Annotated in this window: 32 protein-coding genes; 18 read left to right on the forward strand and 14 right to left on the reverse strand. The window is 74.9% G+C overall.

Going from position 1 to position 56,911, the window contains the following annotated elements:
• Nucleotides 1–1,085 (reverse strand): pyridoxal-phosphate dependent enzyme (locus tag ABZ923_RS23700; RefSeq protein WP_361475098.1); only part of this gene is annotated, 1,085 nt, incomplete at its 3' end.
• 167 nt (nucleotides 1,086–1,252) lie between these two features.
• Between ABZ923_RS23700 and ABZ923_RS23705 the strand changes: the two genes are divergently transcribed.
• Entirely contained in the window at nucleotides 1,253–2,479 is a 1,227-nt protein-coding gene (locus tag ABZ923_RS23705) for a glycoside hydrolase family 88 protein (RefSeq protein WP_361475100.1), read from the forward strand.
• A 144-nt stretch (nucleotides 2,480–2,623) separates the two neighbouring features.
• On the forward strand, nucleotides 2,624–3,472 hold the full coding sequence (locus ABZ923_RS23710) for an EamA family transporter (protein WP_361475102.1): 849 nt from the start codon (nucleotides 2,624–2,626) through the stop codon (nucleotides 3,470–3,472).
• Between the two features lie 14 nt (nucleotides 3,473–3,486).
• Here the strand turns inward: ABZ923_RS23710 and ABZ923_RS23715 are convergent, their stop codons facing one another.
• The 6 genes from ABZ923_RS23715 to ABZ923_RS23740 are packed head-to-tail and all read right to left on the reverse strand — an operon-like array spanning nucleotide 3,487 to nucleotide 12,676.
• Nucleotides 3,487–4,905: an aminobutyraldehyde dehydrogenase gene (locus tag ABZ923_RS23715; protein ID WP_361475159.1), complete on the reverse strand. Its 1,419-nt coding sequence runs from the start codon at nucleotides 4,903–4,905 to the stop codon at nucleotides 3,487–3,489.
• A 14-nt stretch (nucleotides 4,906–4,919) separates the two neighbouring features.
• Entirely contained in the window at nucleotides 4,920–5,831 is a 912-nt protein-coding gene (gene thpD / locus ABZ923_RS23720; RefSeq protein WP_361475104.1) for an ectoine hydroxylase, read from the reverse strand.
• The gene (locus tag ABZ923_RS23725) at nucleotides 5,812–7,827 is read right to left on the reverse strand and encodes a primary-amine oxidase (RefSeq protein WP_361475106.1); all 2,016 of its coding nucleotides are present in this window, start codon (nucleotides 7,825–7,827) and stop codon (nucleotides 5,812–5,814) included. Before ABZ923_RS23725 ends, thpD begins: the two co-directional genes overlap by 20 nt.
• Nucleotides 7,824–8,633, reverse strand: coding sequence for an alpha/beta fold hydrolase (locus ABZ923_RS23730; RefSeq protein WP_361475108.1), 810 nt, complete (start codon nucleotides 8,631–8,633; stop codon nucleotides 7,824–7,826). Before ABZ923_RS23730 ends, ABZ923_RS23725 begins: the two co-directional genes overlap by 4 nt.
• On the reverse strand, nucleotides 8,626–11,514 hold the full coding sequence (locus ABZ923_RS23735; protein WP_361475110.1) for an amino acid adenylation domain-containing protein: 2,889 nt from the start codon (nucleotides 11,512–11,514) through the stop codon (nucleotides 8,626–8,628). Before ABZ923_RS23735 ends, ABZ923_RS23730 begins: the two co-directional genes overlap by 8 nt.
• Nucleotide 11,515: 1 nt before the next feature.
• Nucleotides 11,516–12,676 carry an acyl-CoA dehydrogenase family protein gene (locus ABZ923_RS23740; protein WP_361475112.1) on the reverse strand — a complete coding sequence of 387 codons (1,161 nt, stop codon included), beginning with the start codon at nucleotides 12,674–12,676 and terminating at the stop codon, nucleotides 11,516–11,518.
• A gap of 441 nt (nucleotides 12,677–13,117) precedes the next feature.
• On the opposite strand from ABZ923_RS23740, the gene ABZ923_RS23745 reads away from it, so the two are divergent.
• From ABZ923_RS23745 to ABZ923_RS23765, 5 genes are all read left to right on the forward strand, one after another.
• Nucleotides 13,118–14,434, forward strand: coding sequence for an arginine deiminase family protein (locus tag ABZ923_RS23745; RefSeq protein ID WP_361475114.1), 1,317 nt, complete (start codon nucleotides 13,118–13,120; stop codon nucleotides 14,432–14,434).
• 73 nt (nucleotides 14,435–14,507) lie between these two features.
• Nucleotides 14,508–15,356, forward strand: coding sequence for a class I SAM-dependent methyltransferase (locus ABZ923_RS23750; protein WP_361475116.1), 849 nt, complete (start codon nucleotides 14,508–14,510; stop codon nucleotides 15,354–15,356).
• A 204-nt stretch (nucleotides 15,357–15,560) separates the two neighbouring features.
• Nucleotides 15,561–15,929, forward strand: a complete 369-nt coding sequence (locus tag ABZ923_RS23755; protein ID WP_361475118.1) for a hypothetical protein — start codon at nucleotides 15,561–15,563, stop codon at nucleotides 15,927–15,929.
• A gap of 216 nt (nucleotides 15,930–16,145) precedes the next feature.
• Nucleotides 16,146–19,997 carry a helix-turn-helix domain-containing protein gene (locus ABZ923_RS23760; RefSeq protein WP_361475120.1) on the forward strand — a complete coding sequence of 1,284 codons (3,852 nt, stop codon included), beginning with the start codon at nucleotides 16,146–16,148 and terminating at the stop codon, nucleotides 19,995–19,997.
• 151 nt (nucleotides 19,998–20,148) lie between these two features.
• A complete protein-coding gene (locus tag ABZ923_RS23765; protein WP_361475122.1) occupies nucleotides 20,149–21,039 on the forward strand; it encodes an NlpC/P60 family protein in 891 nt (296 codons plus the stop codon).
• On the opposite strand, the gene helR is transcribed toward ABZ923_RS23765, so the two are convergent.
• Nucleotides 21,026–23,278 carry an RNA polymerase recycling motor ATPase HelR gene (helR, locus tag ABZ923_RS23770; RefSeq protein WP_361475124.1) on the reverse strand — a complete coding sequence of 751 codons (2,253 nt, stop codon included), beginning with the start codon at nucleotides 23,276–23,278 and terminating at the stop codon, nucleotides 21,026–21,028. The genes ABZ923_RS23765 and helR overlap by 14 nt on opposite strands.
• A gap of 164 nt (nucleotides 23,279–23,442) precedes the next feature.
• On the opposite strand from helR, the gene ABZ923_RS23775 reads away from it, so the two are divergent.
• The gene (locus ABZ923_RS23775; protein WP_361475126.1) at nucleotides 23,443–25,617 is read left to right on the forward strand and encodes an FUSC family protein; all 2,175 of its coding nucleotides are present in this window, start codon (nucleotides 23,443–23,445) and stop codon (nucleotides 25,615–25,617) included.
• On the opposite strand, the gene ABZ923_RS23780 is transcribed toward ABZ923_RS23775, so the two are convergent.
• Both ABZ923_RS23780 and ABZ923_RS23785 read right to left on the reverse strand, forming a co-directional pair.
• Nucleotides 25,614–25,907, reverse strand: a complete 294-nt coding sequence (locus ABZ923_RS23780; protein ID WP_361475128.1) for a phosphopantetheine-binding protein — start codon at nucleotides 25,905–25,907, stop codon at nucleotides 25,614–25,616. The two genes, ABZ923_RS23775 and ABZ923_RS23780, sit on opposite strands and share 4 nt — an antisense overlap.
• On the reverse strand, nucleotides 25,904–27,271 hold the full coding sequence (locus ABZ923_RS23785) for a condensation domain-containing protein (RefSeq protein ID WP_361475130.1): 1,368 nt from the start codon (nucleotides 27,269–27,271) through the stop codon (nucleotides 25,904–25,906). The genes ABZ923_RS23780 and ABZ923_RS23785 overlap by 4 nt, the downstream gene beginning before the upstream one ends.
• A 209-nt stretch (nucleotides 27,272–27,480) precedes the next feature.
• Here ABZ923_RS23785 and ABZ923_RS23790 point away from each other — a divergent pair, with 209 nt between their 5' ends.
• Nucleotides 27,481–29,688 carry an amino acid adenylation domain-containing protein gene (locus ABZ923_RS23790; protein ID WP_361475132.1) on the forward strand — a complete coding sequence of 736 codons (2,208 nt, stop codon included), beginning with the start codon at nucleotides 27,481–27,483 and terminating at the stop codon, nucleotides 29,686–29,688.
• Here the strand turns inward: ABZ923_RS23790 and ABZ923_RS23795 are convergent.
• The 4 genes from ABZ923_RS23795 to ABZ923_RS23810 form a co-directional block, all read right to left on the reverse strand.
• Nucleotides 29,666–31,144, reverse strand: a complete 1,479-nt coding sequence (locus tag ABZ923_RS23795) for a condensation domain-containing protein (RefSeq protein WP_361475134.1) — start codon at nucleotides 31,142–31,144, stop codon at nucleotides 29,666–29,668. The two genes, ABZ923_RS23790 and ABZ923_RS23795, sit on opposite strands and share 23 nt — an antisense overlap.
• A 66-nt stretch (nucleotides 31,145–31,210) precedes the next feature.
• Nucleotides 31,211–32,287 (reverse strand): guanitoxin biosynthesis L-enduracididine beta-hydroxylase GntD, encoded by a 1,077-nt coding sequence (gene gntD / locus ABZ923_RS23800; RefSeq protein WP_361475136.1) that lies wholly within the window; start codon nucleotides 32,285–32,287, stop codon nucleotides 31,211–31,213.
• 52 nt (nucleotides 32,288–32,339) lie between these two features.
• Nucleotides 32,340–33,230, reverse strand: a complete 891-nt coding sequence (locus ABZ923_RS23805; RefSeq protein ID WP_361475138.1) for a GNAT family N-acetyltransferase — start codon at nucleotides 33,228–33,230, stop codon at nucleotides 32,340–32,342.
• 92 nt (nucleotides 33,231–33,322) lie between these two features.
• On the reverse strand, nucleotides 33,323–36,634 hold the full coding sequence (locus tag ABZ923_RS23810; RefSeq protein WP_361475140.1) for an amino acid adenylation domain-containing protein: 3,312 nt from the start codon (nucleotides 36,632–36,634) through the stop codon (nucleotides 33,323–33,325).
• 177 nt (nucleotides 36,635–36,811) lie between these two features.
• Here ABZ923_RS23810 and ABZ923_RS23815 point away from each other — a divergent pair, with 177 nt between their 5' ends.
• From ABZ923_RS23815 to ABZ923_RS23855, 9 genes are all read left to right on the forward strand, one after another.
• Nucleotides 36,812–38,239: an MFS transporter gene (locus ABZ923_RS23815; RefSeq protein WP_361475142.1), complete on the forward strand. Its 1,428-nt coding sequence runs from the start codon at nucleotides 36,812–36,814 to the stop codon at nucleotides 38,237–38,239.
• A gap of 50 nt (nucleotides 38,240–38,289) precedes the next feature.
• Nucleotides 38,290–39,066, forward strand: coding sequence for an alpha/beta fold hydrolase (locus ABZ923_RS23820; RefSeq protein WP_361475144.1), 777 nt, complete (start codon nucleotides 38,290–38,292; stop codon nucleotides 39,064–39,066).
• Nucleotides 39,059–42,466: an amino acid adenylation domain-containing protein gene (locus tag ABZ923_RS23825; RefSeq protein WP_361475146.1), complete on the forward strand. Its 3,408-nt coding sequence runs from the start codon at nucleotides 39,059–39,061 to the stop codon at nucleotides 42,464–42,466. The genes ABZ923_RS23820 and ABZ923_RS23825 overlap by 8 nt, the downstream gene beginning before the upstream one ends.
• Nucleotides 42,463–47,037: an amino acid adenylation domain-containing protein gene (locus ABZ923_RS23830; protein ID WP_361475148.1), complete on the forward strand. Its 4,575-nt coding sequence runs from the start codon at nucleotides 42,463–42,465 to the stop codon at nucleotides 47,035–47,037. Before ABZ923_RS23825 ends, ABZ923_RS23830 begins: the two co-directional genes overlap by 4 nt.
• A complete protein-coding gene (locus tag ABZ923_RS23835; protein WP_361475150.1) occupies nucleotides 47,034–52,328 on the forward strand; it encodes an amino acid adenylation domain-containing protein in 5,295 nt (1,764 codons plus the stop codon). Before ABZ923_RS23830 ends, ABZ923_RS23835 begins: the two co-directional genes overlap by 4 nt.
• Nucleotides 52,329–52,583: 255 nt before the next feature.
• The gene (locus ABZ923_RS23840) at nucleotides 52,584–52,784 is read left to right on the forward strand and encodes an MbtH family NRPS accessory protein (RefSeq protein WP_030340758.1); all 201 of its coding nucleotides are present in this window, start codon (nucleotides 52,584–52,586) and stop codon (nucleotides 52,782–52,784) included.
• Between the two features lie 73 nt (nucleotides 52,785–52,857).
• Nucleotides 52,858–54,687, forward strand: a complete 1,830-nt coding sequence (locus ABZ923_RS23845; RefSeq protein WP_361475153.1) for an amino acid adenylation domain-containing protein — start codon at nucleotides 52,858–52,860, stop codon at nucleotides 54,685–54,687.
• Nucleotides 54,684–55,643 carry a chlorinating enzyme gene (locus tag ABZ923_RS23850; protein ID WP_361475155.1) on the forward strand — a complete coding sequence of 320 codons (960 nt, stop codon included), beginning with the start codon at nucleotides 54,684–54,686 and terminating at the stop codon, nucleotides 55,641–55,643. Before ABZ923_RS23845 ends, ABZ923_RS23850 begins: the two co-directional genes overlap by 4 nt.
• Nucleotides 55,643–56,761, forward strand: a complete 1,119-nt coding sequence (locus tag ABZ923_RS23855) for an alpha/beta hydrolase (RefSeq protein WP_361475157.1) — start codon at nucleotides 55,643–55,645, stop codon at nucleotides 56,759–56,761. Before ABZ923_RS23850 ends, ABZ923_RS23855 begins: the two co-directional genes overlap by 1 nt.
• Nucleotides 56,762–56,911 lie beyond the last annotated feature (150 nt).

The following is a 56,911-nucleotide window of genomic DNA, read 5'->3' on the forward strand; positions in this document are numbered from 1 at the left end:
CCCTCCCGATCTGTGCCCTCGGTGTCCCGCAGGACGACCCCCGAGCCGGGCCCCCGCCCCCGCCGCGCGCGGCGTCCGCCGGCGCCGGCGCCGGCGAGGAGCGTGCGGACACCGGCGAGCGCGGCGGCACCGCAGGGGCCCGAGGAGACGCCCAGCGCGGCGAGGTCCCGGGACGCGCGGGCGCTGTCGGTGTCGGTGACGGTGACCGCGGCGTCCAGTCCGGCGCGCAGCACGGGCCAGGCGGTGCTGGACAGGGTCCCGCAGTTCAGGCCGGCCATGACGGTCCGACCGGTGCCGACGTCGACCGGGGCGTCCCGCACGAGGCTGGCCAGGAGGCAGGCGGCGGACTCCGGTTCGACCGACAGCAGGGCCGTGGCCGGGGTCGTCGTACGGCTGCGGTAGTGGGTGACGACGGCCTGCGCCAGCGAGCCGACCCCCACCGGAACGGCCACCAGTCCCGGCGCGGCGGCCCCGGCGGCGGACAGCTGCTCGTCCGTCTCGGCGCACAGCGTGGCATAGCCCTGCACGATCCAGCCGGGAACGGTCTCGTACCCCTCCCATGCGGTGTCCTGGACCAGCACCGCGTCCGGCGCCCGCGCCGCCTCGTCCGCCCGGCGCACCGCCTCCTCGTACGGGCCCGGCACCCGGGTCACCTCCGCGCCCTCGCCGGCGATGGCCGCCGCGGTGGCCGGGTGGATGTCCTGCGGGACGAAGACGTGCGCGCGCCGGCCGTGCAGCCGGGCCAGCCGGGCCACGGCGCGGCCGTGGTTGCCGTCCGTGGCGCAGACCAGGGTGACCGGACCGCGGGTGCGCGCCGCGAGGACGAGGTGCACCGCCCAGGACGCGCCCAGAACCTTGAAGGCCGGCAGGCCCAGCCGCGCCGACTCGTCCTTGACGAAGACGCGCCCCACTCCCAACCCCACGGCAAGTGAGGGCAGTTCGGTCAGCGGAGTCGGGGCGTACCCGGGCAGGGAGGCGTGGAAGTTCCGCACCTCGGCGGGGGCCGGCGTGCAGCGCCAGGACCGGGCGGACGGCCGTACGAGCCACGGCACCGCCCCGCTGGACGGTGAGGACGTCTCACGCATCCCCTCAGCCTGCCCCCTCCCTCGGCCGTCGGTCCAGCACACGGTCCCCGCCCGGCCGGAACGGATGTTCACCCACATGAACACCGCCCACATGGGTGTACACCACGACGGCTTCTGTGCAAGGCTCAGTCAACTTCTCGTGTGGCAGGCGGAGTTGGAGGGCGGCCATGAGCGTTTCCCGGCGTGCACTGTTGGCGACGACGGCCGGTGCGGCGGCCGCAGGGGCCTTGGCGGGGCCGGCCGCGGCGGCGGACCGGCAGGAGGCAGGGGTGAGCCTGCGGTCGCTCCGGGCGGCGGCGGACTACGCCGTGGAGAAGGTCCGCGGCGTCGCGCCGGGCGTGACGGGATTCCCGGTCGGGACCAGGTTCGAGAAGTGGACGTACTCGCGCGGCGGGGACTGGGTGGGCGGCTTCTGGCCCGGCACGCTGTGGATGGCCTGGCTGCACAGCAAGGACGACTCCTTCCGCACGTGGGCGGTCGACTCGGCCCGTGGTCTCGCGCCCCGCCAGTACGACACGAGCACGCACGACCTCGGATTCCTCTTCTCCCCCTCGTGGGTCACCGCCTGGCGACTGACCGGCGACGAGGAGTGGCGGACGGGCGCGGTACGCGCGGCCGGCTCCCTGATACAGCGGTACAACCCGCGCGGGAAGTTCATCCGGGCCTGGGGCGCGCTGGACGACCGCACCAACGCGGGCCGCGTCATCATGGACACGATGATGAACCTCGACCTGCTGGCGTTCGCGAGCCGGCAGACCGGCGACGACCGGTACCTGGACATCGCCGTGGAGCACGCCGAGACCGCGCAGCGGGTGTTCCCCCGCGCGGACGGATCCACCCCGCACGTCTTCGACTTCGATCCGGACACCGGCGCCCCCGTCGGCCCCGGCACGGTGCAGGGGTACAGCCCCGCCTCGTGCTGGTCGCGCGGACAGGCCTGGGGGATCTACGGCTTCACCACGATGTACCGGCGGACGGGGAACACGGAGTTCCGGGACACCGCGCGGAAACTCGCCGACTTCGCCATCGCGGCGCTGACCCCGGACCACGTCCCGGTGTGGGACTACCTCGCGCCGCAGCAGCCGTACGACGTCAAGGACGCCTCCGCCGGGGCCGTCATGGCGTGCGGACTGCTCGACCTGCACGCGGCAACGGGCCGGCACACCTACCGGGAGGTGGCGCTGCGCCTGCTCACCGCGCTGTCGGACACCTGCCTGACGAGGAACTCCGCCCGCGCGGACGCGGTGGTGGCCCGCTGCACCCGCAACCGCCCGGCCGAGGACGGCATCGAGATCTCGCTGCCCTACGCCGACTACTACCTGCTCGAAGGCATCCTCCGCGTGCTCCGGCCCGAGGACGTCGACCGGGCCATCGACCTGTCGCAGCCGAGCTGACGGTGTGACGGCGGCCGTCCGCGCACCGGGCCGCGGTCCAGGGTGTCATCATCGCGAGGATCCCGGGTAGGGCGCTCCACATGCCTCTGCGTGCCGATCTCTCAGCCCCCTGGAAGAGCCCGCAGCCGTTCGCGGGGAGGGCCCGTGGGTGAGACGCTCGCGCTGGCCTCCGCGCTCTGCTTCGGGGTGACCCACTTCGCGAACGGGCTCGTCTCCCGCCGGATCGACGGCATCACCGTGGCCCTCTGGGCCCAGCTCGCCGGGAGCGTGGTCGCGGTGGTGGCGGCCCTGGCGTCCCCCGGTGGCTCGGCGACGGCGGGGGACTACTGGTTCGGGGCGCTCTCGGGCGTCGGGACGGGCGTGGGCGTCGCGTTCCTCTACCGGGCGATGTCCCAGGGGAAGATGAGCGTCGTCGTACCGGTCAGCGACGTGGGCGCCGTCGCCCTGCCGGTCCTGGTGGGCGTGGCCTTCCTGGGCGAACGGCCGGCCGCCGTCGCCTGGATCGGCATCGCGGCGGCCGTGCCCGCGCTCTGGCTCGTCGCGCAGGCGTCGGGACCCGGCCCGGACGGCGGCCGTGCGCCGGTGACCGCGGGCGTGCCGGCCGCGCTGGCCGCGAGCGCCGGCTTCGGGGTGCAGTTCCTGGCGATGGCCCAGGTGGGAGCCGATGGCGGCCTGTGGCCCGTGGTGGTCAGCCGGCTCGCCTCCGTCCTGGTCATCGCCGCGGTGCTGGCCCTGTACCGGTCCCCGCCGACGATGCCCGGACGGCTGACGGCGGTGGCCGCAACGGCCGGCGCGGTCGGGACGGTCGCCATCATCCTGTACCTGGCCGCCACCCGGCACCAGCTGATGGCCGTGGCCACCGTGCTCTCGGCGCTCTACCCGGCCATCCCGGTCCTGCTGGCACTGGTCTTCCTGCACGAGCGGCTGACCCGGTGGCAGGCCGCCGGACTGGTGTGCGCGGCCGCCGCCATCGGGCTCATCGCCCTGCGCTGAACCCGCCGGCCGGCTCAGGCGCCGGTGTACGTCATGACGTGCTTGACCCGCGTGTAGTCCTCCAGACCGTACGCCGACAGGTCCTTGCCGTACCCGGACTGCTTGAAGCCGCCGTGCGGCATCTCGGCTGCCGTGGGCATGTGGCAGTTGATCCAGACGATGCCGGCGTCGATCCGCCGGGCCATGGTCACGGCGCGGCGGTGGTCCCGCGTCCACACCGACGAGGCCAGTCCGTACCGCACGTCGTTGGCCATGCGCAGCGCCTCCTCGTCGTCGGCGGACGCCTGCACGGTGAGGACGGGGCCGAAGATCTCCTCCTGGACCGCCTCGTCGTCCTGGCGCAGACCCGTGACCACCGTGGCCTCGTGGAAGAAGCCCTCGCCCGGCAGCGCCGAACCCCCGGCGACGGTCCGGGCGTGCGCGGGCAGCCGCTCCAGATAGCCCCGCACCCGGTCGCGCTGCGCCGCACTGTTGAGCGGCCCGAAGTAGGCGCCGGTGTCGTCGGGCGGCCCGGGCGTCAACTCCTTCACCTCGGCGGCCAGGTGCTCCACGAACGTGTCGTGCACCGAGGCGTCGACGATGATCCGGCACGCCGACGCGCAGTCCTGCCCGGCGTTGTACAGGCCCGCCTCGGCGATGCCCCGCGCGGCGTGCGCCAGATCCGCGTCGGCCGCGACCAGCACCGGCGCCTTGCCGCCCAGCTCCAGGTGGACGCGCTTGACGTCGGCGGAGGCGGCGGAGGCCACGTCGGTGCCGGCGCGGACGCTGCCGGTGACCGACACCATGGCCGGCCCGGGATGCCGTACCAGCCGGCGCCCGGTCTCCCGGGTGCCGCACACCACGTTGAACACGCCCGGCGGCAGGAACTCGGCCGCCAGCTCGGCCAGCATCAGCGTGGTCAACGGAGTGGTGTCCGACGGTTTGAGCACCACGGTGTTGCCGGCCGCGACGGCGGGCGCGAACTTCCACACCGCCATCATCAGCGGGTAGTTCCAGGGGGTCACCTGGGCGCACACGCCGACCGGTTCCCGGCGTACCGACGAGGTGTGGTCGGGCAGGTACTCGCCCGTGGCCCGGCCCTCCAGCATGCGGGCGGCGCCCGCGAAGAACCGGATCTGGTCCGTCATGGGGCCCATCTCCTCGCCGGTGACGAGGTGCAGCGGCTTGCCCGTGTGGACCGTCTCCGCCGCCGCGAACTCCGAGGCCCGCTCCTCCAGGGCGTCCGCGATCCTCAGCAGGGCGCGTTGCCGCTCGCCCGGCGGGGTGTCCCGCCAGCGTTCGAACGCGTCCCGGGCGGAGCGTACGGCCGCGTCGATGTCGGCCTCTCCGGAGACGGGGGCCGTACCGGCGCGGCGGCCGGTGGCCGGGTTCACCAGGGGGACCGTCTCGTCGGTGCGAGCCGGACACCGGGCTCCGCCGACGAAGTTGTGCAGCGGTTCGCCGGGGTTCACCGGGCCTCCCCCACGGGTGTGAAGTCGCGGGAGGCGATGTACGGCGGCCGCGGCGCGGGCGCGGCGTACGGCGGCCCGAGCGTGTTGTCGACGCTGTTGTAGACGAGGAAGATGTTGGAACGCGGGTACGGCGTGATGTTGCCGTTCGAGCCATGCATGCAGTTGGAGTCGAAGAACGTCGCGGACCCCGGCGGCCCGGTGAACTGATCGATCCCGCCCGCCTGTTCGGCCAGCTCGCGCACCGCGTCCTGCTCGGGCATGCCGACGGTGGGGGAGTGGGTGCGCAGCGAGTTGCGGTGGTGGCCGGGCGGGGTGCGGCCGACGCAGGGCACGAAGGTGCGGTGCGAACCGGGGATGATCAGCAGGCTGCCGTTGTACGGGAAGTTCTCCGTCAGCGCGATCGAGACGCTCAGCGCGCGGGGCCGCGGCATGCCGTCCTCGGCGTGCCAGGTCTCGAAGTCGGAGTGCCAGTAGAAGGGGCCGCCGGCGAAGCCCGGCTTGTAGTTGACCCTGCTCTGGTGCACGTACACCTCGGAGCCGAGGAGCTGGCGGGCCACGTCCGCGAGCCGCGGGTCGGCGGCCAGCCGGGCGAAGACGGGGCTGACACGGTGCACCTCGAAGACGGAGCGGACCTCCTGGGAGGCCTCCTCCACCACGGTGCGCTCGTCGGCGCGCAGGGCGGGGTCCTCGGCCAGGCGCGCGGCCTCCTGCCGCAGGGCGTCCACCTCGTGGGGGCCGAACAGCGGGTGCGGGCTGTGGTGGTGGCCGCGGTCGGCGAAGCCGGTGCACTCGCCGGGCGCGAGCGGTCCGTCCGCGGGGTCGCCCCACACCACGGGGTCGGGCCGGGGCACGCTGGGACCGGGCTCCAGGAGCCGGGTGGGATAGCGGTCAGTGAGCGTGGTGGTCATGGTGTGCCTTTCCGGTGCGCTCGTCGGGCAGTTGGTCGTGGCAGGAGTCGGCGCGGCAGGCGTCGGGTGCGGGCAGGTCCAGGGCGGGGTTGCCGTCGAAGAAGCCGTTCGGCCGCAGGGTGAATCCCGTGGCCACCACCGGCATCGCCGGCCAGTCCTCGGGCCGTACGACGTGGTGTTCGCCGAAGGTGTGCCACAGCACGATGTCGGCGTCGGCCGTGGGCCGGTCGCCCTGCACGTACTCGGGCAGGCCCCCGTCGCCGGGGTGCTGGTTGGGGTAGTCGCCGGAGGCGTACATCTGGGCGGGGTCGTGCGCGGTGACCCAGAGATGGCCGTAGGTGAAGCGGGCCCGGTGCCAGGCCTGGCTGCCGCGCGGCTGCATGGGCAGCAGGCCCGAGGAGGGGACGAGCTTGTAACCGACCGGCTCGCCCAGGCCGTTGCGCCGGTGCGGGTTGACGATGTTCCAGAAGCGGCCGGTGGCGGACCGCGCGGTGCGCTGCTCGGCCTGCCGTTCCGTGGCCAGCAGACGCGGCTCCAGGCGCCAGGCGTTGCCGTACGGGTTGTGCTCGTCCATCGGCAGCGACACCGAGTCGACCTCGTACACCGAGTTGCGCGGTCCGTCGACGGCCATGTCCAGGCGCATGGAGAAGAAGTGCTGGTGGTGGGGGCCGTACAGGCCGGGCGCCACCGCCGTGCCGTACGGCGGGCAGGAGCCGGAGAACGCCCCCGTCGAGATCATGCCGGTGAGCTTGACCTCGAAGCCGATCGTGCCGTCCAGGTAGAGGTACCAGAAGTAGCCGTACTGGTAGTTGCCGAGGACGGCGAAGGAGGAGATGACCAGCCGGCGCTGGCGCCGCGTGACGACCCTGCCGGTGCGGAAGTCGGTGTGCTTCCAGGCGATGTTCATGTCCTCTTCGTGCATGCAGATCGCGTGCGGCAGCGTGACCGGCTCGCCGTCCTGGTCGTGCACCACGGCGTCGAAGTAGTGGATCTCGCCGAGGCAGTCGCAGCCGAGCTCCAGGGCGTTGACCATGAACCCGGCGCCGTACTCGCCCTCGTCGAAGGCGTTCTTGCGGTAGTGGGTGAAACCGGGGTCGCCGTACGGCGTGTACATCTCCGCCAGCGAGGCACGGTGGAGCACCGACCGGACCCGGCCCTGGTCCTCGTAGCCCAGCTGGTGCAGCACGAGGCCCTCGCGGACGGTGAAGCCGAGACGCAGCCGCCACTTCTGCCAGCGGACCGCGTACCCGTCGACGGTGAAGCTCGGCCCCTCGGGCTGGGTGATGTCGATGGGCTTCAGATCGGTGCGCTCCTCGACCACGGGCGGCCAGTTGCCGTCGGCGCCGCGCTCCTGCGGGTCGTAGTTGCCGGACAGCGGGGGCAGCGGCACCACGCCCTCGTCGGTGACGTCCAGGACCTCCACCGAGTCCAGGTCCACGAGGGCCACGAGGTTCTCGACCGGGCGGGCGTAGCCGTTGTCGCGGGGATGGGAACGGACGAAGGTGAGCGCGTAGGACAGCCGCCGTCCCGGCCAGTCGGGGTGGTCACCGGTGTGGCCGGTGGGCCAGGCGTCGACCATGGCGAGGGAGAAGTCGGTGACCCCGCGCCGGCGCATGGCGTCCTGCCAGCACGGGTCCGCGCGGACCGCGGCGTCGCACTGCTCGAACTCCTCCTCGGTGATGGCGGTCTGCACACCCGGCCGCGGCCGCCACCGGGTGACCTCCTCGGTGTCCAGGCACACCACGGCCTCGTAGGTACGGCGGTGCCGCCGGTCGCGCAGGACGACGGACACCTCGCGCGGCGGACGCCGCCCGGTATCGTCGTCCGCCAGGCGTTCCTTGTCCGGTTCCTTGAGCGACATCATCACGAACCGCACGTCGGCCGTGAGTCCGCGCCGGGACCTCAGCAGGGTGGCGGCGCGCCGGATCTCGTCGGCGGTGAGCGGCTCCAGCGGATGCCGCGTCGCCACGGTCGTCGTGGCCGGGGAGACGGTCACAGGGGCCTCCTGGACAGGTGGGCGGTGGGGGTCCGGGGCGGGACGGGGCGCGGCGTGGCCGCCTGGAGCAGGTCGTGCCGCAGGGCCTGCAGGACGAGCGGGCGGCCCGCGTCCAGGTAGAAGTGGTCGCCGGGGAAGCGCCGGTGCCGCACGACGGGGACGCGGGTCAGCTGACCCCAGTCGTCCAGGTGCCGCGGCACGAGCGTCATGTCCTCGGAGCCGGCGTAGACGGCGATCGGCGTCGGCAGCGGCAGACCACCGGGCCGGTGCCGGTAGGTCTCGGCGGCCGTGAAGTCCGCGCGCAGCGCCGGCAGCATCAGGCGCAGCAGCTCCCGCTCCTCGCGGATCTCCGGCGAGGTGCCGCCCAGCCGGATGACCTCGGCCAGGAAGGCGTCGTCCGGCAGGCCGTGGCAGGGGCGGGCGGGCGCGGTGAGGCGGTGCGGGGGCTCGCTGCCCGAGACGACCAGCATCGCCGGCGGCCTGCCCCGGCGCAGCAGCGCGCGGGCGGTCTCGTAGGCGGTGATGGCGCCCAGGCTGTGCCCGAACAGGGCGTACGGCCGGTCGTCGGCCGCCTGCTCCAGGAAGGCGGCCAGCTCGTCGGCACAGTCGCGGGCGAGGGCGGTCACGCTCGTGCGAGGTGGCTCGGCGTAGCGCCCGTCGCGCCCGGGGAGCTCCACGGGGTGCACGGCGACGTCCGGGGCGAGCGCGGCGATCCAGGCCCGGTACGCACCGCTGCCGGCGCCGGCGTGCGGGAAGCAGAACAGTCGGATCCGGGCGTCGGTGGGCGGGTGCCGGGGGTCAGTCATCGCGGTGGTCGCCTTCCCTTGCGTGCGCGGCGCTCTTGACGAGGTCCCGGACGGTGGGCGAGGCCAGGAAGTGCTCCAGGCGGACGTCCAGGCCGTGTTCGGCGCGGACCCGGGAGACGAACCGGGCCGCGTGCAGCGAACTGCCGCCCGCGGCGAAGAAGTCGTCACCCGGGTCCAGCCGGTCCTGGCCGAGCAGCCGGCCCGCGAGCGCGGCGAGGGTGTCCTCCAGGGCGTCCGGCCGGCCGCCGTCGGCCACCGTGCCCCGCGGCTCGGGCCGCAGGGGCGGCAGCGCGGCGTAGTCGGTCTTGCCGTTGCCGGTGACGGGCAGCGCGGGCAGGAAGCCGTAGGCCGCGGGGAGCATGTAGGCGGGCAGGGTGCGGCGCAGGTGCCGGGTCAGCCCGTCCGGGTCCGGCGGTTCGCCGCCGGCGGCGACGACATGGGCCTCGACCCGGTCCCCGACGGCCCGGACGGCCGCCGCGCGGACACCGGGGTGCCGTTCCAGGGCGTGCTGGATCTCCCCGAGTTCGATCCGGTGGCCGCGGATCTTCACCTGGCGGTCGGTCCGGCCGAGGAAGTGCAGGACGCCGTCCCGGTCCATGCGGACGAGGTCGCCGGTGCGGTACATGCGTGCGCCGGGCCGGCCGGCGAAGGGGTCGGGCAGGAAGCGCCGCGCGGTCAGGCCGGGACGCCGGCGGTAGCCGCGGGCCACGCCGGCCCCGCCGACGTACAGCTCGCCGGTCCGGCCGGGCGGCACCACCTCGCCGTGCTCGTCCAGCACGTGCACGCCGACGTTGGCCAGCGGGACCCCGATCGGCACCGGCGCGTCACCGGCCCCGGCGTCGCAGCGCCAGGACGTGACGTCGATCGTGCACTCGCTGGGGCCGTAGAAGTTGTGCAGCTGCGCCGCCAGGCCCAGCGCGTGGAACCGTTCGACCAGCCGCGGCGGCAGGGTCTCGCCGCCGCAGAAGACGTAGCGCAGGCCGGTCACGTCGGCCGGCGCCGGGTCGTCCTCGTCCAGCAGCACGTCCAGCAGCGAGGGAACGCAGGCCAGCACGGTGGTGCCGGTGTCCCGCATGAGGGTGAGCATCCGGTGCGGGTCGCGCAGCGCCCCCGGCGGGGGGACGACGAGCGTGGCGCCGGAGACGAGCGGGGCGAAGATCTCCCACACGGAGATGTCGAAGCCGAGGGAGGTGTGGTGCAGGACCGCGTCCGAGGGGTGCAGCGGGAAGGCGGCCGCGTCCCAGTACAGCCGGTTGGTGAGATTGCGGTGCTCGACCTCGACCCCTTTGGGGGTGCCGGTGGAACCGGACGTGTAGAGCACGTACACGAGCGAGTCGGGGGCCGCCGGCCGCTTCTCGCCGCGGGGCTCCGCCGGGTCGCGGGCCAGGTCCCGCACGGTGGTCACCGGGGTGCCGAGCGGCGGCAGCCGGTCGAGCAGCCGGGGATCGCCCAGGACGAGGGCGGCCTCAGCGTCCTCGGCCAGGAAGGCGGTGCGCTCCGGTGGGTGGGCGGGATCGAGCGGCAGGTAGGCGGCACCCGCCTTGAGCACGCCGAGGATGGCCGTCACCGCCCCGGGGCCGTGCTCCATGTACAGCCCGACGAGGTCGCCGGCACCGATGCCGCGGCGGCGCAGCGCCCCGGCCAGGTGCTCGGCGTCCGCGTCGAGCCGCGCGTAGGTGAGCTCGCCGTCGGCGCTGCGCACGGCGACCGCGTCGGGGTGGCGGGCCGCCGCCAGCTCCACCAGCTCGTGCACGCACCGGCCGGCCGGGTAGCGCACCTCGGTGTCGCGCACGCTCGCCGGTTCCCGCAGCCGGGCCAGCCGGCGCGGGGCGGTCACCCGGCGGTGACGGGGCTCCGCCGCGGCGGGCGAGGGGAGCGGGCCGTCCGGGTGCGCGTACGGTCCCCAGCGTGCCGTTTCCGTCAGCAGGCGGCGGTGGCAGGCGGCGACGGGGCTCCCGTCGTACAGGCCGAACGTGCCGTGGACGTGCACGGCATGGCGCACGCAGTCCTTCACCAGCGCGGTGACCGCGGCGGTCAGCGCCAGCGCGTCGGCCAGCACCCGCCCGGACCGCTCGGGCGACAACTGCTCGCCCTCGGCGCCGAGTTCGCGCAGCCGAGCGTCGTTCGCCAGCCGCAGCCCCTCCAGCCGGGCGCGCTGCGCGGCGAGCGGGAACGCGACGGCCTGGTAGGAGCCGATCGGGCGGCCGAACTGGAGCCGCCGGCGGGCCCGTTCGACGGCCTTGCCGAGCGCGGCACGGGCCAGGCCCAGCAGATGGGCGTTGCGCAGCAGCACACAGCCCGCCCACAGCGGACCGGCGGGCACGCCGCTCAGGCCGGGGTGCGCGGTGCCGGGCGGGTCCGTGGCCACGGCCAGGAGCGGGTCGCCCGGGGTGGGGTGGGGTGTCGCCGCGGCCGGCCGTCGACCGGTCACGGTGTCCGGCGCGCCGGGGGCCGGGAGCAGCACGAGGTCCGGCTGCTCCTGGGTGAACAGGGCCGGTTCGGGGTGGCCGTCGTACCCGGTGCGCGGTCCGTCCGGTCCGGTGGTGTCCCGGCGGGGGCGCGGTACGGCCACCCCCACGCCGCACGCCCCCGTGCGCACCTCCCGCGCCAGTTCGGGTGCCGTGCGGGTGAGCAGCGGAAGCGCCATCAGGGTGTCCAGCGGGTCGCTCGGGCCCTGGGCGAGGCCCAGTTGCTCGGCGAGGCCGGCGGCGTCGGCGGCCGTCAGGCCCAGGCCGCCGTCGTCGACCGGCAGCAAGGCGGTGTTCCAGCCGTCCCGGGCGAGCGAGCGGCGCACGTCGGCGACGCGGGCCGGGTCGCAGGAGTCGAGGGTGGCGGCGAAGTCCTGGAGCAGCTGCTGCTGCCAGGCACTGTGTCGAGGCATGTCAGACGTGCTCCTCCCAGGGGTCGCCACCGTCCAGCAGGTCGGTGACCACGGTCGACAACTGCATTTCCGAGGTGCCGGCGGCGAGCGTCAGGCCGGGTGCCTCGCGGACCGCCACCATGAGGTCCGGGAAGGCGGGAGACCCCTGCGGACCGAGCAGGTCCCACGCCAGCCAGGCGACCTGCTGGGCGAGTTCGCTGCTCCACCACTTGGCAGCGGCGGCGGCGGAGGCGCCGAGCCGCCCGTCCGCGAGGTCGGCCACGGCCTGCCAGCCCAGCAGGCGTGCCGCGGTCACCTCGGCGTCCAGCCGCGGAAGTTCGCCGGCGCCGCTCGTACGGGCCGGTCCGGCGCGCGTCTCCAGGGCGCGGGTGAGCTGGTCCAGCCAGCGGCGGGCCCGCCCGGCGAAGCAGATGCCGGTGCGCTCCAGCCCGAGGGCCTGGGTGAGCATCGACCATCCCGCGCCCGGTGAACCGATCAGCGCCTCGTCGTCCACCTCGGCACCGTCCAGGTGGACCGTGAAGAACCGCTCCGGGTTGACCGTCGCCAACGCCTCGACACGCACCGCGGGATGGTCCAGGGGCACGACGAACAGGGCGGTGGCCGCGTAGGCGTTGTCACCGCCGTCGGCGACCCGTGCCGCGCAGATGCCGTAGCGGGCGTCCGCCGTCGTGGCGTTCCAGGTCTTGGCGCCGGTCAACCGCCAGCCGTCCGTGGTGCGTTCGGCTCGGGTGGCCATGCCGCCGAGGTCGCTGCCGGCGTCCGGTTCCGTGTACAGCACGGAGAAGACGACGCGGCCCGCGGCCATCTCCGGGCAGTGGCGGCGGCGCTGCCGCTCGGTGCCGAACGACAGGAGCGTGGCGCCGGCGTTGTCGATGGTGTTCACGCGTGCGCTGTCGGGGACCCCGTGCAGGGCGAGTTCCTCGGCCACCACGGCGGTGGCGGTCACGTCGGCGCCGCGACCGCCGTACTCGGGCGGCCAGTGCGGGGCGAGCAGACCCCGGCCGCCCAGCTCCCGATAGGTCAGCCGGGGGAGCGGACACTCCTCGTGCGGCGGAGTTCTCCAAATGCCGTTCAGTTCTTCGCGTAATTCCGGTGCTGCCAGCAGCTGCCGTACTTCAACGCGTAAATCGGAGTTCTCTACAGGGGCGAGTGAACCGGACACGAATAATTCCCACTCGTTCGACGGTCCTGTCGGCAGTCCTGCCATTTCCCAGTGTGAGGACAGCGACAGAGCTTCTGTCAAGGGCCCTGCAGCAAGGGGCTCAGGAGGTCGCGACCCGGTAGTTCCCCGCACACAGGATTCAAACCCGCGACTTTGCGTCGCCTTTTTCGGGGCGGCCCGATCCGGTGAAAGGAACGCCTTCACACAACCTTCAGATCATGCCTGTCCGTGCAGGTCACCACCCTCTCGGGGGACGGCCGACCGGCAATTAACGGCACCATTCGCGAGCGATTCCCGGGTGGTCCGTTGACGTCCGCGCCTGGATTTCCCTACGTTGACCGAACACGGCACTGCTTCCCTGACCGGGGCAATACGCCGCTCGCTTTCCGCGTGCCTTCCTGAGCAGACCCCGGTCCCCCTCCCCCCTTCCCAGGAGCAGCCATGAGGCGTTCTCCTGCCCTCTACGACGACCCGCACCCGCGGCAGCGCGCCCCCACGGACGACCCGCCCCCGGAGCCCGCCCGGCCACCGGACCTGGCGGCCCTGCGCGACACGTACGTCGACGACGAGACCGGCGTCCTGCGCCGGGTGCTCACGCACCGCCCGGGCGCCGAACTGAGCCGGCTCGGCCCCGGCAACTGTCACGATCTGCTCTTCGACGACGTGCCCTGGGTGCAGCGCGCCCAGGCGGAACACGACGCCTTCACCGGGCTGTTGCGCCGCAACGGGGTCGAGGTGGTGGAGCTGGAGGCGGTCCTGGCCGCCGCCCTGGCGCACCCCGAGGCCGGCCGGCGGACGGTGCGGGCGCTCGTGGCCGCCCAGCGGCTCGGGCCGCCCGTGGCCGCGGCGGTGGACGCCATGTGCCACGCGGTGCCGGTCCGCGAACGGGCCGGGCTGCTGCTCGCGGGCATCACCGTGCGGGAACTCGCCGCCGAACACCCGCGTGCGGTCGCGTCCTCGCTGGACACCCTGACCCGTTCCCCCGACGCGTTCGTGCTGCCGCCGCTGGTGAACGCCCTCTTCGTGCGGGACAGCAGCAGTTGGCTGGGCCCCTGCCACATCGCCCACCGCATGGCCGGCGCGGCCCGCCGGGCGGAAGGCCTGCTGCTGGGTGCGGCCGCCCGCGCCGCCGGAGCACGGCCGCTGGCCGTCCACGGCCCCGCCGAGCCCGTGGAGGGCGGCGACGTCCTGCTCGCGGGACCCGGCTGCGTCCTCGTCGGTGTCGGCGAACGCACCACACCCGCCGCGGCGGAGCAGTTGGCCCGCGCGCTGCTCACCTCCGGACGGGCCCGGCACGTGTTCGCCGTCCTGCTGCCGCGGGCCCGCCAGTGCATGCACCTCGACACGGTGCTGACCATGGTCGACGGGGACACCTTCCTGGCCAGCGATCCCCATCTGCGGGCGTGCCGCTGGTTCGCGCTGCGGCTCGACCGGGACGGCGCGGTCGTGGCCGCGAGCGTCGACGACCCCCTGCCCCGCCTGGCGAGATCCCTCGGCCTGCCCGCGCTCCGACTGATCACGGCGGGCGGCGACCGCACCGGTGTCGCCGCGCAGCGGGAGCAGTGGAGCGACGCCGCCAACGTGCTGGCGATCCGCCCGCGCACGGTCATCGCCTACGACCGCAACGTCGTCGCCAACGAGCAGTTGAGCGCCGCCGGCATCGAGGTGCTGACGACACCCAGCGCCGAACTGGTCCGGGGCAGGGGCGGCCCGCACTGCCTGTCCTGCCCCCTGGTCCGCGACCCCCTGCCCACCTGACCCGTCACTCCCTCCCGTACCTCCCCATCCCGTCATCCCGTCCTTCCCGCTCTCCCGTTCCCAGGAGGAACACATGACGACGTACGACCATCGCACCCGCACCCTCGCCGACGCGGCCGAGCAGCAGAAGGACCAGGTCAGGTCCGTCTACCGGCAAGTCGCCGAGGAGTACGACGAGCGCATCCCCGGACTCGGCCCGTGCGACGAGCTGTTCACCACGACCGAGCACCGCTTCCTGCTGGAGAAGATCCGAACCGGCGAACGGGTCCTGGACATCGGCTGCGGCACCGGCCGCTTCACCGTGCCCATGGCCGAACTGGGCGCCCAGGTCAGCGGACTCGACCTGTCGGGAGCGATGCTGGAGGTGGCGGCGGGCAAGCTCCGCGACCGGGGCCTGACCGCGGACCTGCGCGAGGGCGACATGGCGCACATGCCGTTCCCGGACGGCTCCTTCGACACCGTCACCAGCATGCTCGCCCTGATGCACCTGCCCCTGGAGGACCGGCCCGCGGTCTTCGCCGAGGTGCGCCGCGTGCTGCGGCCCGGCGGCCGGATGCTGCTCGGGGTGAAGAACGCCCTGTTCGAGGAGATGTTCACCGGTGACCGGTTCGCCTCGGTCGACGTCACGGACGTCGCCGGCAAGCAGCTGATGTTCACCCGGACCCGCAGCGGCGAGGACTACCACGCGCCCTGGTACAGCTTCAGCCCGCAGGACCTCACGGCGCTGTTCGCCGGGGCCGGGATGACGGTCACCCGGATCCGCGGCAACTCGCCCCTCGCGGCCTGGCTGGCGGACGAGGTCCTGCAGGACGCCTCCGTACGCTCCTTCGTCGACCGGATCGAGCGGTTCCTCGGCGAGATCCCGCCCTTCAACCACTTCGGCTACCACCTGCTCGTGGAGGCGGTGAAACCGGCGGTCTGACACCCCTTCAGCCGAGCACGGCCCACCGCAGGGCTCGGATGGTTGCCCGCCTCTCCCGCTCCCGCTGGTCAGGCGCGGTTTCCCGGGCGCGGAGTCGACGGGCGACGGGAAACCCGTCGACTCCGGCCGGCCGCGGCGCCACCGTGATGGTCGTCAACACCAGGTACGACCTGCCACGGAGCAGGAGAACCGCAAGGGGGAACCATGCGCAAGACGATGCGTGCCGGCGCCGCGTTCGCGACCGCCGCGGCGGCGGTACTGACGATGAGCGGCGCGGCCCACGCCAAGCCGGCGGCCGACCCGTGGGCCGGCTGCCCCGACGGGGCGGTGTGCGTGTACCCGCAGAACCAGAACCCGGCCCAGTCGCCGAGCCTGGTCTTCTACAGCTACGGGCCGCACAACCTCAGCAACCAGGTCGGCCGGCACTGGGTCCTCAACAACCAGTACGGCGGCGCGACGGCGAGCCTGTGCACGGGCTACAACGGCGTCGGCTGCGGCACGCCCATCGCCGAGGGGACGGGCGTGTACGCCGACCTCACGCCGATCAACTCCATCACCCTGAACCGGCCGTAGGCGGGACGGCCCGCGGGTCCACGACCCTCGGCCCGCCGCACCCCACCGACGGCCGGCCGAGGGGTCGGCACGGGGGAGGCTTCCGGAACCGCGACCGCGGTTCCGGAAGCGTTTTTCGGCCACTGCACACACATGGCTGGGCCACCTGTCACACCCCGGCAGTAGCCTGGGCTCCCGCCGTCTCACGGCCTGGGCACGCTTGCCATGGGGGACGCCTTGGGGGAGCCGCAACACGGAGCCGACACCGGCAACCGGAACGAGAACGACGGGGACCGGACGGTGCCGACCACACCGTCCTTCCCCGCACAGCTACGACGACTGAGGCAGCAGCGCGGTCTGTCCCTGGCCGACCTGGCCAGACAGACCCACTACAGCAAGGGGTATCTCAGCAAGATCGAGACCGGCGCGAAACGCGCGACCGTCGACGTGGCCCGCCGCTGCGACCAGATCCTGCGCGCCGACGGAGCGTTGCTGCGCCTGGTCGTACCGCCGCGCAGGGCGGAACCGGCCGACGGCAACGATGTCACCGGCCCCGCCTGCCCCTACCCGGGCCTGTCGGCGTTCACCCCGCAGGACGCCGGCCGTTTCTTCGGCCGGGAGCGGGCCACGGCCGCCCTCGTGGAGCGGGTGTTCGACCGAGTCGGCAAGGGACCGCTGCTGCTCGTCGCCCCCTCGGGTGCGGGCAAGTCCTCGCTGCTCAACGCCGGTCTGGTGCCCTCCCTGCGGCGGCCCGGCGGCTTCCCGATGGCCGGTGCCGACCGCTGGCCCGTCGTCACCCTCACGCCCACCGCGCACCCGGTGGACGAGCTGCTGGAACGCACCGCCAAGGTGCTCGGCGGCGACCTGGACCTCACCGCGGCCCGGCTGGGCGAGCGGCCCGAGGCCCTCCTGGCCGCCGTCCGGACCCGCGCGGACGCCACCCCCGCCGGGCGCCGGCCACCACCACCGCCCCGGCTCGTCCTGCTCGTCGACCAGTTCGAGGAACTGTTCACCCTCTGCGCCGACGACACCGAACGACGCACCTTCGCCCGCGTGTTGTGCACGCTGGCCGCACCGCCGCCGTCACCCGGCCACGACCCCGCGGTGGTCGTCCTCGGCGTACGCGCCGACTTCTCCGGCCGATGTCTCGACCTGCCCGAACTCGCCCCCGTCTTCACCGACGGCCTCTACGTCCTGCCCCCGATGACCACCGCGGAGCTGGTCGAGTCCATCACCCGCCCCGCCGAACTCGCCGGCGTCACCCTCGAACCCGGCCTGGTCCCGCTGCTGCTGCGGGACGCCGGACTGACCGGCGAACCCGGCGCCCACGGCGTCCCCTCGGGTGCGCTGCCCCTGGTCTCCCACGCCCTGCTGGCCACCTGGCGCCACCGCGAGGCGGGCACGCTCACCGTCGCCGGGTACGAGAGCACCGGCGGCATCCAGGGAGCCGTGGCACGCACCGCCGAGGACGCGTTCGCCCGGCTGTACCCCGCCGAACAGCAGACCATCCGGCGCATCCTGTCCCGGCTGGTGCACGTCTCCGACGGGGCCGGCGCCACCCGGCGCCGGGTCGGCCGTACCGCCCTGATGACCCAGCTGGCCGACGCCGAGGGCGCCGACACCGCGCTCGACGTGTTCGTCCGCGCCCGGCTCCTCACCGTCGACAGCGACAGCGTGGAGATCACGCACGAGGCCCTGCTGCACAGCTGGCCGCGGCTGCGGGAGTGGATCGGCGCCGACCGGGCCGGCCTGCTCGTCCGCCAGCGACTCGCCCACGCGGCGGCCGCATGGGAACGCGAGGGCCGCGACCCGTCGGCGCTCTACCGCGGCACACGCCTGGACACCGTACGCGCCTGGGCGGCGGAGACCGACGGCCTCGGCCCGCTGGGCCCCGTCGAGGAGGCGTTCCTGCACGCCAGCCGGGCGGAGGAGCAGGCCGGGCAGCGCCGGACACGGCGTCAGACCCGGCTGCGGCAGGCCCTGGTGGCCACCCTCGTCGTGCTGCTCGGCTGCGCCCTGGCCGCCGGCGGCATCGCCTACCGGCAACGCACCGACGCGCTCGCCCAGGAACGCCTCGCCCGCTCCCAGGCCCTCGCCGTCCGGTCCACCCTGCTGGCCGGCGGCCGCCCCGAGGCGTCCATGCTGCTCGCCGCCGAGGCCTACCGCACCGAACCCACCGCCACGACCCGCGGAGCCCTGCTGAGCACCCAGGCCGAGCCCTTCACGGCCCGGCTCGGCGGCCACCGCGGACCGGTCAACGCGGTGGCCTTCGCGCCGGGCGGCCGGCTGCTGGCCACCGGCAGCTCGGACGGCACGGTCCGGCTGTGGCGCCTGACCGACCACCGGACGAGCGCGACCCTCACCGTCCCCGGCCGGATCCGCTCGCTCGCCTTCGGCCCGGACGGCCGTACCCTCGCGGTCACGGCGACCGACGGGCCGGTACGGCTGTGGTCCCCGGGCCGCTCGACTCGCGCCGTCGTGCTGCCCGGCACCCGGGCGGCCCGCGCGGTCGCCTTCGCCCCGCGCGGCCGCACCCTCGCCGTCGCCGCCGCCGACGGAACCGTCCAGCTCTGGGACACGGCCGGCACCCCCCGGCGGACGGCCCGCCTCACCGGCCACTCCGGCGAGGTCGACGCGCTCGCCTTCGCCCCGGACGGCCGCACGCTCGCCTCGGCCGGCACGGACCGGACCGTACGGCTGTGGGACGCCGGCCGGGCCCGGTCACGGGCCGTCCTGCGCGGCCACACCGACGGCGTGCTCGGCCTGGCCTTCGCCCCCGACGGCCGCGGCCTGGCCAGCGGGGGAGTGGACCGGACGGTCCGGCTGTGGGACGTCGACGCCCGCCGCGTGACGGCGACGCTCACCGGGCACAGCGACGACGTCAACGCCGTCGCCTACACCCCCGACGGCACCACCGTCGTCAGCGCCGGCGGGGACGGCACGACCAGACTGTGGGACGTCCGCGGCGGACGACTCGTCACCACCCTCACCGGACACACCGACTACGTGATGTCCGTGGCGGTCGACACCACCGGCACACTGCTCGCCACCGGCGGCTTCGACCAGTCCGTGGTCCTGTGGGACCTGCGCGGCCGGACCCTGGCCGCCCGCCCGTTCACCCCGGTCTCCGCCGTCGCCTACCGCCCGGACGGGCGGCTGCTGGCCACCGCGGACGCCGACCACACCGTACGGCTGTGGGACCCGGACCCGGCCCGGCGGCGCGGGACGCCCACGACCCTGACGGGCGGCAGCGGCAGCGTCACCACCGTGGCGTTCGCCCCCGACGGCCGCACCCTGGCCGCGGCCGGCTCCGACGGCACGGTGATGCTGTGGGACCCGGCGGCCCGCCGCCCCCGCGCCGTGCTGCACGGCCATCAGGGGGCCGTCTTCGCGGTGGCGTTCGCGCCGGACGGCCGCACGCTCGCCTCCGCCGGCGCCGACCGCACCGTACGCCTCTGGGACGTCCCCGGCCACCGCCCGCTCGCCGTCCTCACCGGCCACACCGACTACGTCAACGGCGTCGCCTTCAGCCCCGACGGGCAGACCCTGGCCTCCGCCGGCGACGACCTGACGGTACGGCTGTGGGACCTGCGCACCCGCCGGCGGCCGGTCACGCTGACCGGCCACACCGGCGCCGTCCGCGGTGTCGCCTTCGGCCCCGACGGCCGCACCCTTGCCAGTTCGGGAAACGACGGCACCGTACGGCTGTGGGACGTGGCCCGGCACCGGCTCCTCGGCTCGCTGACGGGCCACACCGGTTCGGTACGCGGCCTGGCCTTCTCACCCGACGGCCGGCTCCTCGCCAGCAGCGGCAACGACCGTACGGTACGGCTGTGGGACGTGCCCGGACGGCGGCTGTGGGCCACGCTCTCCGGGCACACCGACGCCGTGTGGGGCGTGGCCTTCGCACCCGACGGGCGGACGGTGGCCAGCAGCGGCACCGACGGCACGGTACGGCTGTGGAACCTGGACACCGGGACACGGCTGGCGGAGATCTGCCGCCTGGACCGGGAGACGGACCCGGCGACGCGCCGCGCCCTGCTCCCCGGCGAGCCCGCCCCCGGCGCCTCCGCCTGCCCGCGGCCCTGAGCAACCGCCCTGCTCGGACGGGGTTTCCCCAGCGTTTCCCGTTGCCCGTCGCAGGAGGCCCGCGCGGGCTCCTCGACCGGCCCACCGCACCCCCGGAACGCTGGGGGCCGCACACCCGCTCACGACCAGAACACGAAACGGGGGTACCGGCATGCTGCGGCGAACCGGCGCCATCGGCACACTCATCGCCCTGCTGACAACTCTCCTCCTCACCTCCTCGGCGACCGCCGCCGACCGGCACCCCGGGCCGGCGCGTGCCGCGGACAGCGGCTGCCGCGCCCTCGCCCCGGGCGCGACCGCCGCGGCCGAACGGGCCGTCGACGCCGCCTGCGCCCAGGTGGCGGCGGGCGTCTGGTACACCTGGGGCGGGGGCCACGGCGCGCAGCCCGGGCCCACCCACGGCCAGGTGGACCCGACCGACCCGGCCAGCGAACACGACCCCGAACGCGTCGGCTTCGACTGCTCGGGCCTGGTCCGCTACGCCTACGCCCAGGCCACCGGCGCGGACCTGCTCGACGGCGACGCGAGCGCCCAGTACTACACCCACCGCACCGCCGCCCGCTTCACCGCGGGCGACGGCCTCACCCCGCTCCTCCCCGGCGACCTGCTCGCCTACGGCACCTCGGCCGACCTGCACCACATCGCCCTCTACCTGGGCGCCGGCAAGATGGTGGAGGCCCGGCAGTCCGGGACCAAGCTGATGGTCAGTGACGTCCGCCTCGGCGGCGACTACTTCGGTGCCGTCCGTGTCGACACCGGCATCGTCGCGGGCCCCGTCCTCCGCACCTGGGGCACCGGCGTCTGGACCAAGGCCCAGCCCTCGACCAGGGCCGCCCGCGTCTACGCCTTCCCCGGCCCCACGACGATCCGGGTCGCCTGCCAGAAGCACGCCGAACCCGTCACCGCCGAGGGCTACACCAACGACGCCTGGTCCTACCTCCCCGACTACCACGCCTGGGTCACCAACATCTACATCCAGGGCCCGGCCTGGCTGGACGGCGTACCGACCTGCACCACCCGAGCCGGTCTCAGGCGCTCGTGAGGACCACGAGCTGCCGGGTGGCCCGGGTCATCGCGACGTAGCGGTCCACCGCGCCCTCGACGCCGTCCCCGAACTCCTCCGGGTCGACGAGGACGACCAGGTCGAATTCGAGGCCCTTCGCCAGCTCGGGGGACAGGGAGCGGACGCGGGAGGTCGACCGGAACGCGGGATCGCCGATCACGCAGGCGATCCCGTCGGTGTGCTCGGCGAGCCAGGTGTCGAGGACCGGGCGCAGGTCGGACACCGGGCCGTGGACGACGGGGATGCCGGTGCTGCGGATGGAGGTCGGCACGTTGGCGTCCGGGAGCACCGCCCGGATGACCGGCTCGGCCTCCGTCATGATCTCCTCCGGCGTCCGGTAGTTGACGCTCAGGGAGGCCATGGCGATCCGGTCGAACCCGACCCGTTCCAGCCGCTCCCGCCACGACTCGGTGAAGCCGTGCCTGGCCTGGGCGCGGTCCCCGACGATGGTGAAGCTGCGGGACGGGCACCGCAGCAGCAGCATCTGCCACTCGGCGTCGGTCAGTTCCTGCGCCTCGTCCACGACGACGTGCGCGAAGGGACCGGCGAGCAGGTCCGGGTCCACGGTGGCCAGCTCGCTCTCGTCGACCAGGCTGACCTTGGCGTCCTCGCCGCGCAGCATCCTCACCAGGCCCTCGCCGTCGTCCCCGTCGGCCCCGGAGTCGGCCACGGCCGCGACCAGGTTGTCGACGACCTGTGCCATCCGCTCGCGCTGGGCGGCCAGCACGGCCTGGTGCCGGCGCTTGCGCCGGGCCGTCTCCGGGTCGCCGAGCCGCTGGCGCGCCGCGTCCAGGATCGGCAGGTCGGACACCGTCCAGGCCTGGGCGTCCGCGCGCTGGAGCAGCCGGACCTCGTCGCGGCTCAGCCAGGGAGCGCACATCAGCAGGTAGGCGGGTACCGTCCACAGGTCGCCGACCAGGTCGGCCGCCTCCAGCAGCGGCCACGCCCGGTGGAACGCCGTGACGAGTTCCCTGTTCTGCCGCAGCGACCTGCGCAGCAGCTCGGGCGGGGCGTCGCCGTCGTGCTTGTCCACCAGGAGGGTGAGCAGCTCCTCCCAGACCTGGTGGCGCGCCTCGTTGTGCGGGGTGCCGGGTTCGGCCGCTTCGAAGGCCACGGCCCAGTCGTCGGGGCCGAGCGGGATGTCGGACCAGTGGGTGGTGACCGTCATCCCCTCGGTGGGCGGCTCCTCGTAGAACCTGACGGCCTTCTCGACCGCCTTGACCATGTCCGCGGACGACTTCAGGCGGGCCACCTCCGGATCGGTCTCGACGGCCGCGTCGGCGCCCTCGGTGACGAGGTCCCGCAGGGTGCAGGTCTGCACGCCCTCCTCCCCGAGGCTGGGCAGGACGTCGGAGACGTAGGCCAGGTACGGCCGGTGCGGGCCGACGAACAGGACACCGCCCCGGCGGTGACCGAGCCGGGGGTCGGCGTGCAGGAGGTAGGCGGAGCGGTGCAGGGCGACGACCGTCTTCCCCGTACCCGGGCCGCCGTCGACGACGAGGGCGCCGCGGGACCCCGCCCGGATGATGGCGTCCTGGTCGGCCTGGATGGTGCCGAGCACGTCCCGCATCCGCGGTGAGCGGTTGCCGCCCAGGCTGGCGATGAAGGCGGACTGGTCGTCCAGCGCGGCATGGCCGACCAGCCCGTCGGAGGTGAAGACCTCGTCCCAGTAGTCGCTGATCCGGCCGTCGCTCCAGCGGTACCTGCGGCGGCTGACCAGGCCCATCGGGTTGGCGTGGGTGGCCCCGAAGAACGGCTCGGCGGCGGGCGTGCGCCAGTCCACCAGCAGCCGGCGGCCCGCGCTGTCCGTGAGGCCGAGCCGTCCGACGTACACGGGCTCGGGGCCGTCCGCGCCGACCATGCGGCCGAGGCACAGGTCCAGGCCGAAGCGGCGCAGTGTGCGCAGGCGGCCGGTCAGCCGGTGGATCTCCGCGTCCCGGTCCATCGCCTGCCGGCCCATGCCGCCGGGCGCCCTGCGCTCGGCGTCGAGCCGCTCGGTCAGCTCGGCGATGGACTCCTCGAGGCACTGCGCGATGGCCGCGAAGTGCCTCTCGTCGTCGGCGATCAGCGTCGGGTCGGCCTTCGCGGCGAGCCGCTCGGGAAGGGCGAAAGCGCTGGTGCTCAGGCCGGTGGTCAAGGGGCGGCTCGGCTCTCCGCCCAGGCGGTCGGACGCTTCGGCGTCTCCGCGCGGAGCGTTCGTGGACAGATGGGTGTGCATGTGGTGAATACCCCGTTTCCGGCAGCTTCCTGGCCTCGGCCGGCAATTCTGCGGCACGACGGGGGCCTTGCCGCAAGCCCCCCGGTGCGCTATAAGTTGAGAGTGGCGAGGAGTGGGTGACTCCTTGCCTTTGCTTTTTCCGGCGAGGTGCCGGACCTGCCGGTGTGGGCGATTCTGTAGACGTGTGGGGTCTGCGAGGTGCCCGGCTGCCGGCGGCCTACGCCGCCTCCGGCCGCCGTGCGCTGCGCGTGACCCTGGTCGCGGCGGCCGGCTTCTACGCTTTCCGCTACGGCCTGGGCCGCCCGGTGGCGGCCACCTACGCGCTGTTCACCGTGGTGGCCCTGGGCGGACTGTCCAGGATCCCCGGCACCGGCCGGCAGCGCGCGGCGTTCATGGCGCGCCTGCTGCCGGTGTGCTGGGCGCTGGTGGCCGTCGGCACCTGTCTGTCGGTGCGGACGTGGAGCGCGGTCGCCGGGATGCTGGTGATCGGCTTCGCGCTGGCCTTCTCCGCCGTCGGCGGACCGCGCTGGGCGGGGGCGGCACCGGGCCTGCAACTCCTCTACATCCTGCCGTCCTTCCCGCCGTACGATCCGGCCTCGCTCGCCGACCGGCTGATCGGAACGACCACGGGCGTGGTCCTGTTCGTCGTCGCCGAGGCGCTGCTCTTCCGTGAGCCGGCTCCCGTGCCCTACCGCGAGCGGGCCGCCCGTGCCGCACTGGTCGCCGAGCGGTGGGCGGCGCGGCTCGCGACCGCCCCCGCCGCCCTGACCGACGCGGACCTCCGGGAGGCGCAGGAGGCGAGCCAGGGGCTACGGCCGCTCAACGTGCCGGAGGCGGAGCGGCCGGCGGGGCCCGGGGTGCGGGACCGCGCCCTCACCCACACCGGCCTGGCCGTCCGCACCCTGATCGGCAGGCTGGTGCAGCTGCCCGCCGTACGCGGGAACGACACGGCACCCGACGTGACCGCCGTCCTGCGGAGCGTGGCCCGGCTGGCCGGGGCGACCGCGGCCTGTCTGCGGGCGGACGCGTCCCCCGCGGCCGGGCAGCAGGAGCTGGTCGAGGCCCGCGCCCGCCTGTCCGCCGTCTCCGCCGGGCCGCCGTCCGCCGGGGGCCGTCTTGCGCCCGCCGTGCTGCGCTGCCACGCCGCCGTGCTGGAGGCCGCCGACGCGGCGCTGGCGATGGGTGCGGCGGCCGATCTGGCGGTGCGGGGCCGCCACGCCACGGTGGAGCTGCCGCCCGGCCGCTTCTGGTACGCCACGATCCGGACGCCGCTGCTGTGGTGGCACCGGGCGCGCGGCCACGCCGGACGCCGGTCGGTGTTCTTCCAGAACGCGGTGCGCATGGCCCTGGCCCTGACGGCCGTCCGGCTGGTGGCCGGGGTGGACACGCTGCCGCACGGCTTCTGGGCGATGCTGGCGACGCTCACCCTGACCCGGACCACCCTGGGCGAGACCTGGAGCACCATCCGGCTGGCGCTCGCGGGCACCCTGGCCGGGGCCCTGTTCAGCGCCGGCGTCCTGATCCTGGTCGGGGCCGACACCACCGTGTACGCCGTGCTGCTGCCGGTGTGGATGCTGGGCGCCTTCACGGTGGGCCCGGTCCGGGGCGTCGGGTGGGCGCAGGGGCTGTTCACCGTGCTCGTCGCGTTCGTCTTCGCCCAGCTGGCGCAGCCGACGTGGCGGCTGGCGGAGGTCAGGATGCTGGACGTGCTGGTCGGCAGCGTGATCGGCGCCGTCTTCGGAGTGCTGGCCTGGCCCCGGGGCGCCCATGACGAGCTGCGCCACGCGGCGGCGGACCTTCTGCGCAGGGCCGCGGAGATCGTGGTGGCGACCAGCGCCTCGGTGGCGGGCGGTGCGGCGGCGTCCGTGCCGTCGGGCGTGCCGCGGCACCGCTCGCTGGAACGGGCCGTCGTCCTCGCCGAGTCGGCCTACGCCCAGCTGCAGAGCGAACCGACGCCCTTCGGCGGCCGGGGGCGCGGCCCGCAGCCACCCGCGGTGGACTGGCAGGCCACTCTGATCGCCGGGCATCACACCCTGTGGGGGTCCACCCGGCTGCTGGAGCCGCCGGGCACCCCGCTCGGTGCGCCGGCCGCCGAGTCGGCAGGCGTGCTGGGGGAGCGGGTGGCGGGGCGGATGCTGCTGGTCTCGGCGGCACTGGACCCGGGAGACGACACCCCGGCCACGACGACAGTGCTGATCGACCCGGTCCTCGCCGGTTTCACCGACGAGCCGCCCGGCGCCCCGCGGCGCTACTACGCCACCGAGGCCTGGCTGAACTCCCTCATGACCGACCTGACCCGGATCGCCCGCCCGCCGGACCGCCCGAACGACAGGCCCTAGACGCCGGGCTGCTGGTCCAGGAGCTTCCTGACCAGGACCGCCTGGGCCTCGATCGTGGTGTTCTCGAACAGGTCGGGCACGGGGATCACGATGCCGAACTCCTGCTGGAGCCGCAGGCCGAGGCGCATGAGGCCGAGGGAGTAGCCGCCCAGGGTGAAGAAGCTGACGTTGGCCGGCGGGTCGGGTCGTCGCAGGAAGGCCGACCAGACGTCGGCGATCTTCTCCTCTTCGGGACCCCGAGGTGCTCGGGGCGGGGGGCCGGTCTCGGGGGCGTCGGCGTCGGCCGTCATGGTGTCCCTCCTCGAACGCTCCGCCGCCGGGCTGCCCCGGCGGTGACGGGCAGCTCGTCGAGCGGTACTCCGCCGCCGGTGGCGGCGATGGTCAGGACTTTGGTGAGGGCGTCGGCGAGGAGCCGCACGGTGTCCGGGCGGAAGGTGCCGGCCTGTCCGGCGAGGTATCCGTGCAGGCCCTGACCGGGTGTCTCGGTGAGTTCGGTCAGCAGGTCCATCTCGCCGGGCGCCGGGGGCGGTTCGAGTACCTCGACGGTGGTGTCCCCGGCCAGCCGCCGCGGGGCGAGCAGCGGCACACGCAGGGCGAACATGGCAGGCCCGAGGCGCGCGTCGTCCCGGTCCCGCCGCCAGGCGGCCTCGCGCACCATGCGCTCGTAGGGCAACTCCTGGTGGTCGTAGGCCTCCAGGCAGGTCAGCCGGACACGGCGGAGCAGTTCGAGCAGAGTGGGATTGCCGGACGCGTCCACGCGGATGGGCAGCGTGTTCACGAACAGGCCGACGGTCCTGCTGAGTTCCTCGCGGGAGCGGCCGGCCACCGGAACGGTGAGGACGAAGTCCTGCTGACCGCTGAAGCGGGCCAGGGTGGCGGCGTACGCGGTGAGCAGCAGCATGAACAGGCTCGCGCCGTGCCGGCGGGCGGTCTCGGTGAGCGCGACGGTGGTGGCCGGACCGAGCCGTACGGGTGCCGTCGGCGTGGGTCCGGCCACGGGCGGGGCGGGATCGGCGGGCAGCCGGAGCGGGGACGCGCCGTCCAGTTGCCGGCACCAGTAGGTGAGGTGTTCGCGGGCCGCTGCCGAGGTCAGCCACTCCCGGTGCCAGACGGCGAAGTCCGCGTACTGCAGCGGTGGTTCGGGCAGACCGGGGGCGTGGCCGGCGGCCAGCCGGGGGTAGGCCTCGGCGAGTTCGGAGGTCATCAGGCGCATCGACCAGCCGTCGCTGACGATGTGGTGGACGGCCAGACCGAGTACGTGGTCCTCCGGGCCCAGCCGGGTGAGGGACGCCCGCAGCAGCGGCCCCCGTGACAGGTCGAACGGGCGGGCGGCGAACGTGCGGAAGTCCTTCTGGACCCGGTCGTACGGGGTGTCCGTGCCGTCGAGGTCGCACAGGGCGAGGTCGACCGGCTCCGCCTGCTGGATCACCTGGCTCAGCTCGCCGGAGGGGTCCATCCGGAACACGGTCCGCAACGCTTCGTGCCGCTCGACCAGGAGGTCCAGACAGCGGCGGAGCGCGCCGGGATCGACGGGGCCGCGGATGCGGACCATGCCGGCGATGACGTACGGCGAGGCGTCCCGGAGCATGTGATGGATCAGCCACATCCACTCCTGGCCGGGCGAGGCAGGCAGGACGTACAGATCTCGGGGCATCCGGTTCCTCTGCGCTGGGACACGACCGCACGGGATACGACGGCTCCTCCACCATTGTGATCGGCCGGCGGCGCTCTCCCAGTCGGGAACCTCCCTGACAGCGGTGCCGCGTTCGGCGTTCTCCCGACTCGTCGCCCGCCGCGTCCCGGCGGACCATGGCGGCTGATCGGACCGTGTCCGCCGACCCTCCGTGACGACCAGGGGCCCGCATGCCAGATCGCCACTTCGCCGCGCCGCCGCCCGCCCTCCCGGCCGTCACCGCCCGGAAGCCGGAACAGCCGCCCCCGTGGGGCCGGGCGTCCCGGGTGACGGGCCCGGGCGTGTGGGACGGTCTGACCGGGGCCGCCCGGCGGTACGGCGTGACGGCCGGCCAGGCGGTCGTGGCCGCCTTCGGCGAAGTGGTCCGCACCTGGAGCACCACGGAGCGCTTCGCCTTCACCCACGTCCGCGTGGGCGAAGGCGGCGTCGCACAGCGGGAGAGGGACGGCGACGGGCGTCCCTTCGCCGAGCTGGCCGGGCGGCCGAGCACCGGCGCTCCCGGGGACGCGGACTCCGCCGGGCCCGGCGACCGGTCGTCCCCCGTGGTCCTCGCCACCGCGCTGCACCGGCCACGACCGGGGGAGTCGGGTGCGCCGGCCGTGACGCCGCCCCCGTGGCCGGAGAGCCTGCTGCACGTGGAGGTCACCCGCGACGAACGCGGTGCCGTGGCGGCGGTGTGGCAGTGGCCCGCGGACCGCTGCCCCGCCGGCATGGCCGAGGCGATGGCGGACGCCTTCCGGCTGCTGCTGGAGCGGCTGAGCGCGAACGGCCCGGAATGGACGTCGGACAACCTGCGGCTCGTACCCGAGGAACAACTCGCCGTGCGGGCACGCGTCAACGCCACCCGGACCCCGCTGCCGGAGGGTCTGCTGCACACCCCCGTCGTCGAGCAGGCCCGGCTGCGCCCGGACGCCCCCGCCGTGATCACCACGGGCCGTACGCTCGGCTACGGCGAGCTGAACAGCCGGATGAACCAGGTGGGGCGGCGCCTGCGCGAACTGGGCGCCCGGCCCGGCCGCCTCGTGGCCGTGGTGCTGGACAAGGGCTGGGAGCAGATCGTCGCCCTGCACGGCGTCCTCGCCTCCGGTGCCGCCTACGTACCGATCGACCCGGCCGTGCCCGCCGAACGGCTTCGCCGGCTGCTCGACCGGGCACAGGCCGGGCTGGTGCTGACCGACAGCCGGACCGACGCGCGGGTCACCTGGCCGGACGGCGTCCGGCGGCTCCGCGTCGACACCGACGTCGACACGGTCGACGACGGCCCGCTGGAGCCGGTGCAGCGGCAGACCGACCTCGCCTACGTCATCTTCACCTCCGGTTCCACGGGCACGCCCAAGGGCGTCATGGTCGACCACCGCGGCGCGCTCAACGCCCTGCACGACGTCAACCGGCGCGTCGGCATGGGCCCCGACGACCGGTGCCTGGCCCTGTCGGGCATCTGGTTCGACCTGTCGGTGTACGACACCTTCGGCGTGACCGCCGCGGGCGGGGCGGTCGTGGTACCGGATCCCTCGCCCTACCCCGATCCGGGGCACTGGGCGAAGCTGGCGGACGCGGCGGGTGTGACGTTCGTGCTGGCCGTGTCCGCGCTGCTGGAGATGCTGGCCGCACACCTGGAGAGCAGCGGCGAGCGGGAGCGGATCGGACGGCTGCGCACGGTCGTCCAGGCCGGAGACGTCCTGCCCGTCACGCTGCCCGGCCGGCTGCGCGCCCTGAACCCGCGGATACGGGTGTTCAACGGCGGCGGGCCCGCCGAGAGTTGCGTGCTGTCGGTGATCCACGCCGTCGGCCGGGTGGACCCCGCCGCCACGAGCGTCCCGCTCGGCCGGCCCATGGCCAACCAGCGCTACCACGTCCTGGACGAACGGCTCCGGCCGTGCCCCGTCTGGGTCCCCGGGGAGATCCACATCGCCTCGGAGGTGGGCCTCGCCCAGGGGTACTGGCGGGACGAGGCACGCACCGCCGCGCACTTCCGCCCGGTACCCGGCCTCGGCGAACGCGTCTACGCCTCCGGGGACATGGCCCGCTACCTGCCCGACGGGACCCTGGAGATCCTGGGGCGCAAGGACTTCCAGGTGAAGATCCAGGGGGTCCGCATCGAACTCGGCGAGATCGAGACGGCGTTGGCCGAACACCCCGCGGTGGCCTCGGCCGTGGTCGTGGCCGACCGCTCGGTGCCCGACCTCCCGCTGCTGCGGGCCTTCGTCGTGGCGGCGGGTCAGGGCCCGGCGGCGGAGCCCGACGAACTGCGCGCCTTCCTCGCCCGCACGCTCCCCTCGTCACTCGTCCCCGCCGACGTCACGTTCCTGGAGCGGCTGCCGCTGAACGCCAACGGCAAGGTCGACCGGCTCGCCCTCACCGGCCCTCCGGTCGGGTGAGGCGGCCGTCCGGGTCGCGGACCAGGGACGACAGCAGGGCCGTGTAGCGGTCGAGGATGCCCTCGGCGGTCGCGCGGTCGAACAGGTCCGCGTCGTAGACGAGGGTGAGGCGGGCCGTGTCCCCCTGGTCGACGGCCTGCACCGTGAGGTCCCGCTTGGCCCGTGCGGCGCGGTGGGCCGCCGGCGCGGACAGGGGTGTCAGGCGCAGTCCGGCGAACTCCACGGGTCGTCCCGCGCCCTCCCGTTCGAAGACCACCATCGTCTGCAGGAGCGGGTGCCGGTTCTCCGCCCGCCCCTGCGTGACCGCCTCCACCACCTCGGTGAAGGGCACCTCCCGGTCGTCGTACGCCTCCAGGCACCGGGCGCGGACCTGGCGGAGCAGGGTGCGGAAGGCGGGCGTGCCGGACAGGTCGCAGCGTACGGCGACGGTGTTGAAGAAGCAGCCGAGCACGTCCTCCAGGTCCGGATGGCCGCGGCCGGCCGTCGGCATCGAGACGGTGATGTCGTCCTGCCCGGAGGCGTCGCGCAGGAGGATCTGGAACACGGCCAGCAGGACCATCACCTCGGTGGCCTGCTCCTGGCGGGCGAGTTCGCGCAGCAGCCGCCACAGGTCCGGGCCGACGGTCGCACCCACGGCGCCGCCCCGGCCGGTCGGCCGCGGCGGCCTGGGCCGGTCGGCCGGCAGCCGGATCTCGGCGGGCATGCCGGTCAGCCGGCGCACGGCGCGGTGCAGGTCCGCCGCGACCGTGCCGGCGCCCTGCCCGGACCGCTGCCACACCGCGAAGTCCGCGTACTGCAGCCGGGGCGGGGCGGCGGCCGGCAGGCCGTGCAGGCGTCGCTCGTAGGCCTCGACGAACCGGGCGAGGAGCAGCCCGGTGGACTGCTCGTCGGTCAGGATGTGGTGCAGGACCAGGCTCAGCACGTGCACGTCGTCCGCCGTCCGCAGCAGGACGGCCCGGAACAGCGGCCCCTTGGCCAGGTCGTACGGCCGTGCGGCCTCCTCGGCGAGGCGGGCGGCGACCGCGGCCTCGGTGTCCCCGGCGCCCCTGAGGTCGCTGAACTCCACCTCCGCACCGGGGTCGTCGTGGACGAGCTGGTACGGCACCCCGTCCGTCTCGCCGAACGTGGTCCGCAGGATCTCGTGCCGCGACACGACGTCCCGGAACGCGGCCCGCAGCACCTCGGGACGCAGGTCGCCGTCGAGCCGTACCTTCAGCGGGACCAGGTACGCGGCGCCGCTGGGATCGGACCGGTGCCGGTGCCACATGTGTTCCTGCGACCAGGACAGCGGCAGCGGTCCCGCGCCCGGGGCACGCGGCGGGATGCGGGGGGTGGTCCGCCGGGCGCCCGCCCGCTCCCGCTCGGCGAGCCGGCGCTCCAACTGGGCCCGCTGAGCGGGCGAAAGATCCGCCAGCCGCTGGGCGAGCGCCGTCCGCCGGGGCGTGTCCGCTGTCATCGCGACCTCCGAAGTCCGCTCACACGCTGCTGTCCTGGGGGGATACGCGGCCGGATGACCGTGGGGTCAGCCGATCGTCCGGGACGCGGCCGAGGCCCGCCCGGGGCGGGTCCTGCGCAGGTCCCGCACGACGTTGACGCGCTTGAGCCAGCGGTCCGTACCGTTGTAGCGCGGGTGGAACGGCCGCCGCCCGTGGACGGCGTTGCGGTTGTCGACGAACGCGATGTCCCCGGGCGCGAGCGGGAGGTCGCGCAGGTTCGCGTCCAGGTTCGCGATCAGCCAGGCGAGGGCGCGGGCCGCCTCCTCGTCGCCGGGCGCCACGGAGGTGAAGTCCCGGTCGACACGCACCACGGACGCCTCCGGGGGGCCGCTGATCAGGGCGACCGGCGGCGGAGTACGCCGGGCCCGCGTCACATCGGCGAGCGCGTCGGACACATCGGCGGGGTCCGCGCCCTGCCCGGGAACGTCGACGTGCGCGTTGTCCGGGACCACGTGGAACCGCCGCTGGCGCAGCACCTCGACGATCCCCTCGGGCGCCGTACCCAGATCGGGCACGGCCAGTGTCGTCGGGGTCAGCTCGGCGTTGCGCAGGCAGAGCAGCCCGACCCAGTCGGCCCGGTACGGGGAGAAGGCGTCCTCCGTGTGCCAGCTCAGCTCGCTGTGGCTGCTGGCACTGATCAGGCTGTGCTCCATCCCCTCGGTCGGCACGACATCGCCGACCATCCGCCCGTCCTGCTGGGTCCGCCAGGCGATCGTCTCCCCCAGCAGGGCGCTGAAGAGCATGAGCAGGAACGCGTACGGCCGGCTGGACGGGGTGTCCGCCGCCTGCCAGCCGGCCGGGGTCGGCCCCAGCGCCTCGGCGTCCACCTGGTTGCCGGCGATCACCGTGGCCGCCCGGTCGCTGTCCCGGCCGGCGGCGTGCAGGGCGTACCGGGCCCGCCGGGGCAGGGCGTGGGCCAGGACGCCCATCTCGGCGAGGAAACGCGGATCGTCGACCCGGCCGTACTCCTGCACGCACTGGTGCGCCAGGTCGAGGGCCTGTTTGGCCTCGGTGTCGGTGAGGACGCACCGGTGGACGAAACCGTCGTCGGCCGGGTCGGCCACCGCGGGCCCGGGGGGAGGACTGGCATGGGGGATCGGCATCAGAGGTCTCCACAGAAGGGTGGGGCCGGCCGGGTGCGGGTGCGGCGGCCGTTCAGCTGTCGGCGGGAGCGGCGAGCACGGTCCGGGAGGCGAAGTTGCGGTAGCCGGCGCGGTCGAACGCGGCCGCCATGGGACGGTTCACCAGATCGGTGTCCGCCGTGATCCGGCGGGCGCCCGCGTCCAGCAGGATGCGGGTGGTCTGCGCCAGCAGCTCGTCCACGTACCCGCGGCCGCGCAGGGAGGGGACCACACCGAGGTAACCGACCACGAAACTCTGGTCGTTGCGGGACGGGACGAGCAGACCGGCGAGTGTTCCGTCCGGGGTGTGGGCCAGCCGCCACCAGCTTCGGTCGCCGGGCATGTCCCGGTAGCCCGCCAGGTCGTCCCGGGCCGCCTTCGCGATGCCGTGCCGGGTGACCGCGCGCCGGGTCGTGGTGTCGAGGCTCTGCTCGGCCACCTCCTGGAAGGCGGCGAGGAACACCTCGTCGTCGGGTTCCGGGCGGAACACCAGCCGCTCGGGGGCCGCGGGCGGCTCGTCGTCGGCCGTCCACTCGTAGCGCAGCCTGCGCAGGACGTCCGTCAGGCCGGCCGCGGCGGCGGCCCCGATGCGCCAGTCGAGCGCGGCCGCCGTCCGTGCCGGGGGCCCGTCGGTGCGGGAGAAGAGGTGGAACTCGGGCAGACGGGGCATGCCATGGGCGCGGAACCGCTGGTGTGCCGAGGTGATCAGATGGGTGGCGAGCGCCTGGCGGTCCCCGACCGACTCGTGCACGTACAGGCAGTCCAGCGCCAGGGGGTGGGTGCCGTCCGGCAGCCCCCACCACACCGCGCGGGCCAGGAGCTTCCCGCCGTCCTCCGCGATCCAGGTCCACTCCGGCCGGTAGTGGCCGCTCTTCAGCCCGTCTTCGAGCTGGTCGGGGCCGACCCAGTCGATCGGTTCGCTCACGGTGCAGTCGAGAGCACGTGCCGCTTCGCTCGCGGAAAGGGCGCGTACCAGCATGCTTTTCTCCAGGATGGTGCTAGTCGGGGCAGTGCGGGTCACTCGTCGGTCAGTTCGGCCAGAAGGGAGTCGAGTTCCGACGCGTCCAGGGCGGCGGCCTGCAGGGTGAGGATCTGCTCCGCCAGCTCGGCGACGGTCGGCGCCTCGAAGAACCCACGCAGCGAGACGTCCACCGCGAACTCCGTCCGCATCCGTGTCACGAGCTGCGTGGCCAGCAGGGAGTGGCCGCCGAGGGCGAAGAAGTCGTCGTGCACGCCGATGTCGTCCCGGTCGAGCAGCTCGGCGCAGACGGCGGCGATCCGCGCCTCCATCGGGGTGCGCGGGGGCTCGGCCGGGGAGGCCGGGGCGTCGTGGCGCGGTGCGGGCAGCGCGGCCCGGTCCACCTTGCCGTTGGCGGTCAGGGGCAGCTCGTCGAGGACGACGACGGCGGAGGGCACCATGTAGGCGGGCAGCCGGTCCCGGACGAAGGCGCGAAGCTCCGCCGGGTCGGCCGGAGCACCGCCGGCGTGCGCGGCCCGCGCGGCGTAGCCCACGAGCCGCTTGTCGCCCGGCCGGTCCTCGCGGACCACGGCCACGGCGGCGGACACCGCCGGGTGGTCGGCCAACGCGGCCTCCACCTCGCCGAGTTCGATCCGGAAGCCGCGCAGTTTCACCTGGTTGTCGACGCGGCCGACGAAGTCGAGGCTGCCGTCGGGCCGGTGGCGGGCGAGATCACCGGTGCGGTACATGCGCGCTCCCGCAGTCGCGCTGAACGGGTCGGGGACGAAGCGGGCGGCGGTGCGCGCCGGGTCGTGCAGATAGCCGCGGGCGAGCCCCGCCCCGCCGAGGTACAGCTCGCCGGGCACCCCCGCCGGCACGGGCCGCAGATGGCGGTCGAGGAGGTAGACGCGGGTGTTGTCCAGGGGTCTGCCGATCGGCAGACCGGAGCCGCCCCCGGTGTCCCCGGGGTCCCGGCCCGCCACGAGGTGCACGGTGGACGTGCAGGTCACCTCGGTCAGGCCGTAGACGTGGAGCAGCGGGACCCCGAGGTCGCGCCAGGCCGCCAGCCGGTCCGCGAGCACCCGCTCGCCGCCCATCGCGACCAGCCGCAGCGAGGGCGGCAGGCTCCGGCGGCTCGCGGCGAGGTCGTCCACCCAGGTGTGCCAGTAGGCCGTGGTCAGTTCCAGGCAGGTGATGCGGTGGGTCTCCACGAACCGGGTGAGGTCCGTCCCGGAGGCGAGGAGGGGCCGGCCGGGCATCACCACGGTCGCTCCCGCGACCAGCGCCGGGAACACCTCTTCCAGCAGGACGTCGAAGCCGATCGAGGCCAGTTGCAGGAAGCGGTCGTCGCCGGTCAGTCGTAAACCTTCGACCATGGCGCGAGTGTAGTTGGCCAGTGCGCCGTGCGTGACGGCGACTCCTTTGGGGATCCCGGTGCTGCCGGACGTGTAGAACACACAGGCCAGGCCCTGCGGGTCGGCCGGGGGAAGGGTCCGGGGCGGGGCGGGCCGGCCGTCCGGCCACGCGCCCAGGATCCGCAGGGACGTTCCGGCCACCACGCCGTCGAGCGCCCGGGCCGAGGGAGCGTCGGCGAGGACCAGCCGGGCCCGGGCGTGGGCGAGGACACCGCGCATCCGGGCCGGCGGATACCCCGGGTCCAGGGGCAGGAACGCACCGCCCGCCTTGAGCACGGCCAGCATGGCCACCACCAGCTCCGCGGTGGGCTCGGTGACCAGGGCCACGACGGACTCCGGACCGACCCCCTCCGCGGCGAGACGCAGGGCGAGCTCCCCGGCCTGTGCGTCGAGGGCGGCGTAGTCGAGGCGGCGGGTGCCGTCCTCGACGGCGACGAGCGCGGGCGTGCGCCGGGCTCGTTCGGCGATCTGCTCGTGCACGCTGCTGGCGGGCAGCGCCCGGTCGGTGTCGTTCCACTCCCTCAGCACGCGCCGGCGCTCGGCGGCGTCCAGCAGGTCCACGCCGGACAGCGGCCGCAGCGGATCCGCGCTCACCTGCTCCAGCACCCGGCGGTAGCACCGGGCGAAGCCGGCCACGGTCGACTCGTCGAACAGGTTCGCGTCGAACTCGAAGCGCGCCGACAGCCGGTCGCCGTCCTGGGTCAGGGTGCACACCAGATCGGTGAGCGGGGCCACACCCCGGTCGGTGACCAGCGGGGCGATCCGCAGGCCGCCCAGGTCGAGCGTGGGCACGGGCGCGTCCTGGAAGGTGAACATGGCCTGGAAGACCGGGGTGCGGGTCAGGTCCCGCTCGCCCGACACCGCCTCCACCACGCGTTCGAACGGCACGTCCTGATGGCCGAGCGCGCCCAGCAGCCCGGTCCGCACGGCACCGAGCAGCTCGGCGAAGGAGGGATCACCCGACAGGTCGGCGCGGAGGGCGAGTGTGTTGACGAAGCAGCCCACCAGCTCTTCCAGCTCGATCCGCGAGCGGCCGGCGACGGGCGTGCCGACGACCACGTCGTCCTGGCCGGCCAGCTTGCCCAGCGTGAGCTGGAAGGCGGCGAGGGCGACGGTGAACAGGGTGACGTCGCGCTCCGCCGCCAGCTTGCGCAGGGCGGTGGTGAGCGGGGCGTCCAGCTCGGTGGTGAACCGCCCGTACCGCGGCGGCCCGCCGGCGCCGCGCGGACGGTCCGTCGGCAGGTCGAGCGTCGTCAGGTCCGCCAGCCGCGCACGCCAGAAGTCCAGTTGCCCGTCGAACGCGCCCGCGTCCCACTGGGCGTGCTGCCAGGCGGCGTAGTCGGCGTACCGCAGCGGCGGGGCGGGCGGTTCCGCCGGGTCCGGGGCGGGAGCGGCGTAGTACATGGCCAGCTCGCCCAGCAGCAGGTCGACGGACCAGCCGTCGACGGCGATGTGGTGCATCGTCGCCACCAGGGCGTGGTCCTCGTCGCCGAGCCGGACCAGCAGCCAGCGCGCCGGGACGTCCCGCGCCAGGTCGAAGACCCGCTCCGACTCGGTGTCCACCAGATCGCGCAGCGCCTGTTCCCGTGCCCCGTCGCCGGGCAGCTCCGACAGGTCCACCAGGTGCAGGTCCGCCCGCGTCAGCTCGCGCACGCGGGGGACCGGCCGGTCCCCGGACAGGGGGTACACGGTGCGCAGCACGTCATGGCGCACCATCACCCGGGTGACGGCCCGCCGCAGCGCCTCGTGGTCGAGGGGGCCGGACAGCCGGACGGACACGGGGACGTTGTAGACGGGCCGGTCCGGCGCCAGGTGCTCGGCGAACCACATGCGCTGCTGGGCGAAGGACAGCACCGGCGCCGTCCCGTCGCCCACGGGCACGATCGGCGGCAGCGGGCGGGGCGGGGAGGTCCCGTCCCCCGTGCCGGGAACGCGGGGCTCCGGCCGGTACGTCATGACGCGTGTCCGCCCGCCGCGGCGGCCGGCCGCTCCGCCCCCGCCGCACGCCACCACACCGGGGCCTCCGGGCGCCCCGGCACCGGCCGCGGTGGTCCCGGGGGTCCCGAGGGCCCCATGGCTCCCGTCGGTGCCGGGAGGCCTCCGTGCACGCCGCACGCCACAGTCCGCAAGGTCATGGACCGACTCTGGCAGGGCGTCACCGGCCCGCCAATCGGGAGTTCTCCTGACTGGCCCGGCCCGCACCCGGGCCGGAAGCTGCTCGGTGACCGGTCGGACGAGGGAGGGCTGCGGCGCGTGCGGCACACCCGGCTCCAGGCGTGGCAAGCCCGGTTCCACGGGCGCGCCCGCCCCGGCGAACGCGACTTCCGGCGGCTGTGGGCCGGCGACGCCGTCTCCCAACTCGGTTCCCAGATCACCCTGTTCGCACTGCCCTACACGGCCGTGTCCGTGCTGCACGCCCCGGGGGACCAACTCGGCCTCCTCCAGGCCCTGTACACGCTCCCGTTCCTGCTGGTGCCGCTGCCCGCCGGGCTGTGGCTGGACCACCGGCCGCTGCGCGGGGTACTGATCACCGTCAACGTCGTCTGCGCCCTGCTGGTGCTGTCCGTGCCGCTGGCCGCCGCGGCCGGCACCCTCGGCCTCGCCCAGCTCCACCTGGTCGCGGCCCTCGGCGGCGCGGCCACCGTGACCTCGGAGATCGCGATGTTCGCGCTGCTCCCCAGGCTCGTCGCCGCCGAACGACTGGCCTCGGCCAACAGCAGGCTCAACGCCGGTCTCGCGGTCGCCGTCACCTCGGGGCCCGGCATCGCGGTCTGGCTCACCACCCGGTTCGGCGCACCGAACGCCCTGCTGGCCGACTGCCTGACCTACCTGTTCTGTGCCGTCGCGCTCGGCCGGATCACCCACCGCCAGCGGTCCCGCCCGATACAGCGGCCCGGCGGCCGGCTGCGCCGGGAACTCATCGCCGGGCTGCGCGTCGTCCTCGGCTATCCGCCGCTGCGCCGCATCGCCGTCCACGCCGCGCTGTTCCACGCCTGCGCCCAGGCGGTCAACGTCGCCCTCGTCGTCCACCTGGTCCGCGACCAGCGCCTGGGCGGCCTCTATGGCCTGGTGCTGGTCTGCGGCGGGCTCGGCGGGACGGCCGGCACGCTCCTCGCCCCGCTGCTGATCCGGCGGCTCGGCCACGGCCGGGCGGCGCTGGCCGCGGCCGCGGTCGCGGCGCCGGCCTTCTGGCTCGTGCCGGCGGCGGCCGGCAGCCGCGCCACCGTGGTGGCGCTGTGCTCGGCGGGTCTGTTCGCCGGTTCGGCGGGCGCCGGGGCGCTGAGCGTGGTGAGTACGACCGTCCGGCACCTGGCCAGCCCGCCCGCGCTGCACGCCCGGGTGAGCGCCGCCTTCCGGCTGGTCACGTTCGCCCTGGTCCCCCTCGGCGCGCTGACGGGCGGCCTGCTGGTGGACGGCGTCGGCGCCCGCGCCACCCTGTGGGCGGTCCCGGCCGTGATGGTGGCCGCCCTGCTGCCCCTGCTGACCGTTCCCGTGCGGACCCTGCACCACGTCGAGCGCCAGGACCACCGCGCCGAACCCGGCCTCGTGGCACCGGGGTAAGGGAATGTCCCGACTGTTCCCGCGCCCGGGCGCGCCAAGACCCTGGTCCCATGAACTCGTTGCGGCTCTGGTACAGGAGCGAGGAGGTCCGGATGTGGCTGCTGTGCCTGCCGCCCGGAGGCGGCGGCGCGCACCAGTTCCGGAGCTGGTCCGACCGTCTTCCGCCGGCCCTGGGCGTCGCCGCCGTGGAACTGCCCGGGCACGGTGCCCGGTCCGCCGAGCCCCCGCTCACCGACCTCGACGCGCTCTGCGCGCAACTCGCCGCCGACGTCCTGCCGTTGCTGGGCCGGCCCGTGCTGCTCTACGGCCACAGCATGGGCGCGGTCATCGCCCACGACCTCGCCCAGGTGCTGCGCGTCCAGCGCGGCTGGCGGCCCGCCGCGCTGGTCGCCGCCGCCGGCGACCCGCCGGACCGGCCGCTGCCCGCCGGCCTGGACACCGTGTCCGACGAGGACCTGACCGGCCTGCTGCGGGCCTGGGGCGGTGCCACCGCCGAACTCCTCGACGACCCGCGGTACCTCGCCGAGACGCTGCCCCTGGTCCGCGCCGACCTCGCCCTGGTCGCCGGACGCACCCCGCGCGACCAGCCGCCGCTCGACTGTCCCGTCCACGTCTACCTCGGCGCGCGGGACACCACCGTCGACGCGGGCCCGGCCGTCGAGGGCTGGGCCGGCCGCACCACGGGGGGCCACACCGTGCGGACCTTCCCCGGCGGCCACTTCTTTCCCCAGCAGTCGCAGGACGAGTTGCTCACCGCCCTGGTCGAGGACGCCGACGCGGCCGTGGGCGGCCGGCTGCTCGCGGCAGAAGGAGTGGCACATGGCTGACCCCCGCAGCACCACGGAAGACCCCAGGGAGCGCGCGGACGCCCTCTCGGCCGAGCGCCGCGCCCTGCTCACCCTGGAACTGGCCCGGCGCCGGGCCGCGGCCAACCGCCCGGTACGCCGCCCCCGTCCGGGCCCCGAGGCGCGCTTCCCGCTCTCCTACGCCCAGGAACGGCTGTGGTTCCTCGACCAGGCGGACCCGGGGACCACCGCGTACGTCATGCCGGGCGGGATGCGGCTGCGCGGCCCGCTGGACACGGCGGCCCTGGGCCGGGCGCTCACCGAGCTCGTGCGCCGCCACGAGGCCCTGCGGACCACGTTCCCGGCCGAGGGCGGCAAGCCCGAGCAGCGCATCGGACCGCCCCGCCCGGTGCCCCTGCCCGTCACCGACCTCGGCGCGGCCGCCCCCGGGGACCAGGAGGCCGCCGTCGCCGAGTGCTGCCGCGCCGAGGCCGCCCGGTCCTTCGACCTCACCCGCGACCTGATGCTGCGCACCCGGCTGCTGCGCCTGGCCGACGACGACCACGTACTGCTGCTGAGCCTGCACCACATCGCCGCCGACGGCTGGACACTGGATGTGCTCCAGCACGAGATCGGGGTGCTGTACGACGCCTTCCGGCACGGCACCGCGCACGGGCTGCCCGAACTGGACGTCCAGTACGCCGACTACGCCGTCTGGCAGCGCGCCTGGCTCGACCAGGGTCTGCTGGAGGAACAGCTCGCCTACTGGCGGGAACGGCTGACGGACGTGCCCGTGCTGGAGCTGCCCGCCGACCTGCCCGGTGCCGCGGAGCGGACCTGGCGGGGCGCGTCGGTGCCGTTCACCGTGCCCGCCCGGCTGTGGCGCCGGGTGGGCGAGCTGGCCGGGCGGACGGGCGTCACCCCCTACATGGTCCTCGTCGCCGCGTTCGCCGTCGTCCTGTCCCGGTGGAGCGGACAGCGGGACCTGGTGATCGGCTCGCCCGTGGCGGGCCGCAGCCACCCCGAACTGGAACGGCTCGCCGGGTTCTTCGTCAACACGCTGCCGCTGCGCGTGGACCTCTTCGGTACCCCGTCCTTCGCCACACTGCTCGAACAGGTGCGGGTGACCTGCACCGACGCCTACGCCCACCAGGAAGTGCCGTTCGGTAAACTGGTCCAGGCGCTCGCCCCGGACCGCTCCCAGGGCCCGGTCCCCCTGGTCCAGGTGATGCTGGCGCTGCGGGACACACCGGCCGAGGACGTGGCGCTCGACGGCATCGAGGCCGAACAGCTCGACGTGGTGCTCACCGGGCGGTCCAGCAAGTTCGACCTCGTCCTCGACCTCGTCGCGGCCCGGGACGGACGGCTGAGCGGCCGCGTGGAGTTCAGCACCGACCTGTTCGTGGACGCCACGGCCGAGGCCGTCGGACAGGCCTTCGTGCAGCTGCTGACGGCGGCCACCCGGGACCCCGAACTGCCCGTGGACCGGCTGCCGCTGCTCTCCCCGGAGGAACGCGACCGCATCCTGTACGAGCTGTCCGGCGACGGTGACGCGAGCGCCGCCGACACCGCCGGCTGCCTGCACCCCCTCATCGACCGCACGGCAGCACAGCACCCGGACGCCCCCGCGGTGCTGTGCGGCGAGGTCACCCTCACCTACCGGGAGCTCGTCGAACGCGCCAACGCGCTCGCCCACGCACTGCGCGGCCTCGGCGCCGGCCCGGAACAGCTGGTGGGCGTCTGCCTGCCGAAGTCCGCGGACATGGTCGTCGCCCTGCTCGCCATCCTGAAGGCGGGCGCCGGCTACATGCCGCTCGACCCCCGCTACCCGCGCCGGCGCGTCCAGCTGATGGTCCGCGACTCGCGCGTGCCCGTCGTCGTCACCGACGCCGCCGTCACCGCGAGCGGCCTGCTCGACGCGCCCGCCGACGGCACCGGCCCCCGGCTGGTCCTGATCGAGGAGTCCACCGGGCGGCGCTCCGATCCGCCGGCCGACCTCGCCGCCGAACGCACCCTCGCCTACGTCATCTACACCTCCGGCTCCACCGGCGTGCCCAAGGGATCGGCCAACGAGCACGGCGGCGTGGTCAACACGCTCCTCGGCCTCAACCGCCGCCTCGGCCTGGACGCCTCCGACCGGATGCTCGCGATCTCCTCGCTGAACTACGACATGTCCGTGTACGAGATCTTCGGCCCGCTGCTGGCCGGCGGCTGTGTGGTCGTCCCCCGGGACGACGACGTCACCGACCCCGAGCGGTTGCGCCGGCTGCTCGTGGACACGGGCGTGACCGCGTGGAGCAGCGCGCCCGCCCTGCTGGAGATGCTGGTGGCCCACGCCCGCGGACACGGCGGTCTGCCGGGAAGCGCGCTGCGGCTGGCCGTGCTCGGCGGCGACCGGCCCGCGCCGACCCTGGCCGACCGGCTGGCCGGCCTGGTCCCCGACGTCCGCCTGTACAACCTGGCGGGCATGACCGAGACGTCGTACTGCACCCTGTACCACCTGGTGCGCCGGCCCGAACCGGTGCCGGGCAGCATCCCGTGGGGCAGGCCGCTGCCCAACCAGCGGGTCTACGTCCTCGACGCCCACGGCGAACCGGTCCCGGCCGGCGTGCGCGGCGAACTGTTCGTCGGCGGTGCGGCCGTACGCCGCGGCTACTGGCGCAGGCCGGACCTGACCGCGCAGCGGTTCGTCCCCGACCCGTTCGGCGCCGTACCGGGCGGGCGGCTGTACCGCACCGGTGACGCGGCCCGCTGGCGCGCGACCGGCGAGCTGGAGTTCCTCGGCCGCCTGGACCACCAGGTGAAACTCCGGGGCCTGCGCATCGAGCCCGGCGAGATCGAGGTCGCGCTCGCGGCGCACCCGGACGTGGAACGCGGCGTGGTGCTGATGCGCGGGGAGGACCTGGACCAGCGCCTGGTCGCCTACCTCACCGCCTCCGGGCCGCTGCCGCCCAGCTCCGGCGAGCTGCGCCGCTTCCTGCGGGAGAGACTGCCGGAGCACATGGTGCCGTCGGCGTTCGTCCTGCTGGACCGGCTGCCGCTGCTGCCCAGCGGCAAGCTCGACCGCTCCGCGCTCCCGGACGCCGCCCCGGTCCGTTCCGAGGCCGTCGCCTACGTCGAGCCGGCCGGGCCGCTGGAAGAGGTCCTGGCCGGCGTCTGGGCCGACGTGCTGAAGGTGGACCGGGTCGGGGCGGGCGACGACTTCTTCGAACTGGGCGGCCACTCCCTGCTGGTGACCCAGGCGGTCTCCCGGATCCGCGACCTGTTCCGGGTCGACCTGTCCATCCGGGGCTTCCTGGCCGCCAGCACCCTGCCGGCCCTCGCCGCTCACCTGCGCGTGACGGCCGACGCGCAGGGCGTGGACGCCGACCGCGTCGCCCAGCTGGTGCTCCAGGTGGGTGCCATGTCCGAGGAACAGGTGCAAAGGAGCCTGGCCGAATGAGCGCCCGCCTCACCGCCGACCAGCGCAGGCTGCTGGAGCGGCTCCTCGACGAGCAGGCCGGGCAGGCCGGACAGCCGCGCCGGGCCGCGCCGGTACCGGGCGCAGCCGACCGGGCACGCTCCCAACCGTCCTTCGCCCAGCAGCGGATCTGGTTCTTCGACCGGGTCAGGCCGGGCTCGTCGCTCTACACCATCACCGGCGTCGCACACCTGCGCGGAGCGCTCGACATCCCCGTGCTGCGCCGCGCCCTGGACGAGGTCCTGCGCCGGCACGAGTCGCTGCGCACCACCTTCCCCGGCCGGCACGAACCCTGGGCACGGGTCGACGAGGCCGGCCCCGTCGACCTGCCCGAGACGGACCTGTCCGGGCTGCCGGAGGAGCGGCGCGCCGAGGCCGTGCAGGAGCACCTCGCCGCGGAGGCCGCCCGCCCGTTCGACCTGGCCCGCGACCGGATGCTGCGCTGCGCGCTGCTGCGGCTGGCCCCCGGCGAACACCTCCTGCAGCTGTCCATGCACCACATCGCCGCCGACGGCTGGTCCCTCGGTGTCCTCATCGGCGAACTCGGCGCGCTGTACGCGGCGTTCCGGCAAGGACGGCCCTCACCGCTGCCCGAACTGGGCGTGCAGTACGCCGACTACGCCCGCTGGCAGCGGGAGCTGACCGAGGAGCCCCGCCACGCCGAACTGCTGAAGAAGTGGACCGACCGGCTCGCCGGGGCCGCCCCGCTCGACATGGTGACCGACCGGCCGAGGCGGAAGGAGGAGTCGTACGCGGGCGGCTGGGTCGACCTGGAGCTGGAGCCCGGACTCGTCACCCGGATCAAGCGGCTCGCCGACCGGGAACGCGCCACGCCCTTCATGGTGCTGTCGGCCGCGTTCGCCGCGCTGCTCGCCCGCTGTGCCGGCGGGGCCGAGGACGTCCTGCTGGGCTGCGCGGTGGCCGGCCGCGACCGGACCGAGATCGAGCCGCTCATCGGATTCTTCGTCAACACCCTGCCCCTGCGGCTGGACCTGAGCGGGAACCCGTCGCTGCGCACCCTCGTCGGCCGGGCCAGGGAGGCCTGCACCGACCTCTACGCCTGGCAGGAGGTGCCGTTCGAGCGGATCGTGCAGGCGCTGCGGCCCGAGCGGGACCCGGGGGCGCGCGTGCCGCTGGTCCGGCACATGCTGGTCCTGCACAACACGCCCCGCCCCCGCCTCGAACTCCCGGGCCTGGACGTGGCCGTCCTGCCGGTGCAGACCGGCACCTCGAAGTTCGAGCTGGAGGTGGAGCTGGCCCCCACCCCGGACGGCGGCCTCACCGGCTGGGTCGAGTACGCGCGGGAACTGTTCGACGAGTCCACCGTCACCCGGCTCGCCCAGGGGCTGCGCCTGCTGCTGGCCGACGGCGTGGCCCGGCCGGACACCCCCGTGCGGGACCTGAACCTCCTCGGCGACGCGGACCGGGACCTCGTCGCGCGGTACGCGCACCGCACACCGGCGCACGACGTGGCCGGGCAGAACCTGCCACTGCTGTTCGAGCGCACGGCGGACGAGCGGGCCTCGGCCACCGCCGTGGTGCACGACGGCGAGCGGGTCGGCTACGCCGAACTCGACCGCCGCGCCAACCGCATCGCCCACTGCCTGCGCGCCCGGGGCGTGGGCCCCGAGGACGTGGTCGGGATCGCCCTGCCGCGGTCGGCGGACGGGATCGCCGCGATGCTCGGGGCGCTCAAGGCGGGCGCGGCCTTCCTCCCGCTGGACCCCGTGCTGCCCCCGCGGCGCCTGGCCCGCCTCGCCGCCGACGCCGCGGTCCACGCGGTGCTCACCGAGTCCGACACGACGGCCCGCCGGCTGGTGGCCGCCGCTCGGGAGGACGGGCCGACGGCGCCGCCCGTGCTGAGCGTGACGGACGACGCGATCCGGCACGCCCCGGACACCCGGCCCGGCGTCACCGTCTCGCCGCACACCAGCGCCTACGTCCTCTACACCTCCGGGTCGACCGGGCGGCCCAAGGGCGCGGTGAACGAGCACGCGGCCGTCGTCAACCGGATCCTGTGGATGCAGGCGGAGTACCGGCTCCGGCCCGACGAGGCGGTCCTGCACAAGACCCCCCTCGGCTTCGACGTGTCCGTCTGGGAGTGGCTCTGGCCGCTCGCCGTGGGCGCCCGCGTCGTGGTGGCCGACGGGGACGGGCGCCGCGACCCCGCCGTCATCGCCGGGCTGATCCGCGACCACGCCGTGACCACCTGCCACTTCGTCCCCTCCATGCTGCGGATCTTCCTGGACGACCCCGCGGCGGCCGGCTGCGCCGGATCCCTGCGCCGGATCGTGTGCAGCGGAGAGGCCCTGCCGCCCGCCCTCGCGGCCCGCGTCCGGGAGGTGCTGCCCGGGGTGGCGCTGCACAACCTGTACGGCCCGACCGAGGCGGCCATCGACGTGACCGCGTGGACCGTACCCGGGAACCTGGACGCCGAGGAGTGGGCCCGGCTGCCGATCGGCACCCCGATCGCGGGGGCACGGGCCCACGTCCTGGACGAGCGGATGCGTCCCGTGCCGCCGGGCCTGCCCGGGGAACTCTTCCTCGGCGGGCTCCCGGTGGGCCGCGGATACCGCGGACGCCCCGGCCTCACCGCGCAGCGCTTCGTGCCCGACCCCTTCGCACCCGGCCGGCGCCTGTACCGCACCGGAGACCGGGCCCGCTGGCTGCCCGACGGCACCCTCGACTTCCTCGGCCGACTCGACTCCCAGCTCAAGATCCGCGGCCAGCGCATCGAACCCGGCGAGATCGAGACGGTTCTCGGCGCCCATCCGGCCGTCGAGCGGGCGGCGGTCGAGCCGTACCGGGACGCGGCCGGCGACCTCCAGCTCGCCGCCTACGTCGGCCTGCGCGAGGACGCGACGGGCCCGGGCGAGGACGAGGCCGCCGAACACGCCGAGCACGTCGACCGGTGGCGCACCGTCTTCGACGAGACCTACCGGGACTCCCGCCCCGACGACCCCACCTTCGACACCGTCGGCTGGGTGGACTCCGCCACCGGCGAACCCATCCCCGACGCCGAGATGCGGACCTGGGTCGAGGAGACCGTGGCCCGCATCGGCGCCCTGCGGCCGCGCCGGGTGCTGGAGATCGGCTGCGGCACCGGCCTGCTGCTGTTCCGCATCGCCCCCGGCTGCGCGCTCTACCACGGCACCGACGTCTCCGCCGAGGTCGTCGACCGCCTGCGCCCGCACACCGAGCGGCTCGACGGCACCCGCGTGGAACTGTCCCGGCGCGCCGCCGACGACTTCTCCGGCCTGCCCGCGGGCGGCTACGACACGGTGATCCTCAACTCGGTCGTCCAGTACTTCCCCGACGCCGACTACCTGGTGCGCGTGGTGCGCGGCGCGCTGTCGCTGCTCGCACCGGGCGGCCGCCTGTTCCTCGGGGACGTACGCAACCTCCAACTGCTCGACGCGCTGCACACCTCGATCCTGCTGCACCGGCTCCCGCCCGGCACACCCGTGCGCACCCTGCGCCGGCTGGTCGCCCGGCAGGCGGCCCGCGAGGAGGAACTCCTCGTGCACCCCGCCCTGTTCGAGGCGGTGGCCGGCCCCGACGCCACGGTCACCGTCCTCGCCAAGACCTCGCCGTACCGCAATGAACTGACCCGCTTCCGCTACGACGTGATCATCACCGCCCGTCCCGCCGAGGCACCGCCCGCCCCGCCCGCCGACTGGCGGCCCTGGCCGGGACCGGCCGCACTGCCCGGCGACCGCGAGCCGGTCCCCTTCGGCTGGCGCGGGGTGCCCGACGCCCGGCTGGGCGCGGACCTGCGCGCGGTCCGGGCGCTGCACACGGCCGGCGACGACGGGACCGTGGACGACCTGCGCCGCACACTGGCCGCCACCCCCGAGGACCCGGCGGCCGACCCGGCCGCCCTCGCCGAACACGCCCGCGCGGCCGGCTTCTCGATGGTGCCGCACCTCGGAGCCGAACCCGGCACCCTGGACCTGGAGTTCCCGGATCCCGCCGCGACGCCGTGCGCCCCCGCCCGGCTCCCGGGCCCCGACGGGAGCACCGGCACCTGGTCCGCGTACACCAACGATCCGCGACGCGCGGCCCGCGAACGCCTGGCCGTCGCGGCCCTGCGCGAGCACCTGGCCGCGACGCTGCCCGACTTCATGGTGCCGGCCTCGCTGATCGTGCTGCAGGAGTGGCCGCTCGGACACACCGGCAAACTGGACCGGGCCGCCCTGCCCGCACCCGACGGGCTGCGCCCGACCCTGGCCACCGGCTTCGTGGCTCCGCGCACCGCGACCGAACGCGCGGTGGCGCGGGTGTGGTGCGAGGTCCTCGGCGTCGACCGCATCGGTGTCCACGACGACTTCTTCGCCCTCGGCGGCCACTCCCTCCTGGCCGTCCAACTCGTCGGCAGGCTCCGCGCCCTGCCCGGCGGCGACCTCTCCGTCGGCGCCCTGCTGCGCGCGCCCACCGTCGCCGCCGTCGCCGCCCTCCTGGACCGGGCGTCGGACACGGCGGCGAAACCCGTGCCCATCCAGCGCGCCGCACGCCACCCGATCAGCGAGCCCTGGGCGGAGGAGGGCCGATGAGTACCAGCTTCGTGGAGCTGCTGCGCGAACGGGCCGGGACGGCGCCGCACCGCCTGGCCCTGGAGTTCGCGCTCGGCGAGGACCACTACCTGCGCCTGGACCACGCCGGACTCGACCGGCGCGCCCGCGCCGTCGCCGCGCTGGTCCAGGACCACGTCGCGCCCGGTGGCCGGGTCCTGATCGTCCTTCAGCCCGGGCCCGACTACGTCAGCGCCTTCCTGGGCTGTTTGTACGCCGGAGCGGTGGCCGTGCCCGTCTACCCGCCCACCGGAGCGCGCGGCCGGGAACGGCTGGCCGCCGTGATCGCCGACGCCGGAGCCGGACTCGCCCTGGCCGACCGGGAGTTCCTGGACGGCCCGGCCGGCGCACGCGACGGACTCGGCACGGACGGTACGGTGCACTGGGCGGCCGGCGACGCCGTCGACCCGGCCCGGGCCGTGGACTGGACCGAGCGCCGCCCCGGCCCGGACGACCTCGCGTTCCTGCAGTACACCTCGGGCTCCACCGGCCGCCCCAAAGGGGTCATGGTCAGCCACGGCAACCTGGTGCACAACTCGGCCGTCATCGCGCGCGCCCTCGGCCTGACCGAGGACAGCCGGGCCGTCAGCTGGCTGCCGCCGTACCACGACATGGGGCTGATCGGCGGCATCCTGCAACCGCTGCACACCGGTTTCCCCTGCACCCTGCTGTCCCCGCTGGCCTTCATGTACCGTCCGGCACGCTGGCTGCGCGAACTGACCCGGACCCGCGCCACGGTCACCGCCGCACCCGACTTCGCCTACGGTGAGGCGATCCGCCGGGTCAGCCCCGAGGACCGCCGCGCCCTGGACCTGTCGGCGCTGCGGCACGCCCTGGTCGGCGCCGAGCCGGTGCGCGGCACCACACTCGACCGGTTCGCCGAGACCTTCGCGGGCACCGGCTTCCACCGGTCGGCCTTCGCGCCCTGCTACGGCCTCGCCGAGGCCACCCTCTTCGTCTCCGGCGCGGCCCGCCCGGCCGCGGAACCGGCCCGGCTGCGGGTGGAGCGGGCCGCGCTGGACGCGGGCCGGGCCGTCGTCGCGCCCGGCGGCCCGCACAGCCGCGAACTGGTCGGCTGCGGCTGGGCCGGGCACGAGGACCTCCTGCTGGTCGTCGACCCCGCGTCGGGCCGCCCGCTGCCCGACGACGAGGTGGGCGAGGTGTGGGTCAGCGGGCCCACGGTGGCGCTCGGCTACTGGCAGCGGCCCCGGCAGACCCGCGACACCTTCGCCGCCCGCGCCGCCGGCCACCCCCGGCGAGCCTTCCTGCGCACCGGGGACCTGGGCTTCCGGCACGACGGTGAGCTCTTCCTCACCGGCCGGGACGACGACCTGATGATTGTCCGGGGCCGCAACCACTACGCTCCCGATCTCGAACAGACCGCGGAGGCCGCGCACCCCGCGCTCCAGCCCGCGCGCAGCGCCGCGTTCACCGTGGACGACGACGCCGGGAGCCGGATCGTCCTCGTCCACGAGGTGCGCGGGCGGCTGGACGCCGACGCCGTCACCCGGATCACCGCCGCGGTCCGGGAGAGCGTGGCCGACGGGCACGGGGTGCGCGTCGACGACGTCGTCCTGGTGCGGCTCGGCGCGATCCCGCGGACCAGCAGCGGCAAGATCCGCCGGGCGGAGTGCCGTACCCGCTGGCTGGCCGGCGACCTCGTGCCCGTGGCCGCGCCCCCGGCCGCCGCCCCACCCGCCGCCGTCCAGCCCGCCGCCGGGCCGCAGGACGGCCTGCTCCGGCTCGCCGCGGCCGAACTGGGGACCTCACCGGCCGCCCTCGACCCCGACACACCGCTGGTCGCCCAGGGCCTGGACTCGCTGCGCGCGGTGCGCCTGCTGGCCGTGCTGCGGGAGGAGCACAAGCTCGCCGTGACCCTCGCCGCCCTGCTCGGCGGACTCACCCCGCGCGAACTCGCCGGCCTCCCCCAGCAGGAGCCGGGCGAACCCGCCGCCGACGGCCCCCCGGGGCTGACCGCCGCGCAGGAACGGATGTGGCTGCTGGACCAGATGGGAGCCGGCGGCGCCTACCACATCGCGGGCGGACTCGACCTGACCGGCCCGCTGGACGCCGGCGTGTTCCAGGAGTGCCTCACCCACCTCCTCGCCACCACACCCGCACTGCGCTCGGTGTTCCCCGCCGGCCCCGACGGCCTGCCCACCGTGGAGGTCCGGCCGCCCGACGACAGCCACCGGCCGACCGTGGTGGACCTGCCCGGGCCGCCGCGGGAACCCGGCCGGGCGGCACGCGCCCGTGACCTCCTCGCCCGGCTCGCCGCCGAACCCTTCGACCTCGCCGCCGGGCCGCTCGTACGGGTGCTGCTGGTCCGGCTGGGGCCCGCCCGGTGGATGCTCGGACTCGCCGCCCACCACATCGTGCTGGACGGCTGGTCCCTCGGGCTGCTGCTGCGCCGGCTCGCCGACAGCTACCGCAGGCTGACGCGGGGCGGCACCCCGCCGGGTCCCGCAGCCGACCGGCCACCCGCGCCCCGCCCGGCCTTCACCGACGCCGACGCCGAGTTCTGGCGGGCGCAGATCGGTACGGCCCGACCGGTCGCCCTGCCCACCGACCGCCCGGCCCCCGCCCTGCCGACCTGGCGCGGGGGAGCACTGCCGGTCCGCGTCGACGCCGGCCTCGCCCGCCGGCTGCGGACGCTCGCGGCCGGGCGCGCAGCCACCCCGTTCATGGTCCTGACGGCCGCCTTCGGCGTGCTGCTCGGCCGGTGGAGCGGCCAGGACGACCTGGTGGTGGGCACCGTCGTGTCCGGCCGGGGCCGGGGCGAGGACACGCACCACGTGGGCCTGCTGGCCGACACGGTGCCGATCCGCGTCAGCCTGCGGCCCCCCGACGAAGACCCCGCGACCGCGGTGGACTTCACGACGGTCCTCGACCGGGTCCGCGCCGCCTGCCTGGCCGTCCACGGCCACCCGGCGAACGCGTTCCACGACATCGTCCGCGCCCTCGGCGGACAACCCGACGGCAGCCGGGCCCCCGTCGTACGCACCCTGCTGGTGCTCCAGAACCTGCCCGTCGAACCCTGGGAGGCGGCGGGCGTCCGCGCCGAGCCGTTCGAACTGCCCTCGCCGGGCGCCCAGTTCGAGCTGTCGGTGCATCTCGCGGAGAGCCCGGACGGCTCGCTGACGGGCCACGCGGTGTACGCCGCGGACCTCTTCGACGAGGCCACCGTCGCCGGCCTGCTGGACGGCCTGCCGAACCTGCTGGCCGCTGCGCTCGACCGGCCCACGGCCCCCGTCGCCGACCTGCCGCTGCTCACGGCCGCCGACGTCGACGAGCGGGTGCGCACCGTCTGCAACGGCGGGCCCGCCGCCCTCGACGACGGCGTCGTGCACCACCTCCTCCGGCGGGCCGCCGGTGACTTCGCGGACGTCCCGGCCGTGGTCTGGGACGACGGGGCGCTCACCTACCGCGAGCTGATGACCCGTGTGCACGCGCTGGCCGCCCGGCTCGACGCGCTCGGCGTGGGCCCGGACCAGCCGGTCGCCGTCTGCCTGCCCCGCTCCCCGGAACTGGTCGTCGCGGTGTGCGCGGTGCTCGTCGCGGGCGGCGCCTACGTGCCGCTCGACCCCACCCACCCGCCGGCCCGGCTGGCCCGGCAGGTCACCGGCACCTCCGCCCGGGTGCTGATCGCCACGCGGGAGACGGCGGGGCGCGTGCTGTCCGGGCTCGGCGACACCGCCACCGCACCGGCCGTGCTCGACGCCGAGCCCGCCGCGGACCCGGCCACGCCCCCGGAGCCGCCGCACCCGGCACCGCGGGTACGGCCCGCACACCTGGCCAACATCCTGCACACCTCGGGCTCCACCGGCGAACCCAAGGCCGTCATGACCACGCACGCCGCCCTCGCCAACCGGCTGGCGTGGGTGCACGAGGAGTACGGGCTACGGCCCGGCGAGGCCGTGCTGCACAAGACCCCGGTGAGTTTCGACGTCGCCGGCTGGGAACTCCTGGCCCCGCTGACCACCGGCGCCACCGTGGTCCTGGCCCGGCCCGAGGGCCACCGCGACCCCGCCTACCTCGCCCGCCTGATCACCCGGCACGCCGTCACCACCTGCCACTTCGTGCCGTCCATGCTCGACGCCTTCCTGGCCGAACCCCAGGTGGCGGCCTGCGCGTCCGCGCTGCGCCGCGTGGTGTGCAGCGGCGAGGAACTGCCGCCCGCCCTCGCCGAGCGCTTCGCCCGCGTCCTGCCCGGAGTGGAGCTGCACAACCTGTACGGCCCCGCCGAGGCGGCCATCGACGTCACCGCCCACCCGGTCCCGCTGCCCCCGGCCGGCCGCACCCGCCTGCCGATCGGGCGGCCGATCGCCGGCACCGAGGTGTACGTCCTGGACTCCGCCGGACACCTCGCCCCGCCCATGGCGCCGGGCGAGCTGTACATCGGCGGCCTCGCACCGGCCCGCGGCTACCTCGGGCAGCCGGCGCTCACCGCGGAGAAGTTCGTCCCGCATCCCTTCGTCCCCGGTGCCCGGCTCTACCGCACCGGCGACCGCGGGCGCCTGCTGCCCGACGGCAGCCTGGAGTTCCTGGGCCGGACCGACCGGCAGTTCAAGATCCGCGGACAGCGGGTGGAGGCCGCGGAGATAGAGACCGTCCTCGGCCGCCATCCGGCGGTCCGCGTCGCCGTGGTGGCGGCCCGCCCCGGCCCGGACGGCCGGCCGCGCCTGCTGGCCTGGGCGGTGGCCGGCACCACCGCGCCCCCGGACCCCGGCGACCTGCGCGCCTTCCTGGCCGAGCGGCTGCCCCCCGGACTGCTGCCCGACGCCGTGCACCTGCTGGACCGGCTGCCGGTCGGTCCGCACGGGAAACTGGACCCGGCCGCGCTGCCCGAACCCGCGGCCCAGGAGCCGGCCGGCCGGCCCGGCGCACCCGCCCGGACCGCCCCCCGGGACGCCGTGGAACGCTCACTGGCCGGCATCTGGAGCGAGGTGCTGGGCATCGAGGAACCGTCCGTGACCGACGACTTCTTCGCCCTCGGCGGCCACTCGCTGCTGGCCACCCGGCTCGCCGTACGCGTCCGCGCCGACTTCGGGCTGGAGCTGCCGGTCGGGGAACTGCTGAGCGGCGGCCCGCTGACCATCGAACGGCTGGCCGGTCTCATCCAGAGCCGCCAGCTGACCCAGACCGACGGCGAGGAACTGGGCGAAGTCCTGGACTGGCTGGCCGAGTTGTCCGACGAACAGGTGGCGGAACTGCTGGCCGGCCAGGAGCAAGCCCGGCAACTCCCCGACACCGCACCCGACACCAGACCCTGACGGCTGTGCGGGAGCTTCCCGACTCTCGCCCCGCCGTCCCGGATGACATGCTGCCATCAAGATCACCCGACCTCGTCCCAGGGGGAGTGCCATGTCCGCGAGGGCGCGCCGCACGAGCGGCCGGAGGCGCGCACCCGCCGTGGCACTGCCGACGACGCCCCTGTCCGTGGGCCGCGGCGCCCACGGACGTCCCGTCCCGCGCCGGACCGGGACCCACGTACCCGCCGCACCGGAACCGACACACAGGGAGCGGACATGACCGACGCCGTGACCGCACGCTACGTCGTGGTCGTCAACGACGAGGAGCAGTACTCCATCTGGCCGGCCGGGAGGCTGGTGCCGGCCGGCTGGCGGGCGGTGGGCCGGGCCGCGACCAAGGACGCCTGCCTGGCCGACATCGAGACCCGGTGGACCGACATGAGGCCGCTGAGCCTGCGGCGGGCCATGGAGTCCTGAGCGCCGTCGGCCGGTCCCGTCCGGGAGCACGCCGACGTCTTGCAGGAACCGAGCCGACACACGAGGAGGGCGGATGCCCCAGGCAGCCCGAACGATCCCCCAGGCGTTCCGGGGTGCGGTCGCGCAATTCCCGGACAGGACGGCGGTCACCGCACCGGACGGTGATCTCACCTATCGCGAACTGGACGCCCGCACGGACGCGCTCGCCGCGGAACTCGTCCGCGCGGGCGCACGCAGGGGCTCGCTGGTGACCCTGCTGACGCCGCGCGGCACGGACCTCGTCGTGGGGATGCTCGGCATCCTCAAGGCGGGCGCCGCCTACCTGCCGATCGACCCGGAGTACCCGCCGGCCCGCATCGCGTGGACGGTCCGCGACAGCGGCTCCCCGCTGGCCGTCGTCACCCCGGCCACCGCCCACCTGCTGCCGGCGACCGGGCGGCACCCCGCCGTACGGGCCGTCACCCTGGACGGCCCGCCCACCGCGCCGGCCGGCCCCGCCGCACCGGATCCCGCCGGGGACGGCGCCGACCTCGCCTACGTCATCTACACCTCCGGCTCCACCGGCTTCCCCAAGGGCGTCCAGGTGGAACAGCACAGCGTGCTCCGCCTCTTCGACGCCGTACGGGAACACCTCGCCTTCGACGAGCACGACGTGTGGTCGATGTTCCACTCCGCCGCCTTCGACTTCTCCGTGTGGGAGACCTGGGGCCCGCTGCTGTCGGGCGGACGCCTGCTGATCGTCCCCCGGGAGGCCGCCCGGGCCCCGGAGGCCTTCCGCGACCTGCTGCGCGCCCAGGGCGTCACCGTGCTCAGCCAGACACCGTCGGCGTTCCACGGGCTCATGGCGGCCGACCTGCGGACCGCGGCCGACCCGGGCGCCCTGCGCCTGGTGATCCTCGGCGGCGAGGCACTGGACGTCGCGGCACTGCGGCCCTGGACCGACCGCTACGGCACCGACCGTCCCCGGCTGGTCAACATGTACGGCATCACGGAGGCGACGGTCCACGCCTCCTGCCGGCCGCTCGACCGCGCCGACCTGGACCGGCGCGGACCCAGCCCGATCGGGACCCCGCTCGCCGACCTCTCCTTCCACCTGCTCGGCGACGACGGCACGCCTCCCGCCGACGGCGAGCCCGGCGAACTGTTCATCGAGGGGCCGGGCGTGGCCCGCGGCTACCTGGGCCGTCCGGACCTGGAGGCGGAGCGGTTCGTCACACACGTCGGGGCCGACGGCGTACACCGCCGCCGGCTGCGCACCGGGGACCGGGTCGTCGCCCTGCCCGAGGGCGGCTACGGCTACCTGGGCCGGGTCGACGACCAGCTCAAGATCCGCGGCCACCGCGTCGAACCGGGCGAGATCGAAGCGGTCCTCGCCGGTCACGACGAGGTCCGGCGGGCGGTCGTCGTACCGCACGACCACGGCGACGGGGACGTCCGGCTCATCGCGTACGTGCAGTCCGCCGCCGCCCCCGAGTCCCTCGCCGCGGAACTCGCCAAGCTGGCCGGGGAACTGTTGCCCGCGTACATGTGCCCGTCCCGGTACGTCACGCTGACCGAACTGCCGCTCACCGCCAACGGCAAGGTGGCCAAGGACCGGCTGCCCGCCCCGCCCGGCGCGCCCGGACCCGCCGCCGCGGCCGGCCCCACCGCGGGCACCGCCGAGCGGATCACCGCGATCTGGCGGTCCGTGCTGGACGTGCCGCACGTGGGAGCCGACGAGGACTTCTTCTCCCTAGGCGGCACCTCCCTGTCCCTGGTGCGGATGTTCTCCCGGGTCAACGAGGAATTCGACACCGATCTCGACATCACCGTCCTGATCGGCGGGGCGACGGTGGGCGCGCTCGCCCCGCACGTCGACGCCGCGCTGGCCCAGCGCGCCCGACACCTTACGGAGACACCATGACGGCGCAGACCACCGACTTCTCCCTCACCCCCGAGGAACTGGCGGCCTTCCACCGCAACGGCTTCGCCGGCCCCTTCACCCTCTACGACCCCGAGGAGATCGCCGAGCAGTGGGGCCGGACCCGGCTGGAACTGCTCGACCGCAGCCACGCCGTCTACCGTGCCGACGCGGCCGTCTCGGGCAGCACCAACATCGCCAACTACGACCGCCACCTCGACCACCCGTTCCTCGCCCGGCACATCGGCCGCCCGGAGATCGTGGACCGCGTCGCCGGCATCCTCGGCCCCGACGTGCTGTGCTGGCGCACCGAGTTCTTCCCCAAGAACCCGGGCGACGAGGGCACCGACTGGCACCAGGCCGACACCTTCGCCAACGCCTCCGGCAGCCCGCAGATCCTGTGGCCCGGCGCATCGCGGTTCGGCGGCACCATCACCGTGTGGTGCGCCTTCAGCGAGGCCACCGTCGACATGGGCTGCCTGCAGTTCATCCCCGGCACCCACGAGTCCATGAACTACGACGAGACCAAACGCATGCACTACGCCCCCGAACGCAACGCGTCCGTGGTCAAGGACGGCGTGCGGCGCGGCTTCTTCGGCTACGACTACCGGGAGTTGCAGATCGACCCGGACTTCAAGCCCGACGAGTCGAAGGCCGTGTCGATGGAGATGCGCGCCGGGCAGTTCATCGTCTTCTGGTCGACCCTCATGCACGCCTCCCACCCGCACTCCGGCAGGAGCAGGCAGATGAGGATGGGCTACGCGTCCCGGTACGTCCCCACCTCGGTGCGGATCTACCCGGACACCGAGGTCATCGAGGAGTACGGCGGCACGGTGAGCCTGGACCGCTACGGCGCGGTGCTGGTCAGCGGCGAGGACCGCTACGGCCACAACGCCCTCGCCGAACACACCACCCGGGGCGTCCCGTTCCAGCGCCGCTCCCGGCCGGCGGCCCGGTGATGGACCCGTCGAGGCGCCTGGCGGAGGCGCTCGTCGACGCCGACGCCCTCGTCCGCGCCGTGCCCGGCCTGCGGATCGCCTCGACGGCCGGCGCCCCGCTCTCCCAGGAGCGGCTGGACGCCGTCACCGGGCACCTGGGACTGCCCCGGCTGGAGGTGGTCACGGACCCCGACGGCCTGTGGTCCGTGGAACTGGCACTCACCAGACATCTGGCCCGCGCGAGCGCCGGGGACGGCACGGCCGCCGGGCCGGCCCGGCCGGCGGGGGAGTGGCGTACCGAGGGGCCGATACCGGTCCGGGCCGCCGACGGCACCGCGCTGCGCTGCTGGTCGGCCGGGCCCCCGGAGGCCCCCGTCGTCGCCCTGGTGACGGCCTGCGGCATGCCGGTGGCGCTCACCGCGGGATGGATACGGGCGCTGGCCGGTCCGTTCCGGGTGGTGACCTGGGAGAGCCGGGGCATGTTCGGCGCACCGGGCGCGGACGGTCCCGCCCCGCTCGGCGCGCACGACGTGGCCTCCCAGACCGGCGACCTGCTCGCGGTCCTCGACGCCCTGGACGTGCCCAGCGCCCATGTGATGGGGCTGTGCGGCGGAGCGGTCCTCGCACTGGCCGCGGCGGCCACCGCCGGCCCGCGGGTGAGCTCGCTGAGCCTGTGGCACGGCGACTACGACCTCGGGGACGCGGCACCGCGGACCGAGCACCAGCGTGACATGCAGGCCATGATGGCGATGGCCGCCCGCAGCCCGGAGAAGGCGGCGGGCGTGCACCGGCTGATGCGCCGCCCCGTGGTGCTGGACTCGCTGCGCCCCGACATCGCCCACCACCTCATCTACCCCTACGCGACACCGCTGTTGCTGCACCGCTACGGCCTGCTCAACGGAGCGATCATGTCCCACGACTCCCGTCCGTACCTGTCGGCCGCCCAGCCCGCCCTCGTGGTGACCAGCCGGGACGACGTCACCGCCCACCCGGCCGGATCGCGCTGTGTCGCGGCCCGCCTGCCCCGGGCGCACCTGGTCACCCGGCCGTCCGGCGACCACCTCACCGCGTTCGACGCGGGCCCGGAGGTGGTCCGGCTCGCCGAGCGGTTCCTGAGCGACGTCCTGGAGGACGCATGAGGCAGTTCGAGGACACCGGCCCGGCCGGCCGGCTGGTGGCGGTGCTGCGCGAGCACGCGGCCGTGGCCGACGCCGCCGTGGAGATACCGGACGACGGCGGCCCCGCCGTCGTCCGCCTGGTCCCCGATCCGGAGCGGGCACCGCAGCTGC

Origin of the sequence: Streptomyces sp. NPDC046881, assembly GCF_040645015.1 — a bacterium.
Taxonomy (GTDB): Bacteria; Actinomycetota; Actinomycetes; order Streptomycetales; family Streptomycetaceae; genus Streptomyces.

Coding starts and splice junctions, on each gene's coding strand:
- ABZ923_RS23705 (WP_361475100.1), top strand. CDS start 1,253: ATGAGCGTTTCCCGGCGTGCACTGTTGGCGACGACGGCCGGTGCGGCG.
- thpD (WP_361475104.1), bottom strand. CDS start 5,831: ATGACCACCACGCTCACTGACCGCTATCCCACCCGGCTCCTGGAGCCC.
- ABZ923_RS23730 (WP_361475108.1), bottom strand. CDS start 8,633: ATGACTGACCCCCGGCACCCGCCCACCGACGCCCGGATCCGACTGTTC.
- ABZ923_RS23735 (WP_361475110.1), bottom strand. CDS start 11,514: ATGCCTCGACACAGTGCCTGGCAGCAGCAGCTGCTCCAGGACTTCGCC.
- ABZ923_RS23745 (WP_361475114.1), top strand. CDS start 13,118: ATGAGGCGTTCTCCTGCCCTCTACGACGACCCGCACCCGCGGCAGCGC.
- ABZ923_RS23750 (WP_361475116.1), top strand. CDS start 14,508: ATGACGACGTACGACCATCGCACCCGCACCCTCGCCGACGCGGCCGAG.
- ABZ923_RS23755 (WP_361475118.1), top strand. CDS start 15,561: ATGCGCAAGACGATGCGTGCCGGCGCCGCGTTCGCGACCGCCGCGGCG.
- ABZ923_RS23765 (WP_361475122.1), top strand. CDS start 20,149: ATGCTGCGGCGAACCGGCGCCATCGGCACACTCATCGCCCTGCTGACA.
- helR (WP_361475124.1), bottom strand. CDS start 23,278: ATGCACACCCATCTGTCCACGAACGCTCCGCGCGGAGACGCCGAAGCG.
- ABZ923_RS23780 (WP_361475128.1), bottom strand. CDS start 25,907: ATGACGGCCGACGCCGACGCCCCCGAGACCGGCCCCCCGCCCCGAGCA.
- ABZ923_RS23785 (WP_361475130.1), bottom strand. CDS start 27,271: ATGCCCCGAGATCTGTACGTCCTGCCTGCCTCGCCCGGCCAGGAGTGG.
- ABZ923_RS23790 (WP_361475132.1), top strand. CDS start 27,481: ATGCCAGATCGCCACTTCGCCGCGCCGCCGCCCGCCCTCCCGGCCGTC.
- ABZ923_RS23795 (WP_361475134.1), bottom strand. CDS start 31,144: ATGACAGCGGACACGCCCCGGCGGACGGCGCTCGCCCAGCGGCTGGCG.
- gntD (WP_361475136.1), bottom strand. CDS start 32,287: ATGCCGATCCCCCATGCCAGTCCTCCCCCCGGGCCCGCGGTGGCCGAC.
- ABZ923_RS23810 (WP_361475140.1), bottom strand. CDS start 36,634: ATGACGTACCGGCCGGAGCCCCGCGTTCCCGGCACGGGGGACGGGACC.
- ABZ923_RS23815 (WP_361475142.1), top strand. CDS start 36,812: ATGGACCGACTCTGGCAGGGCGTCACCGGCCCGCCAATCGGGAGTTCT.
- ABZ923_RS23820 (WP_361475144.1), top strand. CDS start 38,290: ATGAACTCGTTGCGGCTCTGGTACAGGAGCGAGGAGGTCCGGATGTGG.
- ABZ923_RS23825 (WP_361475146.1), top strand. CDS start 39,059: ATGGCTGACCCCCGCAGCACCACGGAAGACCCCAGGGAGCGCGCGGAC.
- ABZ923_RS23830 (WP_361475148.1), top strand. CDS start 42,463: ATGAGCGCCCGCCTCACCGCCGACCAGCGCAGGCTGCTGGAGCGGCTC.
- ABZ923_RS23835 (WP_361475150.1), top strand. CDS start 47,034: ATGAGTACCAGCTTCGTGGAGCTGCTGCGCGAACGGGCCGGGACGGCG.
- ABZ923_RS23840 (WP_030340758.1), top strand. CDS start 52,584: ATGACCGACGCCGTGACCGCACGCTACGTCGTGGTCGTCAACGACGAG.
- ABZ923_RS23845 (WP_361475153.1), top strand. CDS start 52,858: ATGCCCCAGGCAGCCCGAACGATCCCCCAGGCGTTCCGGGGTGCGGTC.
- ABZ923_RS23850 (WP_361475155.1), top strand. CDS start 54,684: ATGACGGCGCAGACCACCGACTTCTCCCTCACCCCCGAGGAACTGGCG.
- ABZ923_RS23855 (WP_361475157.1), top strand. CDS start 55,643: ATGGACCCGTCGAGGCGCCTGGCGGAGGCGCTCGTCGACGCCGACGCC.